The sequence below is a fragment of the Aeromicrobium sp. NPDC092404 genome, assembly GCF_040684095.1.
In the GTDB taxonomy this organism is placed as follows: Bacteria; Actinomycetota; Actinomycetes; order Propionibacteriales; family Nocardioidaceae; genus Aeromicrobium.
This window is the reverse complement of sequence record NZ_JBFBFI010000002.1, coordinates 1-56802: the sequence shown is the minus strand read 5'-3', so window position 1 is coordinate 56802 and position 56802 is coordinate 1. Positions and strand designations below refer to the sequence as shown.

Sequence of the window (56802 nt, the reverse complement as noted above, 5' to 3'; positions counted from 1 at the left end):
ACGCCCACAAGGCCGTCCGCGGCCACGTGAGCTTCGTCGGCGCCGGGCCGGGCGATGCCAGCCTGCTGACGGTACGCGCGGCTGAGCTGCTCGCGCAGGCGGACATCGTCATCACGGAGCTGCCCGAGCACGCGGCCCTCGTCACCAACGGTGCCGAGATCGTCGACGGCGGTGTCGGCGAGGACGGCGAGACGCTGACCCACGCCGCTCGCGCCCGACTCGTCGTCAAGCACGCCAAGACCGGCTCCCACGTCGTACGCCTGATCGCTGGTGACCCGTTCACCTACGCGACGGCGCCTGAGGAGGCCGCAGCGTGCAGCAAGGCCGGCATCGGCTTCGAGATCGTGCCCGGCATCTCGTCGGTCTCGGCCGTTCCCGCGTACGCCGGCGTGCCGCTGACCAACCGCACGCACCGCGAGTACTCGGTCGTGAGCGTCGGTGACGCCACGATCAACTGGGCCGACCACGCCGGCCAGGACACCCTGGTCCTGCTGTCGGCCGTCGCCCGCATCGGCGAGGTCGCCGCCGGCCTGGTCGCCGCCGGTCGCTCCGCCGAGACGCCGGTCGCGATGACCCGGGTCGGCACGACGACCGAGCAGGTGACGATCGTCTCGACGCTCGCCGACATCGCCGCCGAGGCCAAGGCGGCCGGCATGACCGCGCCGGCCATCACGGTCGTCGGCCAGGTCGTCACGATGCGTGAGGCGCTGTCGTGGTTCGAGACCAAGCCGCTCTACGGCTGGCGCGTCCTGGTGCCGCGCACCAAGGAGCAGTCGGCCAGCCTGGCTGCCCGCCTGCGTGGCTTCGGCGCGCTCTCGGAGGAGGTGCCGACCATCTCGGTCGAGCCGCCGCGCAACCCGCAGCAGATGGACAAGGCCGTGCGCGGTCTCGTCGAGGGCCGCTACGAGTGGATCGCATTCACGAGCGTCAACGCCGTCAAGGCCGTGCGCGAGAAGTTCGAGGAGTACGGGCTCGACGCTCGCGCGTTCTCGGGCCTCAAGATCGCCGCGGTCGGCGACAAGACGGCCGAGGCCATCGCGACGTGGGGCATCCGCGCCGATCTCGTCCCCAGCGGTGAGCAGTCGGCCCGCGGACTCCTCGAGGACTGGCCGCCGTACGACGACCTGCTCGACCCCATCAACCGGGTGTTCCTGCCCCGCGCCGACATCGCGACCGAGACCCTCGTGGCCGGACTCGTCGATCTGGGCTGGGAGGTCGACGACGTCACGGCCTACCGCACCGTCCGGGCGGCCCCGCCGCCAGCGCCGACGCGCGAGGCGATCAAGACCGGCAAGTTCGACGCGGTCATGTTCACCTCGTCGTCCACGGTGCGCAACCTCGTGGGCATCGCCGGCAAGCCGCACACGTCGACGATCATCGCGTGCATCGGCCCGGCGACCGCCAAGACCGCCGAGGAGCACGGCCTCCGGGTCGACGTCCTCGCCGAGTCCCCGTCGGTGGAGGTGCTGGCCGACGCGCTCGCCGAGTTCGGCGCGGCTCGTCGCCTCGCCTTCCTCGACGCAGGCGAGCCGGTCACCAAGCCTTCGCAGAAGCGTCCCTCGACGCGTCGCAAGGCCTAGGAGCACCGATGGCATTTCCGTCCGACCGACCTCGTCGCCTGCGCCAGTCGCCGGCGATGAGGCGGCTGGTCGCGGAGACGCACGTCCGGTCGTCGCAGCTGATCCTGCCGATGTTCGTCGCGGAGGGCATCACCGAGCCGCGGCCGATCGCGAGCATGCCGGGCGTCGTCCAGCACACGCGAGACACCGCCCGCAAGGCGTACGCCGAGGCGGCGGCGCTGGGCCTCGGCGGCGTCATGCTGTTCGGCGTGCCCGAGCACAAGGATGCCCAGGGCTCCGGCGCACTCGACCCTGACGGGATCCTCAACGTCGCCCTGGCCGACGCGCGGGCCGAGGTCGGCGACGACCTGCTGGTCATGTCCGACCTGTGCCTCGACGAGTTCACCGATCACGGACACTGCGGCGTGCTCGACGACCAGGGGCGGGTCGACAACGACGCGACGCTCGAGATCTACGCCCAGATGGGGGTCGTGCAGGCTGAGTCCGGCGCCCACGTCGTCGGGCCCAGCGGCATGATGGACGGGCAGGTCGGCGTCGTCCGCGCTGCCCTGGACCAGGCCGGTCACAGCGACACGGTGATCCTGGCCTACGCCGCGAAGTACGCCTCGGCGTTCTACGGTCCCTTCCGCGAGGCCATCGGCTCGTCGCTCCAGGGCGACCGCAAGACGTACCAGCAGGACCCGGCGAACGCTCGCGAAGCGCTGCGCGAGGCGCTGCTCGACGTCGCCGAGGGCGCCGACATCGTGATGGTCAAGCCCGCCCTGGCCTACCTGGACCTCATCCCGCTGATCCGTTCGCACGTCACGGTGCCGGTCGCGGCCTACAGCATCTCGGGCGAGATGGCGATGGTCGAGGCGGCCGCCGCCAACGGCTGGATCGACCGTGAGCGGACGATCGACGAGGTCATCACGTCGATCCGCCGGGCCGGCGCCGACATCGTGCTGACCTACTGGGCCGCCGAGCTCGCCGCTCGCCTCAACCGCTGAGATCCGGTCGACGGCAACACCTGGACATGAAGAAGGGGCCCTCCGCCGGAGGGCCCCTTCTACACGTTCTGCGAGGCGTCAGCTGAGCAGCGAGGTGATGCAGCTCGTGAGCTTGGCGAGGTCGAGCACCGAGATGCCGTCGGCCAGGCACTTGACCTTGGCCTCGGCCCAGGTGAGCGTCGACGAGCCGCCGCCGGTGCTGCCACCCGTGCCGCCCGTGGTGCCGCCGCCACCGGTGAGGTCGTCGACGAGTCCGTCGACCAGCCCGGTCACGCCGCCGGAGGTTCCTCCGCCAGTGCCACCGCCGCCGGTGCCGCCACCCGTACCGCCTCCGCCGGTGCCGCCACCCGTACCGCCTCCGCCGGTGCCGCCACCGGTGCTGCCACCGGTGCCCTTGCCGGGCTTGGGCTTGTTGTTGGCCTTCTCCTCGGCCGCCTTGGCCTTCTCACGCTCGCCGGAGCTCAGCGTCTGGTCGTTGGCTGCCGAGGTGAGGACGGGCGCCGTCGAGTAGCCGTTGGGCGACTGGGTGAAGTCACCCTGTGCGTAGCGGGCCGAGATCGCGAGGACCAGGTCGACGTAGGAGTCGGAGTGGTTGTAGCGCTTGACCGCCGTCGCCGCACCGGACGGGCTCGAGAGGTCGTCGGTGCCGGCGCACAGGTAGATGCCGGCCGACGTCGCCGCGTCGTCGATGTCCTGCGGGTTCTTCTTGCCGTCGTTGTCGGAGTCGACCGCGACGGACTTCCAGGTGCCGGGGATGAACTGCATGGGGCCGACAGCACGGTCGTAGACCGGGTCGTTGTCGAGCGAGCCGGTGTCGGTGTCGGTGATCTTGGCCCGGTTGTCGTTGCCGTCGAGAGCGACGCCGTAGATGCCGGGCTTCGCGACGCCGTCGGCGTCGAGCGCGTTGCCGTTGGTTCGGCCGTGGTTGGACTCGACGCGGCCGATCGCGGCGACGAGGTTCCACGGCAGCTTGCACGACTCGTCGGCCTTGCCCAGGAGGGTCTCGGCGCGGCGGTAGGCGTACAGCGCGGAGGACGGGATGCCGTTGGTCGACAGGGTCGAGACCGTGCCGGTGAGGCCGGCCTTCTCGTCGATGCCGGCGGGTGTGGGCTGCACGCTCGCAGGATCCTGGAACGCCGTCGAGGGCACCGAGGGGATGGCCGAACCGCTGTCGTCGCCGGACGCCGTCGCGAGATCCGCGCGGACCGCTGCACTCCACGCCCCGACCAGCACAGCCATCGGGACCAGAGCGCTGGCCTTCTGCCAACGCGTGAGCTTGCGAGCTCCCATAAGTTCGTGCCCTCCATGCTGTCGCGACAGGTGCGACATAGCGTAAACCGATGTTACTGCCCGGCGCGACGCGCCGCAAAGCAATCAACACCATCTCAACGAGGTCCGCCGCCTGTTGGTTACGGTCCGGCGACTCCGCCGACGTCCGGGAAATCGCATTGAGGACAATGGACGGCGTGACTTCCAACGCCGCCTCACAAGGGCTGTTCGACCGCGCCACGGCCGTCTCGCCCGGAGGCGTCAACTCACCCGTGCGTGCCTTCAGGGCCGTGGGCGGCACACCGATCTTCATGCGGGCCGGCTCCGGGCCGTGGCTGACCGACGCCGACGGCCACCGCTACGTCGACCTCGTCGGCTCGTGGGGACCCATGCTGTTGGGCCATGCCCATCCGGAGGTGCTCGCCGCGGTCTCCGAGGCCGTCGCCCGGGGCACGTCGTTCGGCACGCCCAGCGAGCCCGAGGTCCTGCTCGCCGAGGAGATCGTGGGGCGTACGCCGGTCGACTCGGTGCGGATGGTGTCCTCGGGCACCGAGGCGACGATGTCGGCGATCCGGCTGGCCCGCGGGTTCACCGGGCGCGACAAGATCGTCAAGTTCGCCGGCTGCTACCACGGTCACGTCGACGCGCTGCTGGCCGAGGCCGGCTCCGGCGTCGTGACGCTCGGCCTGCCGGAGACGCCGGGCGTGCCCGCCCACGTCACGGCCGACACGATCGTGGTGCCCTACAACGACCGGGCCGCGGTCGAGGCGGCGTTCGAGACCTACGGCGACCAGATCGCCTGCCTTGTCACCGAGGCGGCTCCGGGCAACATGGGTGTCGTCCCGCCCGAGCCCGGCTTCAACGGCTTCCTCGCCGAGACGTGCCGGCGCCATGGAGCCCTCTTCATCAGCGACGAGGTCATGACCGGCTTCCGGGTCACCCGCTCCGGGCACTGGGGTGTCGACGGCGAGCCGGAGGGGTGGCAGCCCGACCTCCTGACGTTCGGCAAGGTCATGGGCGGCGGCTTCCCGGCAGCGGCCTTCGGCGGCCGTCGCGACGTCATGGAGCAGCTCGCCCCGGTCGGGCCCGTCTACCAGGCCGGGACGCTGTCGGGCAATCCGATCGCGACGACCGCCGGGCTCACGACGCTGCGGCTCGCGGACGCGGATGCGTACGCCCGCCTCGACGACGCGTCGGCCCAGCTGCAGCGGCTCGTGGCCGAGGCCTTGGACGCAACCGGGCTCCCGTACGCCCTGCAGAACGCCGGCAACATGTTCAGCGTCTTCTGGGGCGTCGAGCAGCCGGTGACCGACTTCGCCGGCGCGCAGGCGCAGGAGGCGTGGCGCTACCGGCCGTTCTTCCACGCGATGCTCGACGCCGGGGTCTACCTGCCCCCGAGCGCGTTCGAGTGCTGGTTCGTCTCGGCTGCGCACGACGCGGAGGCACTCTCTAGAATTGCCGAGGCGTTGCCCGCCGCCGCGCGGGCTGCCGCCCAGGCCACCTCCGACAGCTAGGAAGACCGATGTCCGAACGTACGATCGTGCACCTCATGCGGCACGGCGAGGTCGAGAACCCCAACGGCGTCCTCTACGGTCGCCTCCCGGAGTACTTCCTGTCCGACCTCGGGCACCAGATGGCTGCCAAGGTCGCCGACCACCTGTCGAAGAACGAGATCGTGCACATGGTGGCGTCGCCGCTCGAGCGCGCGCAGCAGACCGCCGAGCCGCTGTCGAAGCTGCTCGAGGTGCCGATCACCACCGACGACCGGGTCATCGAGGCGGCCAACCTGTTCGAGGGCAAGACGTTCGGCGTCGGGGACGGCGCGCTGAAGCGTCCGCAGAATTGGTGGATGCTGCGCAACCCGTTCCGTCCGTCGTGGGGCGAGCCCTACAAGGAGATCGCCGCTCGCATGCAGGCCGCGGTGAAGGACGCCCGCGAGGCGGCCCGCGGTCACGAGGCGGTCATCGTGTCGCACCAGCTGCCGGTCTGGATCGCGCGTCGCGCGTACGAGAAGAAGAGCTTCGTCCACGACCCCCGCAAGCGCCAGTGCTCGCTCGCGAGCCTGACCAGCCTGACGTTCGACGGCGACGAGTTCGTCGGCTTCACCTACAGCGAGCCCGCCGGCGACCTCATCCCCGAGGCGCTGCGCAACAAGTTCGCCGGCGGCGCCTAGCGTGCACTCACTGAGCCGTGCCCTCCGCGTCGCGACGGCGGTCGGGGCGCTGGTCCTCGTCACCGCGTGCAGCGGCGGCGGACGAGACCGGACGACCGACGGCTATGTCGGCGCTGACGGCTCGAACGACCTCATCACCCTGGTGCCGGCGGCAGACCGCAAGCCGGCGCCGGAGCTCGAGGGCGAGGGCCTCGACGGCAAGCCGCTGTCGACCGCGGACTTCGCCGGCAAGACGCTCGTGATCAACCTGTGGGGGCCGTGGTGCCCGCCGTGCCGGGCCGAGGCGCCCGCGCTCAAGCAGGTCTCCGAGGAGTACGCCGCCAAGGACGTGCAGTTCATCGGCATGCTCACCCGCACGCCCGACCCGTCGTCGGCGGTCGCGTTCAACCGCAAGCAGGGGATCAGCTATCCGAGCTTCGCCGACGAGGGCGGCAGCCTCGAGCTCGAGTTCGTCGACAGCCTGCCCACGCAGGCGATCCCCACGACGTGGGTCATCGACGCCGAGGGTCGCGTCGCCGCGCGCATCATGGACCCCAAGCTGCGCGCCTCGACGCTGGCCGGTGTGATCGACGACGTGCAGAAGAGCACGTCGTGACCGACTGGTTCCAGGACACGATCTACTCCGGCAACCTCCTCCTGGCGGTCCCGGTCGCGGTCGTCGCCGGGCTCGTCTCGTTCTTCTCCCCGTGCGTCCTGCCGCTGCTGCCGGGCTACCTGTCGTACGTGTCGGGGGTCGCCGCGCAGGACCTCGAGACCGCCCGACGGGGCCGCCTGCTCACCGGTTCCCTCCTGTTCGTCCTCGGCTTCAGCTCGGTGTTCGTCCTCGGTGGCGCCCTGTTCGGCTCTGTCGGGCTGGAGCTGGAGAAGTACCAGCGCGAGCTGTCGATCGTCACCGGGATCCTCGTGATCGGCCTCGGCCTGGTGTTCATCGGGTTCATCCCGTTCCTGCAGCGGGAGACCCGCGTGCACGCCGTGCCCACCGTGGGGCTGGCGATCGCCCCGGTCCTCGGCGTCTTCTTCGGCCTCGGCTGGACGCCTTGCATCGGCCCGACGCTCGCGGCGGTGCTCGGCCTCTCGTTCGCCTCCGACGATGCCTCTGCTGCGCGGGGCGCGTTCCTGGCCCTGACCTACTGCCTGGGCCTCGGCATCCCGTTCGTGCTGGCCGCTTTGGGCTTCGGCAAGTTCATGCGTGCGGTCTCGTGGTTCAAGCGCAACCAGCGACTCGTCTCGATCATCGGGGGCGTGCTGCTGATCGCTGTCGGGGTCATGCTGCTGACGGGCTGGTGGGAGGACCTGGTCGGCGAGATGCAGACCTGGGTCAGCGGATTCGAGGCGCCGGTATGACGTCGAACGCGGTCCCGGCTCTCGGGCGTCGGGAGCTGACCCGGTGGTTCTGGCGGCAGCTGACGTCGATGCGCACGGCGCTGTTCCTGCTGCTGCTGCTCGCGATCGCGGCGGTCCCAGGATCGCTCGTCCCGCAGCGCGGGGTCGACGCGCGGGCTGTCGAGGCGTACTTCCTCGACCACCCCAAGAGTGCTCCCGTCCTCGACAAGCTGGGGTTCTTCAGCGTCTACACGTCGCCGTGGTTCAGCGCGGTCTACCTGTTGCTGATGGTGTCGCTGATCGGTTGCATCGTGCCCCGCTCGTTCGTCTACCTCCGAGCGCTGCGCGCCCGGCCGCCGAAGGCACCACGCAACTTCGCCCGCATGCCGGCCTCGGCGTCGTTCGAGACCTCGGCATCGGTCGACGAGGTCGTCGCGGCCGGGCGCGAGGCGCTGGGCCGGGCCAGGGTCGACGTGGCCGAGCGCGACCAGGACGTTCGTGAGGTCAGCGCCGAGCGGGGCTACCTGCGCGAGGCCGGCAACCTGGTGTTCCACATCAGCGTCGTCGTGGTGCTCGTCGGTGTCGCGGTCGGCACGCTGTTCGGCTATCGCGGCTCCGCGATCGTGACGGAGGGTCAAGGATTCTCCAACTCGCTGACGCAGTACGACGAGTTCGGCTCGGGGTCGCTGTTCCAGGCCGACCAGCTGCCACCGTTCTCGCTCAAGCTCGAGACCTTCACCGCCAAGTTCCAGCCGCTCGGCAGCCAGCAGGCCGGCGCGCCGAGGCTGTTCCGGGCTGAGGGGACCTACACGGCCGAGCCGGGCAGCGACGAGCGTACGTTCGACATCACGGTCAACCACCCCTTGGAGATCGACGGCACCTCGGTGTTCCTCGTCGGCCAGGGCTACGCGCCGGTGCTCAAGGTCACCGACGCCAACGGCGACGTCGTGTTCAACGAGGCCGTGCCGTTCCTGCCGACCGACCCGTCGTACACGTCGAACGGTGTCGTCAAGGTCCCCGATGCCGAGCCCGAGCAGCTCGGCTTCCAAGGGTTCTTCCTGCCGACGGCGGCCAGCGGTGCCGACGGTGCGTCGATCTCGGTCTACCCGGCTGCCGCCAACCCGCTGCTCGGGCTGTTCGTGTGGCACGGCGACCTCGGGCTCGATGACGGGTCGCCGCAGTCGGTCTACATCCTCGACAAGTCGAAGATGAAGCAGTACATGAACGGCGAGAAGGGCTATCGCGTCAGCCTGCAGGAGGGCCAGGCGCAGAAGCTGCCCAACGGGGGCACCATCGAGTTCGTCGACCTCAGGCAGTTCGCCCGGTTCCAGATCAGCTCGTCACCGGGCGTGCAGGTGCCCCTGATCGGCATCGTCGCCGGGTTGTTCGGCCTCGTCATGTCGTTGACGGTCAAGCCCCGCAGGACCTGGATCCGCGCGCGCCGCGAGGGTTCACGTACCGTGGTGGATGTCGCCGTGCTCGACCGCGTACCCCGCGACGACCTGCCGGCCGACCTGGACGCCTTCCTCGAGCGGTTCCGCGAAGCGCTCGGAGAGACTGAGGAGAAAACGACATGACGGCTGCGCAGTACGAGCAGTTCTCCAACTACGCCGTTGCGTCGGCCACCGGCATCCTCGCCCTCGCGTTCGTCGCGTACGTCGCGCAGTGGGGCTTCGCGCGCAAGGTCGCGCCCGAGCGTGAGCTCGTCAGCGCCGGCTCGGGGCAGGACGCTCCCGCGTCGGACGAGGAGACCGCCGCCGAGCGCAGCGACGTCGCCGGCGGCATCGGCTTCTCGCTGACCGCACTCGCCGGTGTCGTGCTGCTGGCCGGCGTGGTCTCTCGCGGGCTGTCCGCGGAGCGCGTGCCGTGGGGCAACATGTACGAGTTCGGGTGCGCCGCCACGTTGATGGCCGTCGCCGCCTACGTCGTGCTGGTCAAGATGTGGGCGATCGACTGGGTGGGCCCCATCATCACGGGGTTCGGAACCGTCGTGCTCGGCCTGTCGGCGCTCGTGTTCGTCCCGCCGGGACCGCTCGTGCCCGCCCTGCACTCGTACTGGCTCGTGATCCATGTGCTCGGGGCCATGATCGCGGGTGCCGCGTTCCTCGTCGGCGCTGCGGCCTCGGTGCTCTACCTCGTCAAGGCGCGAGCCGAGCGCAACACCGCTGAGGACGAGCGGGTCGGCTTCCTGTGGCGCATCCCGTCGTCGGCCAAGATCGACCAGGTGGCCTATCGCGTCCATGCGTTCGCGTTCCCGATCTGGACCTTCGCCGCACTCATCGCCGGCCCGATCTGGGCGCAGTACGCCTGGGGCCGCTACTGGGGCTGGGACCCCAAGGAGGTCTGGGCGTTCATCACCTGGGTCGTCTACGCCGGTTACCTCCATGCACGCGCGACCGCGGGCTGGAAGGGCAAGGCCGCGGCGATCATCGCCCTGATCGGCTTCGCGACCTTCGTCTTCAACTTCGTCGGGATCAACCTCTTCGTCTCTGGCATGCACTCCTACGCCAAGTGAGCACCGGGGCGCAGATCACGGCCTCCGGCCTGGTCATGACGTACGGCGACGTCCGTGCCGTCGACGGGGTCAGCTTCACCGTCGCGCCGGGTGAGTTCTTCGGGCTGCTGGGACCCAACGGCGCCGGCAAGACGACGACGCTCGAGATGGTCGAGGGGCTGCGCAAACCGCGGGCCGGGACCGTGCGGATCGACGAGCACGAGCCCTGGAAGCGGGAGCCGGCCCTGCAGCGACGCATGGGCGTACAGCTCCAGTCGTCGTCGTTCTTCGAGCGGCTGACGGCGCGTGAGCAGCTCGACACCTTCGGCGCCCTCTACGGTGTCGCGGCCGGACGCACCGACGAGATGCTCGAGCAGGTGGGGCTCGTCGACAAGGCCGACAACCGCACGGAGGACCTGTCCGGGGGCCAGAAGCAGCGGCTCTCGATCGCGTGCGCGCTGGTCCACGACCCCGACGTCGTCTTCCTCGACGAGCCGACCGCAGCACTGGACCCGCAGGCCCGGCGCAACCTCTGGGACGTCCTGCGCGACATCAACGACTCGGGCCGCACCGTGATCCTGACGACGCACTACATGGACGAGGCCGAGGCCTTGTGCGACCGGGTCGCGATCATGGATGCCGGCAGGATCCTCGAGCTGGACACGCCGGCGGCACTCGTTCGAGGCCTCGATGCGCCGGTACGGATCACGCTCGCGCCCGGCACGCTCGGGGTCGAGGAGGCACGCGGCATGACGGCTGTCGAGCAGGTCGCCGATGAGGACTCGGGCCTCACGATCACGACGCGCGACCCCGCCCGCGTCCTCACCGAGCTGGCGCACCGTGACGCGCTGGCCGGCCTCAGCGTCAAGGGCGCGTCGCTGGAGGACGTCTTCCTCGAGCTGACCGGGCGGGAGTACCGCGCGTGAGCTCGTCCCGCAGGTCTGCCTTCACAAGCCTCGCCGTCGCGATGCTCAAGGGGTTCTTCCGCGACAAGATGGCGTTCTTCTTCGCCGTGATCTTCCCCTTGATGTTCCTCGCGCTGTTCGGCGGTCTGCTGGGCAGCTCCGGCACGTCCAAGACCGAGATCGAGCAGGTCGGCAAGGTCTCGGTGCTCGACGACGCCCCCAAGGACGTCAGGGAGCGTCTCGAGGAGAGCCTCGAGATCCACCGCACGAGCGACGAGAAGGCGGCGATCCGCAAGGTCCGCAAGGGCGACACCGACGCCATGATCGTGCAGCGCGGCGAGACCCTGGTCGTACGCTTCTCGCAGGCCGACCAGGTCAAGGCCGCGACGGTCCAGGGCACGTTCCAGGCGATCGTGCAGTCGGCCAACATCGCCGCGACGGGTCAGCAGCCGCGGTTCGCCATCGAGACCGACCAGGTCGAGGACGACTCGTTGTCGACGATCCAGTTCTTCACGCCGGGCCTGATGGGGTGGGCGATCGCCTCCGGGGCGACGTTCGGAGCCGCGACCAACCTCGTGGTGTGGCGCAAGAACGGCCTGCTGCGCCGGCTGCGGCTGGCGCCGATCCCGACCTGGGCGGTCGTCCTGGCCCGCATCGCGGTCAGCGTCGCGATCGCCGCGGTCCAGGCGGCGATCTTCATCGGGGTCGGCGTGGTGGCCTTCGGCCTGCAGCTCACCGGGTCGTGGCCGATGATCGTGCCGCTGCTCACCGCGGGGACCTTGTCGTTCATGGCGATCGGGCTGCTCGCGGGTGCGGTGTCCAAGAGCGAGGAGGCGGCCGTCGGGATCGCCAACTTCGTCGTGCTGCCCATGGCGTTCCTGTCCGGGTCGTTCTTCCCCCTCGACGGTGCACCCGGATGGGTTGCGGCAGTCAGCCAGGTCCTGCCCCTCAAGCACCTCAACGAGGGGATGCTCGACACGATGGTGCGCGGCGAGGGACCGGCGTCAGCCCTCGTGCCGATCGTCATCCTCCTCGGCTTCGCCGTCGTCGTCTCCGGGGTGGCCAGCCGAGTCTTCCGCTGGGACGACTAGCGACCCCCCCACGTTTTGAAGGGTTCAGGCCCAGATCGTCGTCGATCTTGGGCCGCAAGGCTTCAAAAGCTGGGGGTGTGGACGGGCGGCTGCGTGCACAGCCCTGCGGGTGCGTCTACTCGCGCGTCTCACGGGGCTCGAGAGTCGTCCCGTGCCTGCTCCGATCGCCATCCCGCTGCCGCTCCTGGCCCGCCCGTTCACGCTCGAGCAGGCAGCGGCCTGCGGCGTCAGCCGAAAGGTCGTCCGTGGGCGGAGGTTCCGTCGGGTCTTCCGCGGGGTGTACGTGTCTGCGGACGTCGACCTCTCCCTCACGACATGGCTGTACGCGGCGTTGTTGGTGCTACCGGGCGACGCAGTCGTCAGTCACCTGACGGCCCTGCGGCTCTGGGGTTTCGACTCGAGACGCTCCGCCGAGTTGGAGTTCTCGACGAACAGCTCGGCCGTGACGGTGATCCCGCGGGTTCGACTGCACCGCCGCCAAGGCCGGCTGACTCCCGAGATGCGCGATGGCATCCCGGTGACCGGGCCCGATCGCACGTTCGTCGACAGCGCGACCCGCTTGTCGATCGTCGAGCTCGTCCAGGCCGCCGAGCACCTCATCCACACGGGAGCCACGAGCTTCGATCGTCTCGTCACCTACTGCCTCGAACGACATCTCCATGGCGTCCGGCGCGCGCGTCGAGCCATGGCTCTCGTGGTGCCGGGTGCCGAGTCGCCGATGGAGACGCTCGTCCGGCTGATGCTGGTGTTCGCCAGGCTGCCCTGTCCCGAGCCGAATGTCTGGATCGTCGACGATGCAGGCAGGCGGGTGGCCCGGGCGGATCTGCTCTTCGCTCGGCAGCAGGTCGTCGTCGAGTACGACGGCTGGCAGCACGAGCGAAGCTCTGCCCAGCGCCAGCGGGACCGGGAGCGACGTGAGGTGCTCGAAGCCCTCGGCTACCGCCTGATCGTCGTGACCGACGCAGACCTGCGGACGCCCCGCTCGATCCCGTGGCGGGTTCATGCGGCGCTCGCCGCCAGGGGCTACGACGGACCCCGGCCGGTGACCAGCGAGGTGTGGCACCGCTGGTTCACCCGCACCTTTTGAAGGGTTCAGGCCCAGATCGGCGCCGATCTTGGACCGCAACGCTTCAAAAGTTGGGGCCTTGGGCCTTCGGGCCTCGGCCCGAGGCCTTACAGGCCTTGGAGGTAGTCGGGGTCGTCGTCGGGGCCCCTGGGGCCGGGACGCGGGGGGCGCGGGGGTTGCCGGCGACCGCCGCCGGGGGCCGAGCGCTCACGCCCGACGAGGAGCCAGAGGATGGGCCCGACGGCCGGGGCGAGGATCACCAGGAACCACAGCGGCTTGGGGATGAACCGCACCCGCGTCGACGGGGTCGCGATGAGGTCGAACAGCGCGTAGACGAACAGGGCGACACCGATGACGATGAGTACGAACTTGCCCATGCAGCAACGGTACCGGGGGCGGTGCAACCGGCTCCCTGATCGAGGCGGCAAGCGATTAGGCTGCGGTCTATGAAGGCTTTCTGGACCTACACGTTCGCCCGCCTCGCCCTGTTCGGGGTGACGTTCGGCGTGGTCTGGCTGGTCGCGTCGATCTGGGTCGAGTGGGGCAATCTCACGTCGCTCCTGATCCTGCTGATCTCCCTCGTGCTCTCCTCGGTGATCTCGATCTTCGCCCTCGCCGGGCTGCGCGAACAGCTCGCGCAGAACGTCCAGGACCGCGCGGCGCGCATGTCGCAACGCATCGAGGAGTCGCGGAATGCCGAAGACATCGACTGACAGCCGCAGCTGGATCGCCGAGGCCATCCGCCGGGTCGACGCGGACGCCAACCGGAGCGCCGACACCCACCTGCACGTGCTGCCGATCCCGGTCCCGGGCATCGACCTGTACCTCAAGGACGAGTCGGTCCACCCGACCGGCAGCCTCAAGCACCGCCTCGCGCGGTCCCTCTTCCTGTACGCCCTGTGCAACGGCTGGCTCGAGCCGGGCACGACCGTCATCGAGGCGTCGAGCGGGTCGACCGCGGTCAGCGAGGCGTACTTCGCCCGGCTCGTCGGTCTGCCGTTCGTCGCGGTCATGCCGGCCACGACCAGCCCCGAGAAGATCGACCTGATCGAGTTCTACGGTGGACGCTGCCACCTCGTCGACGACCCGGGCACGGTCTACGACGTCGCCAGCCGCCTCGCGGCCGAGTGCGGCGGTCACTACATGGACCAGTTCACGTACGCCGAGCGGGCGACGGACTGGCGAGGCAACAACAACATCGCCGAGTCGATCTTCGAGCAGCTGGCCGCCGAGCCGCACCCCTGCCCGAGCCTGATCGTGGTGGGCGCCGGGACGGGTGGCACCTCCGCGACGATCGGTCGATTCGTCCGCTACCGCCGCCACGACACGCGCGTCGTGGTCGCCGACCCGGAGAACTCCGCGTTCTACGGCGGCTGGGAGGCCGACCGGGCAGACGTCACGACCGACCAGCCGTCCCGCATCGAGGGCATCGGCCGCATGCGTGTCGAGAAGTCGTTCGTCGGCGGGGTCATCGACGACATGGTCCGGGTGCCGGATGCCGCGTCGATCGCCGCGATGCGCTGGGTGTCCGCGATCCTGGGGCGACGTGTCGGAGGGTCGACCGGCACCAACGTCTGGGCGTCGTTGCAGCAGATCGGCGAGATGCGCGCGGCCGGAGAGGCCGGCAGCGTCGTGACGCTGCTGTGCGACGGCGGGGAGCGCTACGCCCACACCTACTACGACGATGCGTGGCTGGAGTCCAAGGGACTCGACATCGTGCCGTACGCCGCCGCGCTCGACGAGTTCGACAAGACCGGCGTGCTGCCTGCGGTCGGCTAGGTCACCGGCACGATCTCGGCCGACAGCAGGACGCCGTCGTCGATCACGAGCCGGCCCAGGGTGCCACGGGGCTGGCGGCGCTTGTCGGTCGGTGACCCGGGGTTGAACAGTCGTTGACCGTCGTGCTCGGTGTCCCACGGAATGTGCGAGTGGCCGAACACGACCAGGTCGGCGTCGGGGAACAGGCGACGCATCCGCGCGGTCCGGCCGACCTTGTCGCCGCTGATGTGGATCATGGCGACGCGCAGGCCGTCGAGCTCGAGCTCGAGGGTCTCGGGTGCCCCCCAGGCCGCCACGTCGGGGCCGTCGTTGTTGCCCAGCACGACGTGCACCGGGGCGTACGCGGCGAGCTCGTCGAGCACCCCGGGGGTGCAGACGTCGCCGGCGTGCAGGATCACGTCGACGTCGGCGACCTGCTCGGCGACGGCCTCGGGCAAGGACTTCCAGAACCGGGGTGCGTGGGTGTCGGCGAGGACCGCGACGCGGAGCATCTCAGGCCCCGATGAAGAGCCCGAGGGCGAGTCCGGCGGCATACACGAGCTCGGCGAGGCCGGTGTCGCGAAGGACCGGGATCAGCGCCATGCCTTGGGCGCCCGACGCGACCACCTGGCGCGCGCGGACCGCGAGGGGGATCATCGCGAGACCCAGGAGCGCCCACCACGTGAACACCGACGCCCAGATCAACGAGGCGACCGCGACGAGCAGGAGGAAGGCGTAGAACCGGCGGGTCCAGCGGTCGCCGAGGACGACCGCGAGCGTCTTCTTGCCGGTCACCGAGTCGGTCGGGATGTCCCGCAGGTTGTTGGCGACGAGGATCGCGCAGGCCAGTGCCCCGACGCCGATCGAGCACGCGACCGCGAGCCAGGTCAGCTCCTCGATCTGCACGTATGCCGTGCCGAGCACCGCCACGAGGCCGAAGAACACGAAGACGCTGACCTCGCCGAGCGCCCGATATCCGTACGGTGACGGCCCTCCGGTGTATGTCCAGGCGGCACCGATCGCCGCGACCCCGACGAGCAGGAGCCACCAGCTCGACGTCGCCGCGAGCGCGAAGCCGAGCACGCCGCCGAGGGCGAGGAACAGCAGCGCCGCTCGCTTGACCGAGCGAGCCGGCACCAGGCCGGAACCCACCAGGCGCAGCGGGCCGACCCGGTCGTCGTCGGTGCCCTTGATGCCGTCGGAGTAGTCGTTGGCGTAGTTGACGCCGATCTGCAGGGCGAGCGAGACGCCGAGGGCGAGCAGCGCCTTCCACCAGACGAACGCCTCGGCGAACGCCGCAGCGCCGGTGCCGGCCAGGACCGGGGCGACCGCAGCCGGCAGCGTACGAGGTCGCGCGCCGGCGACCCAGAGCTGGGCGGGGGAAGGCGAAGGGGTGCTCACGACCGACCAGTCTGCCACCAGGCGGTGCGTCAATGTCGAGTTGACGCTACCTGACTGTCAAGCTAGCGTTGACAGCATGACGATCACCGACGCGGAGTTCGCCGACCTGATCGGTCGAGCCATCGCGAGGCTGGACCCGACGATCGAGCGTCGCCTCGAGAGCGAGCCGCAGGCGCACCTGGACCTGGCCGTGCTGACCCACCGGGCGCACGAGGAGAGCGGGCGCCTGCTGCGCTCAGCGGTGACGTCGGCGCGCGCGGCGGGTTGGAGCTGGGAGGCGATCGGCTCGGCACTGGGCATGACGCGGCAGGCGGCCCAGCAACGCTTCGGGCATCGTCCGGTGCCGATCCCCGGCACGGCTGAGCTCCGCCAGCTGGTCGGGCTGACGGCCTTCAACGAGATCGACCGGCTCAACGACTGGGGCCGGCACGGCTGGCACTCCATCAGCTATGGGCCGCTGTTCCACGACGTCGAGAAGTCGCCCGTGCAGTGGGAGCACAAGCGCGCCGTGATCGGCAGCCGCCGGGCCAAGGACCTCGAGGCCAAGGGATGGGAACGGATCGGCACGATGTGGTTCCCCTGGATCTACCTCAAGCGGCCGCTCGACGCGCCGGCGGAGCCGGGTGAACCGGAGTGACGGGTCTTCGTCCCGTCCAAGGAACGCCCCGCGAGGTGTTCGCCCTGGTCGAGACGTGGGTGCGCGACGGCGGCGAGCCGATCGTCGTCCGTACGTCCGGGAGCACCGGCGAGCCCAAGGACGTCGTGCTGTCCCACCGTGCCGTGCTGGCGTCGGCGCGCGCCAGCCTGGCCCGGCTGGATGGTCCCGGGGGCTGGCTGCAGGCGATGCCGGTCACCGGTGTCGGTGGGCTCCAGGTGCTCGTACGCTCAGCGGTCGCCGGCCTCGAGCCGGCCTACGCGGACGAGCACGCGTCGCTCGCCGCCGCGGTCGCCGCAGTGCCGGGGGAGCGGCGCTACGCCTCCCTCGTCCCGACCCAGGCCCATCGCCTCGTCGAGGCCGGTCAGGTCGGCGTCCTCGCAGACCTCGACGCCGTGCTGATCGGCGGAGCCGCCGTGCCCACGGGGCTCCTCGACGCCCTGACCTCGGCCGGCGTGCGGGTCGTGCGGACGTACGGGATGAGCGAGACGTGCGGGGGCTGCGTCTACGACGGCGTGCCGCTCGACGGCGTACGGATGCGCGTCGACGAGGACGGGCAGGTGCACCTCGCCGGCCCGGTGCTGTTCGACGGCTATGCCGACCCAGACGCGACCGCCCGTGTGCTGCGCGACGGCTGGTTCGCCACGGCGGACCTCGGAGAGATCGACCGTGATGGCCGGCTGCGCATCACGGGCCGCAGCGACGACGTCGTGGTGAGCGGCGGCGTCAACGTGCCGCTGCCCGCCGTCACGGCCGCGCTGCGGACGTACGCAGGTGTCCGCGACGCGGTCGCCCTCGGCGTGCCCGATGCCGAGTGGGGCGCGCGGGTCGTGGCCTATCTCGTGCCCGACGACGCCGTGTGCCTCGACGGGCTGCGCCTCGACGAGCTGCGCGACGGCGTCGAGGAGGCCGGGCTGCCCCGGGCCTGGGCGCCGCGGGAGGTCGTCCTGCTCGACACGCTGCCCCTGCTGCCGGGCGGGAAGCTCGACCGTGCGGCCCTGCGCCGCGCCGTGAGGCGCTGACCCGCAGCCGGGTGGCGGTGGGCGAGGCGGCTAGGCCACCGCTCCGGCGATGGCGTCGTCGACCGGAGTGTCCCCGCTGATGAGCTCCCACTGCCGGTTGATCGTGGCCGGCTCGTCGAGCACCGCAGCGATGACCGCCGCGACGTCGGCCCGGGGAACCTGGGCGCGCTCGACGGTCTCGGCTAGCTCGACGTGGCCGGTCGGCTCGTCGTCGGTCAGGCCGCCCGGCCGGATGATGGTCCAGTCGAGGTCGCTCTCGCGCAGCGCGATGTCGGCGTCGCGCTTCGCCTCGACGTACGCCGTCCAGACATCGCCGGCGTCGTCGCCGATCGGCTCGTCGACGCCGATCGCCGAGACCTGCACGAACCGGGTCACCCCGGCCGCTCGTGCGCCCTCGATCGACTTGAGCGAGCCGCCCAGGTCGACGGTCCGCTTGCGCTCGATGTTGCCGTCAGGGCCGCCGCCGGCGGCGAACACCACGGCGTCTGCACCCGCGAACGACCCGGCGAACTCAGCGGCACCGTCCTGCTCGATGTCGAGGATGCCGACCTCGGCGCCCAGTGCCTCGAGCTCGGCCGTGTAGTCGGCATTGCGGACCAGGGCGACCGGCTGGTGCCCAGCGGCGGCGAGCAAGGGGATCAGGAGGCGGGCGATCTTGCCATGGCCCCCGACGATGGCGATTCGAGTCATGAAGCCACCGTACGCACGCGGGGCTAGGGTTCAACTCGTGCAGCTCCGTACGTACGCTATCGCGATGCCCACGCGGTTCCGCGGCATCGACCGGCGCGAGGGGATGCTCGTGGAGGGCGCTGCCGGCTGGGCCGAGTTCAGCCCCTTCCTCGACTACGACGCGCGCGAGAGCGCGCCGTGGCTGGCGGCCGCCCTGGACTCCGCCGAGCGCGAGTGGCCGACGCCCGTGCGCACGCACGTCGCGGTCAACTGCACCGTCCCGGCCGTCACCCCCGAGCGGGCGGCGGCGATCGTGCGCAGCAGCGGGTGCGCGACCGCCAAGGTCAAGGTCGCGGAGAAGGGACAGACCCTCGGCGACGATGTCGAACGGGTCGAGGCGGTCCACGACGCGATCGGTCCTCAAGGCAAGGTGCGCATCGACGCCAACGGCGGCTGGACCGTCGACGAGGCGGTCAGCGCGATCGCCGCCCTCGACCTCGCAGCCCACGGCCTGGAGTACGTCGAGCAGCCCTGCGCGTCGGTCGAGGACCTCGCCACCGTACGCCGCAAGGTCGACGTCCCCGTCGCCGCCGACGAGTCGATCCGCAGGGCGGACGACCCCTTCCGCGTCGCCCGCCTCGAGGCCGCCGACATCGCGGTGCTCAAGGTCGCGCCGCTCGGCGGGGTGCACGCATGCCTGCGGATCGCCGAGCAGATCGGTCTCCCGGTCGTGGTCTCCAGTGCGGTCGAGACATCGATCGGGCTCGCCGCCGGGCTGGCTCTCGCAGGTGCGCTGCCCGACCTGCCGTACGCCTGCGGCCTCGCCACCACGTCACTCCTGGCCGGCGATGTCGTCGCCGATCCGCTGAGGCCCGTCGACGGGCTGCTGCCGGTCGGCCGGCAGGCCCTGGATCCCACGGCGTACGGCGCGGTCGCCGCCGACGGCGAGACCGACGCCCGCTGGCAGGCGCGGCTGTCGGCCGTACGGGCGGTGCTCGCATGACCGACGATCAGCAGCACGCCGTCGGCGTCGCCCGCCGGCTGGTCAGCGCACTCCTGGGGTGGAAGGTCACCGACGCGGTGCTCTCGCCGGGGTCGCGGTCCGGGCCCTTGGCGCTCGCGTTCGCCGCGGCCGACGAGCAGGGCCTGATCCGGCTGCACGTCCGCGTCGACGAGCGCGAGGCCGGTTTCCTCGCCCTTGGCCTGGCCAAGGCCTCCCGTCGCCTGGTGCCGGTCGTCACGACCTCCGGCACGGCCGTCGCCAACCTGCACCCGGCGATGCTCGAGGCGAGGCACGCCGACGTGCCGGTGCTGGCGATCACGGCCGACCGGCCGGCCCGGCTGCGGGGGACCGGGGCCAACCAGACGACCGATCAGCGCGAGATCTTCCCCGGCATCCCGTTCGTCGAAAGGGTCAAGCAGATCGCCGGAGGGCCGGCGCACCTCAACCTCGAGCTCGACGAACCGCTGGTCGAGCCGATCGAGTGGGACTTCCACCCCGCGTTCGGCGTGGGTCTCGGCAGTGACATATCAGCCCCTCTCGTCCTCCAGCCCGGGCCCCGCACCGTCGTGGTCGCCGGCGACGACGCCGCGCAACCGGCCCGCATGACAGCTCTCGTGGGCAACTGGCCGCTGCTGGCCGAGCCGAGCTCGGGCTCCCGCAACGGTGACGAGGCGCTGGTTGCCTACCGGATGCTGCTGTCCCACTCCCACCTCGCCGAGCACGTCGAGCGGGTCGTGAGCTTCGGCCACGCCACGCTCTCGCGCCCGGTGACCCAGCTGTTGGCCCGCACCGATCTCGAGATCGTCCACGTCGGCACGCAGAAGACCTTCCCCGTGCCGGCCGGACCGAACGTCACCTTCGCGGACGAGGTCCAGGTCGCCGAGGCAAGCCCGCGAGCCTGGCTCGACGAGTGGCTGGCCGCCGATGCCGCCGCCACGGCGGCGATCGACGCCGAGCTCGACGGCTCGACCCCGTTCGACGTGGCTCGCGCGATCAACGCCGCCGTCCCGCCCGGCGGCCTGCTGTTCATCGGCTCGTCCAACCCGATCCGCGACCTCGACCTGGTGGCCCGCCCCTATCGCGTCGGCGAGCGCAGGCTCGTGATCGCCAACCGTGGCCTGGCCGGCATCGACGGCGTGCTGTCGAGCGCGATCGGCGCCGCCCTGGCGCGTACGTCGAGCCGCTCGATCGCCTACGTCGGCGACCTCACGTTCCTGCACGGCAGCAACGGACTGTTGATCGGTCCGGCCGAGCCCCGGCCCGACCTCACGATCGTCGTGGCCAACGACGACGGCGGCAGCATCTTCTCGACCCTGGAGCAGGGGGCGCCGGAGTATGCCGCGACGTTCGAGCGGGTCTACGCCACGCCGACCGGTGCCGACATCTCCGCGCTCTGTCTCGCGTACGGCGTGCCCCACCGGAGGGTCGAGCCCGCCGACCTCGCGGCCGCGCTGGAGGAGGACGTCGCCGGGATCCGGGTCCTGGAGGTGCCGGTCGACCGGACCGGCCGCCGTGATCTCACCGTGCGCATCGGCACCGCCGTCGAGGCCGCTCTCCGACCGTGACAGTGGTTGTGTCATTGACATACCCGCAGTAGGTTGTGTGGACCGTCACAGCCGCTGGAAAGGGAGTCATGGGCGACGACAGCTTCGACTACATCGTCATCGGATCGGGCAGCGCTGGAGGCGTCGTCGCGGCGCGCCTGAGCGAGGACCCGTCCGTGTCGGTCCTCCTGCTGGAGGCCGGCCCGGCTGACGACGACGACATGATCCACCTGCCGGCCGGCTTCTCCGCCCTGTTCAAGACCAAGTGGGACTGGGGCTACAAGACGACGCCGCAGAAGCAGCTCGGCGGCCGCCGGGCCGACTGGCCGCGCATGAAGGCGCTCGGTGGCTGCTCGTCGATGAACGCCATGATCTACATCCGTGCCAACCGCGCGGACTACGACGAGTGGCGCGACGCCTACGGCGCGACGGGCTGGGGCTACGACGACGTGCTGCCCTACTTCAAGAAGTCCGAGGGCAACACCCGGCTCAGCGACGAGTTCCACGGCACCGACGGTCCGCTGCACGTCGAGGACCGTCGCTACACCCACGAGCTCAGCCACGCCTTCGTCGAGTCGGCGGTGTCAGCGGGCTTCAAGCGCAACGACGACTTCAACGGGGCCGAGCAGGAGGGCGCCGGGCTCTACCAGGTGACCTGCAAGAAGGGTCGCCGCTGGTCGGTCGCCGACGCCTACATCCACCCGGCGAGCAAGCGACCCAACCTCACGGTGCGGACCGAGGCGTTCGTCGCCCGCATCGAGCTCGAGGGCACCCGGGCGACCGGCGTGACCTACCGCCACGGCGGGATGACCCGCACTGCCAGGGCCAAGGCAGAGATCGTGCTGTCGGCCGGAGCGATCGCCAGTCCGCAGATGCTGATGCTGTCCGGAATCGGCCCGGGAGCGCACCTGCGCGAGCACGGCATCGACGTACGCGTCGACCTCCCGGGAGTGGGCCAGAACCTGCAGGACCACCCCATCTCCGGTGCGCTGTTCTACACCAAGGACACCACCGACCTGGCCGAGTTCCTGACCCTGCCCAACGTGCTCAAGGCACAGAAGGCCGGACGGGGGCCCCTGAGCTCCAACGTCGCCGAGGCCGGTGGCTTCTTCAAGTCGCGTGACGACCTCACCGCGCCCGACATGCAGTTCCACATGCTGCCGGCCGGGTTCTACGACAACGGCCTCCACGAGCCCGTACGTCGAGGGATGACCGTGGCGTCGACGCTCGTACGGGTCGAGAGCAAGGGCCACATCAAGCTGCGCTCCGCCGATCCGACCTGGCACCCGGAGATCGAGCCGGGCTACTACGACGACGGTGCCGACCTCGACGCGATGATCGCCGGCTACCACCGGCTCTTCGAGGTCGTGACCCAAGGGCCGCTCGCCCGCCACATCGCCGAGCCGTGGGAGCCGGCGACGCTCACCCCGACGACCGACGACATCCTCGGCACGATCAGCCGGCTCGGCCAGACCGTCTACCACCCGGTCGCCACCTGCGCGATGGGCACGATCGAGGGCAGCGTCGTCGATCCCGAGCTCAAGGTCCACGGCGTCGAGGGCCTGCGCGTCGCCGACGCCTCCGTCATGCCTCGTGTGCCACGGGGCAACACCAACGCACCCGCCATCATGGTCGGCGAGAAGGCTGCCGACCTCATCAAGGAGTCACGATGACCGCAACGCTCGAGCCCACCGTCGAGACCGGCACGACGCCGACCTTCGAGTCGCTCAACCCCGCCAACGGCGACGTCGTCGGCGTCCACCCGATCCACGGCAAGGCCGAGGTCGATGCCGCGGTCGCGCGGGCCCGTGAGGCCGCGCAGTGGTGGTCCGGGCTGAGCTTCGACGAGCGCGGCGACTACCTGCTGACCTGGCGCAGCGTCATCACCCGCCGGATCGCCCAGCTCGCCGAGCTCTCGCACCGCGAGACCGGCAAGCCGCACGGCGACGCCCAGCTCGAGATCATCCTCGCGATCGACCACGTCGCGTGGGCCGCCAAGCACGCCAAGAAGGTCCTGGGTCCGCAGAAGGTCTCGCCCGGCCTGCTGATGGCCAACCAGGCCGCCTCGGTCGAGTACCACCCGCTCGGCGTCGTCGGCGTCATCGGACCGTGGAACTACCCGGTCTTCACGCCCGTGGGCTCCATCGCGTACGCCCTCGCTGCTGGCAACCCCGTCGTCTTCAAGCCCAGCGAGTACACGCCGGGGGTCGGCCAGTGGCTCGCCGACACGTTCACCGAGGTCGTCCACGGGCGCCCGGTCCTGCAGGTCGTCACGGGCTACGGCGAGACCGGCGCGGCGCTCTGCACGGCCGACGTCGACAAGCTCGCGTTCACCGGGTCGGGCCCCACGGGCAAGAAGGTCATGGCCGCCTGCGCGGAGAACCTCACCCCGGTGATCATCGAGGCCGGCGGCAAGGACTCGATGATCGTCGACGAGGACGCCGACCTCGCCAAGGCCGCCGAGGCGACCCTGTGGGGTGGCATGTCCAACGCCGGGCAGACCTGCACGGGCATCGAGCGCGTCTACGTCCACGACAAGGTCTTCGACTCGTTCGTCAAGGAGATCACCGAGCAGGCCAAGAACCTGCGCGCCGGTGACGATGCCGGTGCCCAGCTCGGCCCCATCACGATGCCCTCGCAGATCGACATCATCAAGAGGCACATCGACGACGCCATCGCCAAGGGCGCCACGGTCGTCATGGGTGGCTCCGACGCCGTCGGCGAGCGATTCGTGCAGCCGACGATCCTGACCCACGTGCCCGAGGACTCGACCGAGATCACCGAGGAGACCTTCGGGCCCACGCTCGCGATCAACCCGGTCGCCAGCATGGACGAGGCGATCGAACGGACCAACGCCACGTCGTACGGCCTGGCCGGTGCCGTGTTCGCCAAGAAGAACGGGGTGGACATCGCCCGGCGCGTTCGCTCGGGCATGACGTCCGTCAACTCGGTCATCTCCTTCGCGGCCGTCCCGGGCCTGCCGTTCGGTGGCGTCGGGCAGTCCGGCTTCGGCCGCATCCACGGGCCCGACGGTCTCAAGGAGTTCACGTACGCCAAGGCCATCACGCGTCAGCGCATGAAGCCGCTGATGATGCTGACGTCCTTCGCCCGCGACGCCAAGACCGACAACAACGTCCTCAAGCTCATCACCGTGATGCACGGCGGCAAGAAGACCCTGAAGTAGGGCGCGCGGCACACGGATCTGAGGTACCTGGCTGTTCAGATCTAGGTAACTCGCCCGATGTGGCGGGCTACCTCAGGCGACGACTCTGGATTCATGATCCTGAGCCCTGAGCAGTTCCTGTCCCTCGAGATGAACCGTCATGCCGCGGTGGCGGAGGCCCTGTCGGAGATCTCGCGCCACGAGCGGGACACGACGGGCTTCGCCCCTCGCCGCTCTCCCCGGCGCCGCCGCGGCGTCGTGGTGCGGCTCGCAAGCGTGGCCGTGGGGCGGACGGCACACGTGTGACGGTCGTCCCCTTGTCGGCCGGGTCCGACATGATGGACGACATGGCCAACGACCGTACGCCCGCGACGCCCCTCGTCGGACGTGTCCGCGAGCTCGAGCAGCTGCTCGACGCCGCGGGGGGTGACCAACCCCGCAGCCCGCGAGGTCGTCCTCATCGGCGGCGACGCCGGCATCGGCAAGACCCGCCTGCTCCGCGAGCTCGGGGCCCGCGCGCGTGCCGCCGGCCACCGGGTGCTGGCCGGGCACTGTCTCGACCTCGGCGACAGCGCGCCGCCCTACCAGCCGTTCTCCGAGGCGTTCGCCTCCCTCGGCGACCACGAGCGTGACGAGCTGGCGGCCCGGTTCCCCGCCCTGGGCCCGCTCCTGCCCTGGCCCTCCCCGGCACCGGGCGACGGCGTCGAGCGCTCCGAGCTGTTCGCGTCGGTCGTCGCCGGGCTCGACTCCCTCGCGACCGACCAGCCCCTCCTCCTGGTGATCGAGGACGCCCATTGGGCTGACGCCTCGACCCGCCACCTCATCCGCTTCGTCCTGTCGCACGGGTTCCACGGCCCCGTGCACGTGGTCGTCAGCTATCGCGCCGACGACCTGCACCGGCGCCACCCCCTGCGACAGGCCCTGTCGGAGTGGGTGCGCCTGCCGGGTGTCCGTCGCATCGAGCTCGAGCCCCTCGCCGACGCCGACGTCGTCGACTTGATCCACGCGCACGGCGCGGACGCCCTGGGGATCGAGAGCCTGCAGGCGGTCGTGCGCCGCGCGGCCGGCAACGCGTTCTTCGCCGAGGAGCTGCTCGACGCCGGGCTCGCCGACGTCGACGGCGCGCTGCCCGAGACCCTCGCCGACCTGTTGCTGATGCGCCTCGAACGGCTCGACGACAACGCCCGCAAGCTCGTCCGCGCCGCTGCCTGCTCCGACGCCCGGCACGACTACTCCGTGCTGACGCGCGTCGTCGGACTGCCCGAGGACGAGCTCGACGAGGCGCTGCGCTCGGCGATCGACCACAAGGTCCTGACCCGCACGGGCGACGACTCCTACTGGTTCCGGCACGCCCTGCTGGCCGAGGCGGTGCGCGACGACCTGCTGCCCGGCGAGCGGCGGCGCATCCACGCGGCCTATCTGGAGGCACTCACCGATCGTCGGGGGCCGGCCGCGGAGATCGCGCTGCACGCCCTTGGCGCCGGCGAGCGCGAGACCGCCTTCCTCGCCCATGTCAGGGCGGCCGAGGACGCCCAACGGCTGTCGGGCCACGACGAGGCGGCGCAGCACTACGAGCAGGCGTTGACGTTGATCGAGTCCGCGCCACCCGACACCGACCTGGTCGATCTCGTGATCCGCGCCTCCGCAGCGCTCGTCACGTCGGGCCGGCTGCTGCGCGCCGTCGAGCTGCTGCGCGACACCATCGTGCAGCTCCCCGCGAACGCGGCGCCCGAGGTGCGCGGCCGGCTGCTCGTCGAGATCGGCAACACCTGCTACTACGCCAACCTCGACCAGGAGTCCGAGGAGGCGAGCTCCGAGGCGGCGCGCATCGTGCCGGACGAGCCGACCCTCCTGCGCGCCGAGATCGCGGCGCTCTGTGCGCGCGTGTGGTCCAACCGCGGTCGCTACGACGGTGCCGTCGAGTGGGGAGAGCGGGCGCTCGCCATCGCCGAGCAGATCGGGGCCGGCGACGTCATCGCCGACGCCAAGGCCACGCTCACCCGGGTCATGGTGCGCATGGGCAACGACCCCGAGAAGGCCAAGCAGGGATTCGTCGAGCTCGTCGAGGTGTCTCGCGCCGACGGGCACATCCTGGGTGAGCTCCGCGGACTCCACCAGCTGGCGTTCCTGCACTTCAACGAGGGTGACCTCGACGCGGCCGAGCAGACCTTCCGTCAGGAGATGCAGCGCGCCGAGCAGACCGGCTGGACCTGGGGGCCGTACGGCTTCGACGGCCGGTTCTACGCCGCGTTGGTCTGCTACATGCGCGGCCGATGGGACGAGGTGCTCGAGCTGCGCGATGTCGGGGCCGACGCGCCGGCGATCCCCGACGCCTCCCTCGAGTCGATCGCCCTGCTCGTCGCGGCCGGACGGGGCGAGGTCGACCACATCGAGCGCACCCTGTCGATCCGGTCGCTGTGGCGGCACGAGGTCGCGGCGTCGATCCACTCCAGCTCCGCGCTGATCGATCTGCACGGCGCCGCGGGCGACATCGGCGCGGCTCGGCGCGTGCTCGACGACCTCGTCGAGCTGCAGACCCGGGCGTGGGACGATCCCGAGTTCCCGGCGCTGCTGCGGCTCCACGCGCTCTTGATCGGCCAGTACTCCGCCGCCGTGCCCACCCTCAGCCGGGACGAGCAGGCCCCGCTGCTCCAGCACGCGGCCGAGATGGTGGAGACCGCTGACCGGGTGGCCGGCACCATCGTCCCGCTGGGCCCCGAGGGCGTCGCATGGCAGATCCGGGTCCACGCCGAGCACGCCCGACTGCGCTGGCTGTCTGGTGTCGATGCTCCCGAGCTCGCCGATCTCACCGAGGGGTGGCGGCGGGCGTACGACGCCTTCGTCGGCATGGACGATCCCTACGAGGTCGCACGGTCGGCGAGCCGTCTGGCAGCGGTGCTGCTGGCAGCCGGTGACGAGACCGAGGGCAAGGAGCTCCTGCGTGCGGCGCGCACCACGGCCGAGCGGCTCGGCGCCCGGCCCCTGCTGGCCGAGATCGACGGACTCATGCGCCGCCCGGCGAGGTCCGACGTCGAGCTGACCCCGCGCGAGCGCGAAGTCCTCGAGCAGGTCAGCGCGGGTCGCAGCAACGGGGAGATCGCGGCACGGCTGTTCATCAGCACCAAGACCGTGTCGGTCCACGTCTCCAACATCCTGGCCAAGCTCGGCGCCTCCGGCCGCACCGAGGCGGCGGCGATCGCGCGCCGGCGCGGACTCCTCGACGACTGAGGCCAGAGCCACTCGCTAGCCTGACGCCGTGCCATTTCATCGCTACGTCGCGCTCGGCGACTCGTTCACCGAAGGTGTCGGCGACCACGACGCCGCCCTTCCCAACGGCGTACGGGGCTGGGCCGACCGGGTGGCCGAGGTGCTCGCGGGCGACGACTTCACCTATGCCAACCTCGCCATCCGCGGCCGCCAGCTGCTGCCGATCCTGGCCGAGCAGATCGACCCGGCACTCGCGATGCAGCCTGACCTCGTCAGCATCTACGCCGGCGCCAACGACGTCCTGCGCCCGCGGATCGACATCGATCGCCTCGTGGCGGCGTACGACCAGGCCCTGGCTCGGGTCGTGGCAGCCGGCGCCCACGTGCTGATGTTCACGGCGTACGACCCGGGCGGCTCGCCGGTGTTCGGCGCGCTGCGAGGGCGCTTCGCGATCTACAACGAGCTCGTGCGCGAGGTCGCCGAGCGGCACGGTGCGACGCTCGTGGACTTCTGGCGGCTGCGTGACTACCGCGACGACCGGCTGTGGGACGTCGACCGGATGCACATGTCGAGCCTCGGCCACCAACGCATGGCGATCGCGGTGCTCGACGCGCTCGGTGTCGAGCACGAGCTGGCGATGCCGGAGCTGCCGCCGGCGTCGACGCTGTCGGCGCGCGAACGACGCACCGCCAACGTCGAGTGGGCCAAGGCCCACGCCGCGCCGTGGGTCAAGCGCCGCCTCACCGGGGTCTCGTCCGGCGACACCCTCAGCCCACGCTGGCCCACCCTCGCCCCCGTCGAGCGGTGACCCACGGCCCACCGCTCGACGGATGACACCGGGTCAGGCGGTACGGCGCAGGGCCATCAGCTGGACGGTCGCGAACGCCGCGACGATCGCGGCCTGCAGGATCGTCCAGACCTCGCCGGTCGTCGTCAGGTCGAACCAGCCCAGGCTGACCACGGCGACCGAGCCGACGGCCCAGGCGATGTTGACCTCGGCCGCGAACGTCGCCCATCCCCGCGGGATAGGGCGGCGTGTGCCGGTGGCCGCCAGGATGACGGTGCTCACGGCCAGGAACGCGCCGATCGCCAGGAAGTGGGTCGACGACGGGCCGAGCAGCGAGTCGAGGACCGCGGCACCGGCGAGGTAAGCGAGCGCGTTGGCGCCGGTGACGGCGGCGTCGAGCAGGAGCGCGGTCTTGAGGGTGACCGGGCCCGTGGTGGCAGTGACAGGGGCAGTTGTCGAGTTCATGTCGCCGAGTCTGGGCGGCGGAGGTAGTCGCCGCAATGACCTCCGAGGTCATGGTCCTGCACGCCCGGATCGGTCAAAGTGGACGGCATGACGACCACCGCCACGTCCTCGCCGGTCGGCGCCCTGCTGCGTGACTGGCGCCGGCGACGCCACCTCAGCCAGCTGGACCTGTCGATCGAGGCCGGGATCTCCTCGCGCCACCTGAGCTTCGTCGAGACCGGGCGGTCGCGTCCCAGCCGGACCATGGTGCTGCAGCTCGCGGCGACGCTCGACGTGCCGAAGCGGGAGCAGAACCAGCTGTTGGTCGCCGCCGGCTTCGCTCCGGCGTTCCCGGAGCGGACGCTCGACGACCCTGACCTCGCGGCGATCCGCGCCGGGCTCGACCGGGTCCTCACGGCGTATGAGCCCTTCCCGTGCCTGGTCGTCGACCGCGGCTGGAACATGGTGATGGCCAATGCCGGGGTCGCGCCGATCCTCGACGGCATCGCGCCGCACCTGCTGGACTCGCCCAACGCGCTGCGCATCAGCCTGCATCCGGACGGACTGGCGCCTCGCATCGTCAACCTCGCCGAGTGGCGGTTCCACGTCCTCGGTCGGCTCGCCCGCGAGGCTGCGGTGAGCGGCTCCGAGACGCTTCGCACCCTGCACGAGGAGCTGGTCGACTATCCTGGCGGGCTGCAGCCGGGCATCGACGACGGCGGCGTGGCCGTCCCGATGGTGCTCGACGCGCCGGCCGGACCCCTGTCGTTCATCAGCACCGTGACGACCTTCGGCACGGCGCTCGACCTGACCGCCGCCGAGCTCAGCATCGAGGCCTTCCTCCCGGCCGACGACGCGACCGCGCGGGCGCTGCAGTCCTAGTCGCGCGGGGTCAGTGCGTCACGAACCGGGATGAGCTTGGCGTTGGACTCGGCCAGCTCGTCGGCCGGCACCGAGTCGGCGACGATGCCGCAGCCGGCGAACAGGCGGACGACGGACCCGTCGCCCTCGATCTGTGCCGACCGCAGCCCGATGCCCCACTCGCCGTCACCCGACGCGCCGATCCAGCCCACGGGCCCCGCGTAGCGGCCGCGGTCCAACAGCTCGATCTCGGCGATCAGGCGTACGGCCTCGGACGTCGGGGTGCCGCCCACCGCCGCCGACGGGTGCAGCGACGCGGCCAGGCTGAGGGCGCTGGCCTCGTCGCGGATGACGCCCGTGACGTCGGTCGCGAGGTGCATGACGTTGGGCAGGTGCAGCACGAACGGCGTCTCCGGCACGTTCATGCTCGTGCAGTGCGGGGCCAGCGCGTCGGCGACGGACCGGACGGCGTACTCGTGCTCCTCGAGGTCCTTGCTGGACCGGGCCAGCGAGCCGGCGAGTGCCAGGTCGTGGGCATCGTCGCCCGTACGCCTGATGGTGCCCGCGAGCACGCGTGAGGTGACGAGCCCGCGCTCGAGCCGGACCAGCATCTCCGGCGTCGAGCCGAAGAACCCGTCGACGTGGAACGTCCAGCAACTGGGGTAGTCGGCCGCGAGCCGGGCCAACGGAGCACGGACGTCGAGGGGCTCGGTGAGCGTCGCGACCAGGTCGCGCGCCAGGACCACCTTGTCGAGCCCGCCCTGCTCGATCCTGCGCACGGCCTCGGCGACGAGACCCTGCCACGTCACGCTGTCGACCGGACCGTCGGCGAACGTCGTGCCGACGGGATCGGCCGGCGTCGAGGGGGTGAGGTCGGGTGCCGCGCTGATGCCGAGACCGACCACGGTGATCCAGGCGACCCCGTCGCGGCGGCCGACGACGACCTCGGGGACGACGAGCGTGCTGCCCTCGGCGGCGTCGGTGAACGCGAAGGAGCCGAACGCCACGAGGCCCGAGCCCGGCAGGTCGACGTCGTCGCGGACGACCGCGCGCGACGAGAGCTCGCTCCACCAGTCCGAGGCCTCCGCGAACCGGTCGGGACCGGCGGTCCGGAACTCTGCGGCACGTCCCCACCCCACGAGTCCGTCGCCGCCGTGCACCCACGCGAGGGCGTCGGTCGGCGGGATGAGCGCAAGCAGGTCGCCGGGGTCGTCGACCGGCGCCGACCGGACCAGAAGCGGCCCCGCGGCGGCATCCACGGCAGGGTTGCTCACAGTCATTCAGCCTACCCGTGGCAGGGTGGAGAGGTGAGCAGAGCCGGTCTGGACAAGGAACCCCACGACGTCGCGAGGATGTTCGACGGGGTTGCCGAGAAGTACGACCTGACCAACGACGTGCTGTCCCTGGGGCAGGACCGGCGCTGGCGCAAGCGCGTCGTGGAGCTCGTCGAGCCGCAGCCCGGCGAGACGATCCTCGACCTCGCGGCGGGCACCGGCACGTCCAGCCAACCGTTTGCCGATGCGGGGGCCACGGTCGTCCCGTGCGACTTCTCGATCGGCATGCTCGAGGTCGGCAAGCGCGAGCGACCCGCCCTGCCCTTCACGGCCGGCGACGGAACGTTGCTGCCGTTCGGCGACGAGACGTTCGACGCCGTCACGATCTCGTTCGGGCTGCGCAACATCGTCGACCCGATCGCTGGCCTTCGCGAGCTCCTGCGGGTGACCAAGCCCGGGGGGCGCATCGTCGTCTGCGAGTTCAGCACGCCGACGTGGGGACCGTTCGACGCGGTCTACAGCAACTACCTCATGCGCGCGCTGCCCTCGATCGCCCGCAAGGTCTCGTCCAACCCCGAGTCGTACGTCTACCTCGCCGAGTCGATCCGGGAGTGGCCGGACCAGAAGGGCCTCGCGATGCGGATGGTCGAGGCGGGCTGGGGCCGGGTCGAGTGGCACAACCTCTCGGGCGGGATCGTCGCGCTGCACCACTCGTTCCGTCCCTAGGAGGCCAGGCGAGCGGGCGCCTTGAATGCCTTGACGGCTCCGGCGACGACGCGGCCCTCGACCGCGTCCCAGAAGCAGTCGGCCCGGGTCCATCCCCGGCGGCTCACCGACGCGACCCAGCCTGTGTGCGGCGAGTTCGGGTGCGGACGGGTCGGGCTCCCTGCCTCGGATCCGGGCAGCAGGGCCGCGAGGCGGCTGCTGGCTCGGGGACCCACCTGCTCCGCGACGTCGGCGATCAACGCCTGCTCGAGCGCCAAGAGCTCGGCCAGCTCGTGGTCCAGGGCCGCCGAGACGAGCGACCACGGCAGCCGGATCGACCGCGACGCGCCGTACAGCCGGCGCTTCGCCTGTGCGATGGATCGTTCGAGCCGGCGGGCTTGGCGGACGTACGCCCGGATTCGCAGCCGGCTGTCGGGCAGCGTCCGGCGAGCGGTCGGCAGGACCGTGGTGCAGATCGCCGAGACGTGCCGGCAGGCATGGATCATGAAGGCGTCGGTCTTGAGAGTGACGAGATAGGTGGGCTCGTGCTGCTCGACCGCACGGCGGACATCTGCGAGCTGCTCGTCCAGCGCCCGGTGCGTGCCGTTGACTGCCATGAAGAGTGGGTCTCGCATGTCGCGCACCTCGTCCTGTGAATGGATCGCTTGTCAGGAGTTCGTCGCGCCGACTTCTCGGGATGGGTCGCCCCTGTGACCCACGTCTCAACAGGCCCTCTCGAGCGTCGGAGTCGGAGGTTAGTGTGACCTCAGTTACAAGCGCCGCCTGACGGGCGTAGGGTGAGACCGTGATCACGTTGTGAAGCAATTCACAAGCGCACGAACACACACAGCTCTTGCTCTGTCGGTTGAAGCCTGGGAGGTGCCGTGACGGCTTACACGCCGATCATCGTGCTGGGTGCCATTGCGGCCGCATTCGCCATCGGCAGCGTCGCGATCGCGCCGCTCACGGGCCCGAAGCGCTACAACCGCGCCAAGCTCGACCGCTACGAGTCGGGCATCGAGCCGAGCCCGCTGCCCGAAGGCGGCGGCAAGGTCTCGATCCGCTACTTCATCATCGCGATGCTGTTCATCGTGTTCGACATCGAGATCATCTTCCTGTTCCCGTTCGCCGTCGCGTTCGACGCGCTCGGCTGGTTCGGGCTGATCGAGATGTTCATCTTCATGCTGACCGTGTTCATCGCCTATGCGTACGTCTGGCGCCGTGGAGGCCTCGAATGGGACTAGAAGAAAAACTGCCTAGTGGCGTGCTGCTCTCGACCGTCGAGGGCCTCGCGGGCTACATGCGCAAGGCGTCGTTCTGGCCCGCAACGTTCGGGCTCGCGTGCTGTGCGATCGAGATGATGACGTTCGGCGCCCCGCGATTCGACTCCTCACGTTTCGGCATGGAGGTCTTCCGCCCCTCGCCGCGCCAGGCCGACCTGATGATCGTGGCCGGCCGGGTCAGCAACAAGATGGCACCGGTGCTGCGCCAGATCTACGACCAGATGGCCGGTCCCAAGTACGTCCTCGCGATGGGCGTCTGCGCCAGCTCGGGCGGCATGTTCAACAACTACGCCATCGTGCAGGGCGTCGACCACGTCGTCCCGGTCGACATGTACCTCCCGGGCTGCCCGCCTCGCCCCGAGATGCTGATCGACGCGATCCTCAAGCTGCACGACCAGATCCAGCACGAGAAGCTCGGTGTCAACCGCCTCAACGAGATCAAGGCCGACGAGAAGGTCGCCCTCCTCGCCACGCCGACCTCGGCCATGAAGGGGCTCATGCGATGAGCGAGTGCCAGCGAGCGATCGATCGGGCACTCAGCGCGGCGCCGTCGTACCGTTTCTGTTCCTCGACGGCGGGGACGTGCTGATGGTCGACGCGAAGGGCAACAAGGACGCCCGCGACAAGGGCACCGAGACCCAGGACGGGTCGCACGAGACCCAGGCCGAGCTCGTCAAGAGCGACGCCGTCGAGCTCGAGATCGTCGAGGTCCGCGAAGGATCCTTCGGCATCCACGGCACGGGTGACACGACGGGCTTCGGCGGCCTGACCCGCCCGGTCGTCATGCCGGGCGCGAGCCAGCGTCCCTTCGGCGGCTGGTACGACGAGGTCGCCGACCAGCTCGCAACCATCACCGAGCTGGACGAGGCGATCGAGAAGGTCGTCGTCGATCGTGGCGAGATCACGTTCTTCATCCGCCGGCACAAGCTGGTCGAGACGGTGACCCACCTGCGCAACGACCCGGTCCTGCGGTTCGAGTTCTGCTCGAGCGTCAGCGGCGTGCACTTCCCGCACGAGGCCGGCCGCGAGCTGCACGTCGTCTACCACCTGCTCTCGATGACCCACAACCGCCGCATCCGCCTCGAGGTCGTGACGCCCGAGAACGATCCGCACGTGCCGAGCGTGGTCAGCATCTACCCGACAGCGGACTGGCAGGAGCGGGAGACCTGGGACATGTTCGGCATCATCTTCGACGGCCACCCCGCCCTCACCCGCATCCTGATGCCGGACGACTGGCCCGGCCATCCCCAGCGCAAGGACTATCCGTTGGGCGGCATCCCGGTCGAGTACAAGGGCGGCACGATTGCACCGCCGGACCAGCGGAGGAGCTACTCATGACGGACACCGTGAGCGATCCGTACGCCAGCACGACCGACACCGCAGAAGGCCCGGTCTTCACCGTCACCGGTCAGGACTGGGACACGATCGACGCCTCCGCGGTCGAGGGCGACCACCTCGTCATCAACATGGGCCCGCAGCACCCGTCGACGCACGGCGTGCTGCGCCTCGTGCTGGAGATCGACGGCGAGACCGTCCGCGACGCACGGGCCGGCATCGGCTACCTGCACACCGGCATAGAGAAGAACATGGAGTACCGCACCTGGACGCAGGGCGTCACGTTCTGCACCCGGATGGACTACGTCGCCCCGTTCTCCAACGAGGCTGCGTACGTCATGGCGGTCGAGCGGCTGCTGGGCGTCGAGGCGCCGGAGAAGGCGCAGGCCATCCGGGTCCTGATGCTCGAGCTCAACCGGATCTCGTCACACCTGGTGTGCCTCGCCACCGGCGGCATGGAGATCGGCGCGCTTACGGTCATGACGTGCGGTTTCCGAGACCGGGAGCTGATCCTCGACCTGTTCGAGATGATCACCGGTCTGCGCATGAACCACGCCTACTTCCGTCCCGGTGGCGTCGCCCAGGACCTGCCGGCCGGTGCGATCGAGAAGCTCCGCTCGACGGTCCGCCTGCTCAAGAAGCGGCTCCCCGAGTACGCCGCGCTGTGCAACGCCAACCCGATCTTCAAGGGCCGGCTCAAGGGTGTGGGCCACCTCGACCTCGCCGGCTGCCTCGCCCTCGGCCTGACCGGTCCGGTGCTGCGCTCGACCGGCTACGACTGGGACCTGCGCAAGAAGCAGCCCTACTGGGGCTACGACACGTACGACTTCGACGTCGTCACTCGCGACGAGCCCGACGCGTACGGCCGGTTCCGGGTGCGCCTCGACGAGATGTGGGAGTCCATCAAGATCGTCGAGCAGGCCACCGAGCGGCTCGCCGGCATGGAGGGCCAGCCCGTCATGGTCGCCGACAAGAAGATCGCCTGGCCGTCGCAGCTGAGCGTCGGCGCCGACGGGCAGGGCAACTCGGCCGAGCACATCAAGCACATCATGGGCGAGTCGATGGAAGCGCTGATCCACCACTTCAAGATCGTCACCGAGGGTTTCCGGGTGCCGGCCGGCCAGGCGTACGCGAGCGTGGAGGCGCCCCGCGGCGAGATCGGCTGCCACGTGGTCTCCGACGGTGGCACCAGGCCCTATCGTGCGCACTTCCGTGACCCATCGTTCGTCAACCTCCAGGGCACCTCGGTCATGAGCGAGGGCGGCATGCTGTCCGACGTCATCGTGGCGATCGCCAGCATCGATCCCGTCATGGGTGGGGTGGATCGCTGATGACTCTCACGGACACCACGCTGGGTGAGCTGCGCGAGCTCGCCGGCCGCTACCCGCAGTCGCGCAGCGCGCTCCTGCCGATGCTGCACCTCATCCAGTCGGCCGAGGGCAACGTCACCAACGAGGGCATCGAGGTGTGCGCCGAGATCCTGGGCATCAGCGCCGCCGAGGTCTCGGGCGTCGCGACGTTCTACACGATGTACAAGCGTCGGCCCATGGGCGAGCACCACGTCGGCGTCTGCACCAACACGCTGTGTGCCGTCATGGGCGGCGACCTGATCTTCGAGCGGCTCAAGGGCCACCTCGACGTCGGCAACGACGAGACCACCGAGGACGGCAAGGTCACGCTCGAGCACATCGAGTGCAACGCGGCGTGCGACTTCGCGCCGGTCATGATGGTCAACTGGGAGTTCTTCGACAACCAGACCCCCGAGTCCGCCGTCGAGCTCGTCGACAAGCTGCGGGCCGGCGAGACGGTCCAGGCGACCCGTGGAGCCACCATCACCTCGTGGCGCGAGGCCGAGCGCGTGCTGGCCGGCTTCGAGGACGGCCTCGTCGACGAGGGACCAGCCGCTGCCGGCCCCTCGCTCGCGGGGCTCGAGATCGCCGCCGATCGCGGCTGGAAGGCCCCGACGGTCGACGAGGCGCACGACAAGCAGTCCAGCTCGGGCGACGACGCCACCGCCGACACCAAGGCCGGCGCCGCCGAGCAGGCCGACACCTCACGGGCCGAGTCCGAGACCACGATCGAGGAGTCACCGGCCGACACCGCCAAGGAGGGCGACGATGACTGACACCCTCACCCCGGTGCTGAGCGCCGACTGGGGCACGGATCGCGCATGGACCCTCGAGGCGTACCGGCAGGCCGGCGGATACGGCGCCCTCGAGACCGCGCTCAAGATGGCGCCGGACGACCTCATCGGCCTGGTCAAGGACTCCGGCCTGCGGGGCCGTGGTGGTGCAGGATTCCCGACCGGCATGAAGTGGAGCTTCATCCCGCAGGACAACCCGAAGCCCAAGTACCTCGTGGTCAACGCCGACGAGTCCGAGCCGGGGACCTGCAAGGACATCCCGCTCATGATGGCGACACCGCACACCCTCATCGAGGGCGTCATCATCGCGGCCCACGCCATCCGCGCCAAGACCGCGTTCATCTACGTCCGCGGTGAGGTGCTGCATGTCGTGCGCCGACTGCGCGCCGCCGCCCGCGAGGCCAAGGAGGCCGGATACCTCGGCACCGACATCCTCGGCTCGGGCGTCGACGTCGAGCTGATCATCCACGCCGGTGCCGGTGCCTACATCTGCGGCGAGGAGACCGCGCTCCTCGACTCGCTCGAGGGCCGCCGCGGCCAGCCCCGTCTGCGTCCGCCGTTCCCCGCCGTTGAGGGTCTCTACGCGTCGCCGACCGTCGTCAACAACGTCGAGTCGATCGCCTCCGTGCCCTCGATCGTCAAGAACGGCGTCGACTGGTTCGGCTCGATGGGCACCGAGAAGTCCAAGGGCTACACCCTCTACTCGCTCTCGGGCCACGTCGCCCGACCCGGTCAGTACGAAGCACCGCTCGGCATCACCCTGCGCGAGCTGCTCGAGCTCGGTGGCGGCATGCGCCCCGGCAGCGAGCTGAAGTTCTGGACGCCGGGCGGCTCGTCGACCCCGATCCTCACGGCGGAGCACCTCGACATTCCCCTGGACTACGAAGGCGTCGGCGCGGCCGGCTCGATGCTCGGCACCAAGGCGCTCCAGGTCTTCGACCAGACGACCTCGGTCGTGCGTTGCGTGCTCCGGTGGACCGAGTTCTACAAGCACGAGTCCTGTGGCAAGTGCACGCCGTGCCGCGAGGGCACCTGGTGGCTGGTCCAGACCCTGCAGCGCCTCGACGAGGGGCAGGGCAAGGACGGCGACATCGAGCTGCTGCTCGACCTGTGCGAGAACATCCTCGGCCGGTCGTTCTGCGCGCTCGGCGACGGTGCCACCAGCCCCATCACCTCGGCGATCCAGTACTTCCGCGACGAGTTCGAGTCCGGGCTGCACACGCCGTCGCGCGAGCTCTTCCCGCCGGCGGCATCCACCCTCTTCCCGCAGGAGGTGACGGCGTCATGACCGAGCGCCAGCGAGAGACCAACAAGCCTGTCATGCCGACGCCTTCGTATCTTTGCTTCTCCACGGAGGTGACGGCATGACGATCGAGGCCACCCCCGACACCCAGGCACCCGTCGAGCTCGTCACGCTGACGATCGACGACGTCGAGGTCAGCGTCCCCAAGGGCACGCTGGTGATCCGTGCCGCCGAGCTCATCGGCACCGAGATCCCGCGCTTCTGCGACCACCCGCTGCTCGACCCGGTCGGCGCCTGCCGCCAGTGCCTCGTCGAGATCACGGACGCCGGCAACGGCCGCGGGTTCCCCAAGCCGCAGGCATCCTGCACCATCGAGGTCGCGGCCGGCATGGTCGTCAAGACCCAGGTCACCTCGCCGGTCGCCGAGAAGGCGCAGCGGGGCACCATGGAGTTCCTGCTGATCAACCACCCCCTCGACTGTCCCGTGTGCGACAAGGGCGGCGAGTGCCCGCTGCAGAACCAGGCCATGTCGCACGGCCAGGGCGAGACCCGCTTCACCGAGGTCAAGCGGACGTTCCCCAAGCCGGTCAAGGTCTCCGAGCAGGTGCTGCTCGACCGTGAGCGCTGCGTCCTGTGCGCCCGCTGCACGCGGTTCTCCGAGCAGATCGCCGGCGACCCGTTCATCGCCCTCGTCGAGCGCGGCGCGCAGCAGCAGGTCGGCATCTACGAGGAGGAGCCGTTCAGCTCCTACTTCTCGGGCAACACGATCCAGATCTGCCCCGTCGGCGCGCTGACCAGCGCGGACTATCGCTTCCGAGCCCGTCCGTTCGACCTGGTCTCGACCCCGTCGATCGCCGAGCACGACGCGAGTGGTTCCGCGATCCGCGTCGACCACCGTCGCGGCCGGGTCATGCGCCGCCTCGCGGGGGACGACCCCGAGGTCAACGAGGAGTGGATCACCGACAAGGACCGCTTCGCGTTCACCTACGCCACGGTGGGTGACCGCATCACGACGCCGCTCGTCCGCAACCCCGACAACAACCAGCTCGAGCCCGCGTCGTGGCCGGCCGCGCTGGCGGCGGCCGCCCAGGGGCTCGCCGCAGCCGAGGGCAAGGTGGGCGTGCTGCCCGGCGGACGCCTGACGACCGAGGACGCCTTCGCCTACAGCAAGTTCGCGCGCACGGTCCTGCGTACCAACGACATCGACTTCCGGGCGCGCGCCCACTCCGAGGAAGAAGCACAGTTCCTCGCCTCCCGGGTCGTGACGACCTCGCTCGACGTCACGTTCGCCGACCTCGAGAAGGCCTCCACCGTCGTCCTCGTGGGCTTCGAGCCCGAGGACGAGAACGGCAGCATCTTCCTGCGGCTCCGCAAGGCCTCGAGAGCCGGTCTCAAGGTCGTCGCCGTCGCCAGCCACGCGACCCGTGGCCTGCGCAAGATGTCCGGCGAGCTCGTCCAGACCGTCCCCGGTCACGAGCCGGCTGCCATCGCCGCGCTCCAGCTCGACCAGGACGCGATCCTGCTCGTCGGCGAGCGCCTGGCGGCCGTACCCGGTGGCTTCAGTGCTGTCGTGGCCGCCGCCGACCGGGCCGGTGCGCGCATCGCCTGGGTGCCGCGACGTGCCGGCGAGCGCGGCGCGGCCGAGACCGGCTGCCTGCCCGACCTGCTCCCGGGCGGCCGACCGCTCGACGACGTCGAGGCCCGAACGGACCTCGCCGCCGCGTGGGGCATCCGCACGGTCCCAGCTCGCCGAGGCCGCAACACGACCGAGATCTTCGAGGACACCCGGCTGGGTACGGTCCACGCGCTGCTGGTCGGCGGCGTCGAGATCAACGACCTGCCCGATCCCGCCGGAGCCCGCAAGGCGCTCGCCAAGGCCGACTTCATCGTCAGCCTCGAGGTCCGCGAGAGCGAGGTCACGGCCGTCGCCGACGTCGTCCTCCCGGTCGCCCCGGCCGTCGAGAAGCCCGGCAGCTTCGTCAACTGGGAAGGCCGCGTCCGTACGTTCGACGCCGTCCTGCACGAGCCGAACTCGCTGACCGACATCCGGATCCTGGCCGGCCTGGCCGAGGAGATGGGCCAGTCGCTCGGCTTCCGCACGGTCGCCCAGGCCCGCGCCGCCATGCAGGAGCTGGGGCCGTGGGACGGCGCTCGTGTCGCGGCGCCGACCGTTCAGCCGACCGGCGAGCAAGCACGCTCCCGGACCGTCGTGCTGGACACCTGGCGACTCATGATCGACGACGGCCGTGGCCAGGACGGTCAGCTCGAGCTCAAGGCGACAGCCCGACCGGCCGTGCTGCGGGCCAGCGCGGCGACGCTCAAGGCGTTCGACGTCGATCCCGGTGGCATGGCCACGCTGTCGACCGAGACGGGCAGCGTCAGCTTCCCGACCGAGGTCGCCGAGCTGCCCGACGGTGTCGTCTGGGCCCCGGCCAACTCCGGCGCGAGCCTGCGATCGGTCCTCGGTGCCGGCTATGCCGACCACGTGACGCTGAGCGGAGGTGCCTCATGAGCGATCTCTTCGGCAACGAGCCGTTCTGGGTGATCCTGCTCAAGTCGGTGCTGATCTTCGTGGTGCTGGTCGTCTACACCTTGTTCAACATCTGGTTCGAGCGCCGGGTCGTGGCCAAGATGCAGCACCGCATCGGCCCCAACGTGCACGGCCCGTTCGGCCTCCTGCAGAGCCTCGCCGACGGCGTGAAGCTCGCGCTCAAGGAGGACATCGTCGTCAAGGCGGCCGACAAGGTCGTCTACATCCTGGCGCCGATCCTCGCGACGATCCCGGCGTTCCTGGCGTGGGCGGTCATCCCGTTCGGCCCCGAGGTGACGATCCCGTTCACCGACCAGAAGACGATCCTGCAGCTCACCGACCTGCCGGTCGCGGTGCTCTACATCCTCGCGGTGACCTCGATCGGCATCTACGGCATCGTGCTGGCCGGCTGGGCCTCCGGCTCGATCTACGCCCTCCTGGGCGGCCTCCGCTCGAGCGCGCAGATGATCTCGTACGAGGTCGCGATGGGCCTGTCGTTCGTCTCGGTGTTCATGTACGCCGGCTCGATGTCGACGTCGGAGATCGTCTCCGCGCAGACCGACATGTGGTACTTCGTGCCGCTGTTCCCCTCGTTCGTCATCTACGTCATCGCGATGATCGGCGAGACCAACCGGGCACCGTTCGACCTCCCCGAGGCCGAGGGCGAGCTCGTCGGCGGCTTCCACACCGAGTACTCCTCGCTCAAGTTCGCGCTGTTCTTCCTCGCCGAGTACGTCAACATGGTGACGGTGTCAGCCCTCGCGACGACGCTGTTCCTCGGCGGTTGGCGCGCCCCGTTCGGCCTCTCGCAGATCAACGACGGCATGCTCAACACCGGTTACTGGCCGCTGCTGTGGTTCTTCGGCAAGACGCTGGGCTTCATCTTCCTGTTCGTCTGGCTCCGCGGCACCCTGCCCCGCATGCGCTACGACCAGTTCATGACGTTCGGGTGGAAGATCCTCATCCCGGTCTCGCTGGCCTGGATCGTCGCGGTCGCCTTCATCCGCAAGCTCAAGAGCGAGGACATGCTCAACCAGGACACGCTGATCTGGGTCGCCGTCGCCGCTGGGGTGCTCGTGGTCCTGACCTTCTTGATCCCGGAGAAGAAAGAGCCGGAGCCGGAGTCCGACGACGCCGAGTTCGACGCCTTCGCCGGCGGCTACCCCGTCCCGCCCATCACCGAGCCGCCCACCAGGAGTGCCCGATGAGTGAGCGCCAGCGAGCGAATCATGAGGCAGGGATCAAGTCATTGCCTCGACACCGTGCTCTTCCATTCGAGGTGATGACATGAGCAACCCGATCAAGGAAACGCTCTGGGACCCGATCGCCGGGTTCGGCGTGACGTTCCGGACGATGTTCCGCAAGACCGTCACCGAGCAGTACCCGTTCGAGAAGGTGCCGACGGCGCCGCGGTTCCACGGGCGCCACCAGCTCAACCGCTGGCCCGACGGGCTCGAGAAGTGCATCGGCTGTGAGCTGTGCGCGTGGGCCTGCCCGGCCGACGCGATCTACGTCGAGGGCGCCTCCAACACCGAGGGCGACCGGCACAGCCCGGGCGAGCGCTACGGCCGCGTCTACCAGATCAACTACCTGCGCTGCATCCTGTGCGGGCTGTGCATCGAGGCGTGCCCAACCCGTGCGCTGACGATGACCAACGAGTACGAGCTGGCCGACAACAACCGTGCGGACCTCATCTACGAGAAGAGCGACCTGCTCGCGCCCCTGCTGCCGGGCATGGTCGAGCCGCCGCACGAGATGCTCATCAGCGACGACCACCAGGACTACTACCGCGGCAAGTCGCTGCCGATCTTCCCCGTGGACCCGGCCGACGAGGCGGCTCCGGCACCCACCGAGGGCGCCGGCGACGACTCGGCCAGCGGAGGCACCGCATGACCGCCTTCTGGTTGCTCGCGCCGATCATGGTGGTCGCGGCGCTGGGCCTCGTCTTCGCCCGCAAGGCGGTTCACGCCGCGCTCTGCCTCGCCGTCGTGATGATCAGCCTCGCGGTGCTCTACGCCGTGCAGGGCGCGCCATTCCTGTTCGCCGTGCAGATCATCGTCTACACCGGCGCCATCATGATGCTGTTCCTGTTCGTCCTGATGCTCGTCGGCGTCGACTCCTCCGACGCGCTCAAGGAGACCATCGCCGGCCAGCGCCTCGCGGCCACGGTCATCGGCCTGCTCTTCGGCGTCACGGTCGTGCTGGCCGTCGGCCAGACCGTGTCCGGCGCCGTGGTCGGCCTCAAGGCGGCCAACGGCAACGGCAACCCGTACGGGCTGAGTGAGCTGCTGTTCGGCAAGTACGTCCTGGCGTTCGAGTTCACCAGCGCCCTGCTCATCACGGCGGCGCTGGGCGCCATGGTGCTCGCGCACAAGGAGCGGCTCACACCGCGGCACTCGCAGGCCGACATCGCCGCCCGCCGCATGCGCGAGTACGCTGAGTCGGGCCGTCACCCCGGTCCGCAGGCGACGCCGGGTGTCTTCGCCCGGCACAACGCGGTCGACACCCCGGCGCTGCTGCCCGACGGCACGCCCCTCGAGAGCTCGATCTCGTCGAGCCTCGTGGCCCGTGGTCAGGTCCGCGACGGCTTCGACGACGACATCGACAAGGTCGTCGAGCAGCTCGGCGACGAGCAGCCGGCCGATGAGTCGTTCGGGGGCGAGAAGTGAACGAGTACATCACCCTCTCGCTGATCCTGTTCACGATCGGCGCCGTCGGCGTCCTGGTCCGCCGCAACGCGATCGTCGTCTTCATGTGCATCGAGCTCATGCTCAACGCGACCAACCTCGCGTTCGTCAGCTTCTCGCGGCAGCACGGCAACCTCGACGGGCAGGTGGCGGCGTTCTTCGTCATGGTCGTCGCGGCCGCCGAGGTCGTCGTCGGGCTGTCGATCATCGTGTCCATCTATCGCACGCGTCGTTCGGCCTCGGTCGACGAGGCGAGCCTCCTGAAGTCGTAAGGGGACCACGATGTTTGATCTCCAATGGCTGCTGATCGCCATTCCGCTGGCCAGCGGCCTGGGTCTTCTGGTGTGGGGCAAGGAGGGTGACCGCTACGGCCACCTGATCGGGACCGCCGCCTCGGCCCTGTCGTTCGCCTTCGGCCTCGTGCTGTTCGTGGCGCTGCTGGGCAAGGACGCCGAGCACCGCTCCCAGTCGACCGAGCTGTTCACCTGGATCGACGCCGGCTCGTTCCACGTCGACGCCGGCTTCACGTTCGACCAGCTGTCGGGCCTGTTCGTCCTGCTCATCACGGGCGTCGGCACGCTGATCCACGTGTACTCGATCGGCTACATGGCACACGACGAGCGGCGCCGCCGATTCTTCGCGTTCCTCAACATCTTCGTCGCCGCGATGCTGACGCTGGTCCTCGCCTCGGACTACCTCGTGCTGTTCCTCGGCTGGGAGGGCGTCGGCCTGGCGTCGTACCTGCTGATCGGGTTCTGGCAGCACAAGCCGTCCGCCGCCGCAGCGGCCAAGAAGGCCTTCGTGGTCAATCGCGTCGGTGACCTCGGCATGGCGCTCGGCATCATGCTGATGTTCGCCGAGTTCGGCACGTCGTCGATCGATGCGGTCAACGGCGCGATCACCAGCGCCTCCGGCTCGGTCGCCACGGCGCTCGGCCTCCTCCTGCTGCTGGGCGCGTGTGGCAAGTCCGCACAGGTGCCACTGCAGAGCTGGCTGCTGGACGCCATGGAGGGCCCGACCCCGGTCTCGGCCCTGATCCACGCCGCCACCATGGTCACCGCAGGCGTCTACCTCGTCGTGCGCTCCAACGGCATCTTCGACGCGTCCGAGGCCGCCCGGACCGCCGTCATCGTCGTCGGGCTCGTGACGCTCCTCGCCGGTGCCTGGATCGGTTGCGCCAAGGACGACATCAAGAAGGCGCTCGCCGGCTCGACCATGAGCCAGATCGGCTACATGATGCTCGCCGCCGGCCTCGGCCCCGCGGGCTACGCGTTCGCGATCTTCCACCTCATCACGCACGGCTTCTTCAAGGCCAACATGTTCCTCGGCGCGGGCTCGGTCATGCACGGCATGAACGACGACGTCGAGATGCGTCACTACGGTGGCCTGCGGACGTTCATGCCGATCACGTTCGCGACGTTCGGGCTGGGCTACCTCGCGATCATCGGCGTACCGCCGTTCGCCGGCTTCTGGTCCAAGGACAAGATCATCGAGACCGCGTTCGGCGAGAACTTCTGGGTCGGCATGGGTGCCCTGCTGGGTGCCGGCGTCACGGCGTTCTACATGACCCGCCTGATGATCATGACGTTCCTGTCCGAGAAGCGCTGGCGCGAGGACGTCCACCCGCACGAGTCGCCCCGCGTGATGACCTGGCCGCTGATCGCGCTTGCCGCGCTGTCCGCCGTCGGCGGGATCCTGCTGCTCGGCGACTGGATCAGCGAGTGGCTCGAGCCGGTCACGGGCCACGCCGAGCACCACGAGCTCGCGGTGCCGGCGATCGTCCTGACGCTCATCATCACGGCCGTCGTGGCCGTCGGCGTCGCAGCAGCGGTGTTCTTCTACAACCGCGAGCCGATCGCCGCCGAGAGCCCCGCCGACAGCTCCGTGTCGTTCTTCACCCGGGCCGGTCGTCACGAGCTCTATGGCAACGAGCTCAACGACGCCGTCGTGGTGCGGCCGACCCGCCACCTCACCCGGTTCCTGGTGTGGTTCGACGGCAAGGGGGTCGACGGCTTCGTGACCGGCGTCGCCGATCGGCTCGGCGACACCTCACAGTTCCTGCGCAAGCCGCAAACCGGCTACGTCCGTTCGTACGCACTCACGATGTTCGGCGGCGTTGCCGTCCTCGTCCTTGCCCTCCTGGCGGTGACCCTCGCATGATCCTCTCGATCCTCGCCGCGACTCCGATCGCGGGAGCGGTGCTCCTCGCCCTGCTGCCGCGTGAGTCCGCACCGCACCACCGGGCCAAGTACGTCGCGCTCGGCATCTCGCTCATCACGCTGGTCCTGTCGCTCGTCGTCATGGCCAGGTTCGACCAGGACGCCGGCGGCTACCAGCTGACCGAGGAGCACGAGTGGATCGAGGTCTTCGGGGCCCACTACTCGCTCGGCGTCAACGGCATCGGCATCACGCTGATCCTGCTGACCACGATCCTCACGCCCATCGTGATCCTCGCCGCGTTCGGCGACCGGCTGCCCGACCCGAAGAGCACGAATGCGTGCTTCGCGTGGATGCTCGCGGTCGAGGGCCTGGCGATCGGCGCGTTCGCCGCCACTGACGCATTCCTCTTCTACGTCCTGTTCGAGGCGACGCTGATCCCGCTCTACTTCCTGATCGGCTCGTTCGGCGGGCCCAACCGGTCGTACGCCGCGGTCAAGTTCTTGATCTACAACCTCGTCGGCGGCCTGCTGATGCTGGCCTCGATCGTCGGCCTGTACGTCATTAGTGCGCGCCAGGGCGATGCGTCGTTCCTGCTCAGCGACCTGCAGGACGTCGACTTCGGCACCAACACCGAGCGGCTGCTGTTCCTCGGCTTCATGGCGGCGTTCGCGATCAAGGCGCCGCTGTGGCCGCTGCACACGTGGCTGCCCGACGCCGCGGGCCAGGCGACACCGGGCACGTCGGTGCTGATGGTCAGCGTGGTCGACAAGATCGGCACGTTCGGCATGGTCACCTGGTGCCTCCAGCTGTTCCCCGAAGCCGCTGACTGGGCGAGCCCCGTGATCATCGTGCTGGCCGTCGTCAGCATCCTCTACGGCGCGCTGCTCGCGATCGGCCAGGACGACATCCGCAGGCTCATCGCGTTCACGTCGGTGTCGCACTTCGGGTTCATCATCCTCGGCATCTTCGCGTTCACGACGACGTCGCTGGCCGGCTCGACGCTCTACATGTTCAACCACGGCCTCTCGACCGCCGCGTTGTTCCTGGTGACCGGCATGATGATCGCGCGCCGCGGATCGGCACGCATCTCCGACTTCGGCGGCGTCCAGAAGGTCGCGCCGATCATGTCCGGCGTGCTGCTGGTCGCGGGTCTGTCCAGTCTGTCCCTGCCGGGACTCGCGCCGTTCATCTCGGAGTTCCTGGTGCTGGCCGGCACGTTCACCCGGTCGATCCCGGCCGCGGCGTTCGCGACCCTGGGCATCGTCCTGGCCGCGCTCTACATCCTGATCATGTACCAACGCGTCATGACCGGGCCGCTCAAGCCCGGCAACGAGGGCGTCACCGACCTCGACCACCGCGAGATGGCTTCGCTGACGCCGGCGATCATCCTGATCGTCGGGCTCGGCTTCTTCCCGCAGCCGATGCTCAACGTCATCAACCCGGCGATCGACGCGGTGATCAGCCAGGTCGGGCAGGGCGACCCCGCCCCGAAGACGCCCGTCCAGATCGATGACTCACCTGCGCAGGAAGGAGGCCACGAATGATCAGCACCCTCGCCTCCGCGACCGACCTGCCCGACATCTCCGCGCCGGAGATCGAGTACGCCCTGCTGGCGCCGCTGTTCATCATCGCCGGTGCCGCCGTGCTCGGCGTCGTCGTCGAGGCCTTCTGGCCCCGGTCGAGCCGCTTCGCGGTCCAGGCCGCCATCGCGGTCCTCGGCATCGTGGCGGCGCTCGCCGACACGGTCTGGGTGTTCCAGGACCTCGATGTCGTCGACTCGTCCCGCCTCGCGCGCGGCACGGTCGCCGCAGAGGGCGCCCTCGCGATCGACGGTCCCGGCGTCTTCGCCTGGGGCATCCTGCTGGTCTTCGCCCTCCTGAGCATGCTGCTGTTCGCCGAGCGCCGGCTCGAGGGCGGGCTCAGCGGCTTCACCGGCCGGGCCGCCGACGCGCCGGGCTCCGCCGCCGAGGCCGAGGCGATCAAGCAACGCGTCGAGCACACCGAGGTCTTCCCGCTCGCCCTGTTCTCCCTCGCGGGCATGATGCTGTTCGCGACGTCGAACGACCTGCTGACGATGTTCGTGGCCCTCGAGGTGCTGAGCCTCCCGCTCTACCTGCTCTGCGGGCTCGCCCGCCGGCGCCGGCTCATGAGCCAGGAAGCCGCCCTGAAGTACTTCCTCCTCGGCGCGTTCTCGTCGGTGTTCTTCCTCTACGGCATCGCGCTGACATACGGCTACGCCGGCAGCTTCCAGCTGTCCGACATCGACGTCGCGATCAGCAACCGCACGGGCGGTGAGAACATGCTGCTCGCGGCCACCGCCCTGATGGCCGTCGGCCTGCTGTTCAAGATCGGTGCCGTGCCGTTCCACACCTGGACCCCCGACGTCTACCAGGGCGCCCCGACTCCGGTCACCGCGTTCATGGCGGCGGGCACCAAGGCCGCCGCGTTCCTGGCCCTGCTGCGGGTGTTCTTCGTGGCGTTCGGCGGCTCGTCGTGGGACTGGCGACCCATCATCGTCGGCGTCGCGATCATCACGATGTTCCTCGGCGCCGTCGTGTCGATCTCCCAGACCGACGTCAAGCGGATGCTGGCCTACTCGTCGATCGCCCACGCCGGCTTCCTGCTGGTCGGTTTCGTCGGCGCCTACGTCGGCGGCGGCGACTCCAGCCGGATCACCTCGACCTCGAGCATCCTGTTCTACCTGACGGTCTACGGGGTCTCCTCGATCGGTGCGTTCGCGGTCGTGACCCTCGTGCGGGACTCCGGTGGCGAGACGACCCACCTGTCGAAGTGGGCCGGGCTCGGCAAGACCTCACCGGTCCTCGCCGGCTCGTTCGCCCTGTTCATGCTGTCGTTCGCCGGCATCCCGCTGACCGGCGGCTTCATCGGCAAGTGGACGGTCTTCAGCGCGGCGTGGTCCGGCGGCTACTGGTGGCTCGTCGTGATCGGCGTGCTGGTGAGCGCCCTGGCGGCGTACTTCTACGTCCGGGTCATCGTGCTGATGTTCTTCACCGACCCCGTGGGTGAAGGTCCGACCGTCGCAGCGCCGAGCTTCCTGACCACCATCGTGCTCGCCGTGGCTGTCATCGCCACGGTGGGACTCGGTATCATTCCGGGACCGGTGCTCGATCTCGCGCAGCATGCGGGCGCCTTCGTGCGCTGACCCGTTCCCCAAGGAGTTTGGCGTGTCCCGTCTGGGTGTCTCGTTCACCGACCCGGCCCTGGAAGCGCGTGTCCTGGCGGGGGTCGAGCAGGTCGAGGAACAGCTCGCTGCCGCGGTCAACAGCCCTGAGCTGTTCGTGGCCGAGGCGGCCGCTCACCTGCTGAATGCCGGCGGCAAGCGGTTCCGGCCGCTGCTGGTCATGCTCAGCGCCGAGTTCGGCGAGTCGGCCAACCCCGACGTCGTACGCTCGGCGGTCGTCGTCGAGCTCACGCACCTCGCGACGCTCTATCACGACGACGTCATGGACGAGGCCGACAAGCGACGGGGTGCTCCGAGCGCCAATGCCCGGTGGGACAACTCGGTCGCGATCCTCGTCGGCGACTACCTCTTCGCCCAGGCGTCCGACCTGGTCTCCGACCTCGGGCCGGAGTCGGTGCGGATCCAGGCGCGGACGTTCTCCCGCCTGGTGCAGGGTCAGATCCGCGAGACGCTCGGCCCGGCCGAGGGCGACGACGCACTCGCGCATTACCTGTCCGTGGTCGCGGACAAGACCGGTTCGCTGATCGCCACCGCAGCACTGTTCGGAGCCAAGATGGCCGGGGCCTCGGAGGACGTGCAGCAGACGCTCAGGGAGTTCGGGGAGCGCATCGGCGCGGCCTTCCAGCTCAGCGACGACGTCATCGACATCGCCAGCGAGACCGGCGACTCGGGCAAGACCCCCGGCACCGACCTCCGCGAGGGCGTGCCGACGCTGCCGACGCTGATCGCCCTGCGCTCGACCGACGCAGGAAGTGAGCGCCTGCGCTCGCTGCTCGCCAAGCCGCTGACCGACGATGACGAGCTCGACGAGGCGATCCGCCTCCTGCGGGCGCACCCGGCCATGACCGAGGCTCGCTCGTACGTCCAGGCCGAGGCCGACGCCGCGAACGCCCTGCTGGCCAAGCTGCCTGACGTGCCGGCGCGCCAGGCCCTCCAGGCGCTCTGCGACACCGTCGCCACCCGACTGGGCTAGGCGGGATCGGAGCTCGCCCGGGTCGTGCTGGCCGAGGCACTCCTGCTCCACAACTTGGCCGAGGGGTCCGTCGCCACCCGATCGAGCTAGATCTCCCGATTCGGCCACGCTGCGGCGTCCGGATGCCTAGACTCCCGGCAAGAGTCCTCGTCGACGTATGGGAGTGCGTGAGGGCTGAGGGAGCAGTTCACGGCCGACCGGTGCATGCCGTCGTCCGGGGACAGAGGGAGTGCAGATGCCACGTCGCGCCGTCACACGCATGAGTGCCGCAGTGGTGCTCGTCCTGTCCGCCTGTGTGGCCATCGCCGCACCCGCCGTGGCCGAACCGCCCTCCGCTGCGACGTTGGCGGGTGCGCTCGACGCACCCGCCGGCGTCGTGGTCGGTACCGACTCGTCCGACCCGACCTCGTACGCGGTGGCTGATCGCCAGTTCAACGACTTCCCGGCCAAGGCGGACGACTACGTCGTGCTGTCGACCGGACGCGCAGCCGACGTCTTCTCGCCGACGGTGCCCGACGACCAGCCGAGCACCGATCTCGGGTCGGCCGGGCCGGACACCAGCAAGCTCACGCTGACGGTCCCGGCCCAGGAGACGGCCCAGTGCCTGCTGCTCGACTTCGCCATGGGCACCGAGGAGCGTGTGCACACGTACGTCGAGACGGCGCCGAGCGACCGGCTCTCGGTGACGCGCGAGGGCGACTCCACCGAGCGCGCGATGAACGCGGGTGGTGCGTACTTCACGCAGGCCGACATGAACCGGACCAAGGTGCCGGCGCCGTCCGCATACGAGGTCAATGCGGTGAAGTACTGGCACCAGCCGGGTGAGGAGTCCGATCCCGCGCACGGCACGGTCGACGAGCCCCGGCTTCCCGACATCAGCGCGATCGACAACTTCGCGACGCGGGACACCGCCGAGGTGCCGATCCCGGCAGGCAGCCAGAGCCATGTCGTCAACGTCTCGATCCAGGACCGGCACAACGGCCTGCTCGACTCCGTCGCGCTGATCGACAACGTCCGGCTGAAGCCGTCGTGCTCGTTCGCCGCCGAGGGCATGAGCCCCTCGACGGGCGTCTCGGCCGTCAGGGCGGTCATCGTGGGCCACCGCGGCGTGGGCAACGTGCTGACGCTCGACCCGGTCCGCGCCACGACTGCCGTGGAGAAGTACGACAACCGCACCCGCGACACGGACGTGGACGGCAACGGCTGGTTCCCGGGCGACGTCGAGCTGCGCTTCCGCTGGTACCGCGGCGACGGCGGCACGACCGGCTGCTACTCGACCGTCATGACCAACTGGGTCGCGATCCCGGACGCGGACCGGCAGTCGTACGTGCCGACCAACCTCGACAAGAGCAAGTGCCTCATGGCGCTGGTCACCGGCATGAAGGACGGCTTCCGCCGCGAGACGTTCCCCAACACGGGCTCGACCGACTGGTGGCACGTGACGCTCCCGATCCAGGACGGCACGTTCGACGGCCAGAAGCCGACGATCGCCTGCGACATCCCGCCGGTCGTCGGGGCCGAGCTGTCGGCCAGCGTCGTCGACTTCGTCCCGCGCCCCGACTCGTACGCCTACCAGTGGTACGCCGACAACGTGGCGATCTCGGGGCAGACCGGCACCCGGATCGTCCTGTCGTCGGCCGAGGCGGGCAAGTCGATCACGGTGAAGGTCACGGCCCAGCGCAGTGGGTTCAACAACCGGTCCGAGACCAGCCTGCCCTGCGGTCCGGTCGGCCTCATGGAGATGACGACCACGACGGCGCCGGTCATCACGGGCACGCCGGAGTACGGGCAGTCGCTCGCCGTCGACACCGGGCTGTGGGAGCCGACTCCGTCCAGCTTCAGCTACCAGTGGCGGCTCGACGACCTGCCCATCACGACCGCGACCCGCTCGACGTACACCCTGAAGGCGAGCGACGTCGGTCATCAGCTCACGGTGGCGGTCACCGGCGCCAAGACCGGGTTCGTCCCCACGACGCGGGTGAGCGAGCCCGTCGGCGTCGACGTCGGCACGATGCCCGGCGGCACGCCGGTGGTCACCGGGACCCCGACGGTCGGCCACCAGCTGACTGGCTCGATCGACGAGTGGCTGCCGACCGGGACGACGTTCACCTACACCTGGCTCGCCGGCGACACGGTGCTCAAGACCGGAACCAGCAAGACCCTCTTGATCCCCGGCATCGCCGCGGGCCGGCCGATCACGCTCCTCGTCACCGGCACCCGGCTGGGCTACGAGACGACCGAGCGCAACAGCGCGCCCACCGCTGTCGTGGCCAAGGGCACGCTCGTGACGACGGCGCCGCGCATCAGCGGAACGGTCAAGGTGGGCCGGATCCTGTCCGCCCGGGTGTCGGGCTGGGCTCCCTACGGCGTGAAGTACTCCTATCGCTGGAGGATCAACGGCGCCCCCGTCAGGTACGCCACCCGGTCGACGTGGCGGATCCCCAGGTCGGCCAAGGGCAAGCGCATCACCGTGACGGTGACGGGGACGTTGACCGGCTACACCTCGGTGGCTCGCACCAGCGCGCGGACCGTGCGCGTCGCAGGCTAGATGCAGACCGGCTCGGGCCGGATGCCGCGGCGCCGGCGGCTGTTCATGGCGTCGGCGGTGAAGATCACCAGGGCGAGCCAGACGAGGACGAACCCGACCCACCGCTCGGTGGTCATCTCCTCGTCGAAGATCGTGAGCCCGGTGATGAACTGGATGATCGGGCCGAGGTACTGCAGGATGCCGATCGTCGTCAGGGTCAGTCGGGTGGCGGCGGCGCCGAACAGCAGCAGGGGGATCGCGGTCACGACCCCCGTGCCGATCAGCAGCGCGGCGTTGAGCGGGCCGTCGTGCCCGAAGGTCAGGTCGCCACGCACCTGCAGCGCGACCAGGAAGGCGACGGCGACGGGAAACAGGATCGCGGTCTCCATGCCGAGGCCCTCGAACGCACCGAGGTTGGCCTTCTTCTTGAGGAAGCCGTACGCCGCGAAGGAGAACGCGACGAGCAGCGCGATCCAGGGCAGTCGGCCGTAGCCGATCGACAGCACGACGACGGCCACGATGCCGATGGCGACCGCCGCCCACTGCGCCACCCGCAGGGTCTCCTTGAGCACGAAGACGCCGAGCAGCACCGTGACGAGCGGGTTGATGAAGTAGCCGAGCGAGGTCTCGACGACGTGCCCGTTGGTGACGCCGTAGATGAACCCGCCCCAGTTGAGCGCGATCGTGATGGACGCGAAGGTCAGGATCACCATGAGCCGGCGGTCACGGGCGATCGCGATGAACGTCGACCACTTGCCCATGAGGGTGATCGACACCAGCACGAAGACCATGGACCAGACGAACCGGTGCGCCAGGACCTCGAGCGAGCTCGCCGGGTCGAGCAGCGGCCAGTAGAGGGGGAAGAAACCCCAGCAGAGGTAGGCCGCGACCCCGAGGCCCACGCCGCTCTTGGAGTCGTTCACGAGACGAGAGTACGCCCGCACGGGCCAGGGGCGGCCGCCGAGCGCGCGGCCGTCCCGAAGTTGGCCGGATGTGGTGGAAGGATGACCGGTCGCCGTCGTCCGCTGTGATCGGCTAGCGTCGACGCATGGTCGCCGCTGCGCGCTTCGAGACGTACGGCTCGTCGCACCTGACCGTGCTCGTGATCTTCGCGGTGGGTGTCGTCGTGGCGGTGCTGGCCGGTCGCCGCCTGCGGGAGAGCCCGGCCGAGCAACCGGTCCGGCGTACGTTCGCCGTCGCGATCATCGCGATCGCCATGCCGCTGCAGCTCCTGCAGTTCACGCCGGGGGAGTGGAACCTGCAGACGTCGCTGCCGTTCCAGCTGTGCGACTTCGGCTGGGTGTTCGCGGTCCATGCCCTCTGGACCCGCAACCGGCTCAGCGCCACGATCACCTACCTCTGGGGCATCACGCTGACGACGCAGGGCATCTTCACGCCGGACCTCGCCTCGGACTTCCCCGAGGCACGGTTCCTGATGTTCTGGGGGATGCACCTGCTCATCGTGTGGGCGTCGTTCCTGCTGGTCCCCGGACTCCGGATCCTGCCGACCTGGCACACCTACCGCCAGACGATCGCCGTCACGCTCGCCTGGGCCGTCAGCGCGTACGTCTTCAACGTCATCGCCGGCACCAACTACGGCTACCTCAACCGGCTGCCCAAGAACGCGTCGCTGCTGGACTACCTCGGGCCGTGGCCGCTGTTCGTCGTGCTCGAGATCGCGATCGTCGCCGTCGTCTGGGCTCTGCTGACCTGGCCCTGGGTTCGTTCCGTCGACCGTCCGGATGTGGTCGACCAGCGCACGAGCCGCTAGGCGTTCCGCCGAAATACCCTCGGGCGAGCGTGCGCGGTGGCATCATTCCCGTGGACGCAAGGGGGATGCCATGGTCGGCGACGACACCGCAGCAGCAGATCAGCCAGAAGGGACCGCGCAAGCGGATGGTCGCGCCGGTTCGACGGACCTGATGACCGCGCTCGACGTCACGCCGCCCTCGCTGGTACGAGCCATGACGACAGGTGCGCTGGCATACGTCATCGCTTGGGCGACAGCGTTCGCCGGCACCTTCTTGAGCATCATCGGCCTGAGCCTCGATGAGGACGTCTCGTGGTGGTGGCTGCTCACCGGGCCGGGGCAGCTCGTCGCCATGGCGTTCCGCAGCCCCGCTGTGGGTTCATTCGACTCCGGCGACCCCGACTTCGCGATCAGCGGGGAGTACTCCGTCACCGCGATCCCGATGACGGTCCTGGCACTTGCCGTGTGGGCGATCGTCGTGCTGTCCCGGCGCGCAGAGCGACGTGAGTCGGCGCGTTCCGTGAAGGGGATGGTCAGCCTCGCCGTGACCTCGGCGGTGACCTTCATCGTCATCGCGTTCGTCCTGGCACTCGTGCTCGCCCCAGAGCTGGAGGAGGAGACGGCCTACCGCGCGAGCCAGTTCCAGCTGGTCCTGTTCGGGTTGCCCGTCCTGGCTGTCGCCGCACTCGTCGGGCGGCGCCCACTGCCGCAGTGGAGTGCCTTCCGATCAATCCCGTTCGCGGCGCTGGACGCCGGCCGCGCAGTCCTGGCCCACTTCGTCGTGTTCACCGCCCTCGCGATTCCGGCGGCGGCGATCTACGTCGCGGTCGAGGGTGATCCCGAGGCGATCCTCGTGATGCCCGTGGCGCTGCTCGACGTCGCGGTGTACGCCCTCACGCTCGGTCACCTGGGTGCCCTGTCGACCGGTGGTTTCGGCTTCGCGTTCGGGCAGAGCACGGCGGAGTCAGACTCGCTGTGGCTGTTCGGTGACGACGCCCCGAAGATCTTCCTGCTCCTGATCGTCTTCGCCGCACTCGCCACGCTCGCAGCGGCGGTGACCCTGCGGCTACGCAACGGCAGCGCGGCGCGGCCGGCGAGTCATTGGGTGTGGACCCCGCTCGTCTTCGGCATCGCCGGAGGACTCCTGACGTTCCTGTCGACGATCTCGTTCGGCGTGGGCGGCGGTGGCGGGTTCGGCGGCTCGGCGTCGTTCGGTCCAGCCTCCTGGTTCCTCCTGGTCCTCGCGGCATGGGGCGCGCTGGCCGAAGTGGTCTCGCGTACGTTCGCGGGTGCGTTGGTGGGCCTCGTCCCTGCCGCTTGGCAGCAACGGCTCGCGGGGCAACGGCCCGAGGCTGTGCCGGCGGCTGCCACGACGGCGGGTGCGGACGTCGCCCACGCGGCACCGAGCCAGACTCCGACGAGCCTCGACCCCCGCTCCAAGAAGATCTTGATCGGCATCGGCGCGCTGGTCGTCGTCGGGGTCGTGGCCGCCATCGGCGTCTCGATCGCCAACTCGATGTTCTACGGCCCGGAGAAACAGGCCGAGGCCTACTTCGACGCGCTAGGCTCGGGCGACGCCGGCAAGGCCCTCGACCTCGTGCGACTCGACTACTCGTCCGAGGAGCGGGCGCTGTTGACCGAGGACGTGCTGGAGGCCGGCGACACCACGATCAGCGACGTGTCGTTCGGCGATGTCGAGACCAGCGGCGACGTGGCATCGGTCAAGGCGAGGTACACGATCGACGGTGCTGATCAGACCCAGGAGCTGATGCTCGAGAAGACCGGTTCTCGGTTCGGCGTGTTCGACACGTGGAAGATCGTCGACCCGGGTCTTGGCACGATCTATGTCTCCGCTCCGGGCGCATCGTCGCTGGAGGTCAACGGCGCATCGATCGACGTCGAGGGTCTCGACGACGGGGCGACCTTGCCTGCCTTCCCCGGGAAGTACGAGATCGCTCCGGGCACTGACTCGTCACTGGTGACGTACGGCTCCGAGTCCGTCACGATCGGCACGGACGAGGAGAGCCTCGACTTCGAGGCCGAGCCCACGGATGCGCTGGTCGACGAGGTGGCCAAGCAGGCCAATGCGTTCCTCGACGCCTGCATCCAGCGCAACGAGGCCGAGCCTGACGGCTGCCCCAACCAGACCTACTGGTCGGACCTCGAGGACGTCTCGTGGAAGCTGACGAGCCCGCCCACGTACGCGGTCGAGTCGGACTACGACGGGGGTTGGAACTTCTCCACCAGCATCCCCGGCAAGGCGATGGTGTCGGCGACGGAGCCCGGACTCTTCGACGGCGACGCCGACTCGAAGTACACCGACGAGGTCCAGATCGACCTCTCGGGCACGGTCACCATCTCCGGCGACACGGCGACGGTGAAGGTCGACGACTCGTACTTCTGATCCGTTCCGTTCAGGGTCGCCAGCGGTGATTCCTTCGCCAGGTGTCGGATCCGGGCGCGCGGTACTCGGGGTGGCCGTCGTCGGGTGACATCCGGATGATCCACCCGGCGTCGTGGACCGTGCGGTGGTGGAACGGACAGAGCAGGACCCCGTCGTCGAGCCTGGTGGTGCCGCCGTGGGCCCAGGGTGTCCGCCAGTGGTGGGCTTCGGTCCATTCGGGTGGTCGGTCGCAGCCGGGGAAGGTGCACCCGCCGTCACGGTTCTCCAACCCTTGACGTTGGGTCTTGGTGAAGACCCGTTGCTCGTGCCCGTGGTCCAGGGGAAGGGACTTCCCACCGAAGACTTGGGGGATGATCCCGAGCCGACACGCGAGCTGGCGGGTCTGTCCGGCTGAGATGCGGGTGCCGGTGGACAAGGTGGCGGGCTTGATGCCGCGGGTGAGGGTGTCGTGGTCGAGCCGGACGATGAGGGTCGCGCCAAGGCCACCCTTGCCGGGCAGGGTGTCGGCGGGCAGGTGGCCGGCGAGCTCGGCCAATCCCATGCCGGCGCGGTGGCGGTGGTCCAGGTCGCGGTCGTAGTAGGACTCAGCGGCTGGGGTGTGGTCGTGCAGGTGGTCGCGGCGTGGTGCGCTGATCGCCTCGATCGCGGAGCGGAGCATGTCGGCCTGCGCGTCAGGGATGACGAACCCGCCACGGTGGGTGCCGTCACGGTTGTCGACCATCCAGAACTCCGCCCGCCGCCACGCAGCCTTCTCCTGACGCTCCAGAGACTGGTTCTCGATCTGGTCGACGTCGGGTGCTGGTTTGAACTGGTCGGTGACCCGCCGCGACCGGTTGCGCAGGTCCTTCAGGGTGTATCGGCCGGCGTCGCCGATCAACGTGTCCTCACAGGCCTGCTTCTGCTCCGGGGTGGTGTCACCCGGCAGGTCGGAGATCGCCGAGGCGATGATCGACGCCTGGGCCGGCCCGATCTGTCCGCGGGCCAGGGCCTCGCTGGTGGCCGGTGCGCGGTCGAGCTCCTTGGCCTGGTTGACCAGGCTGTCGGCTGCTCGGCGGTCGCCACCGAACGAGCCGGCCAGCATCGCCCCGGTCGACGACGCACCCGACGCCTTGGCCAGCCCGGTCTCGTCCAGTGCCCGGGTCACGGCCATCAGCTGGGCCTTGACCCTGGCCTCGACCCGCATCA

Annotated in this window: 52 protein-coding genes (1 of these 52 only partly in view); 42 read left to right on the top strand and 10 right to left on the bottom strand. The window is 69.9% G+C overall.

Annotation, left to right across the window (positions count from 1 at the left end; genetic code table 11):
- Positions 1–1580 carry the 3' portion of a uroporphyrinogen-III synthase gene (locus AB0N22_RS10655; protein WP_364642722.1) on the top strand. It extends 31 nt beyond the left edge of the window, so only the last 1580 of its 1611 coding nucleotides appear in the window; its start codon lies beyond the left edge, outside the window; its stop codon occupies positions 1578–1580.
- An 8-nt stretch (positions 1581–1588) separates the two neighbouring features.
- Positions 1589–2566, top strand: coding sequence for a porphobilinogen synthase (gene hemB / locus AB0N22_RS10650; RefSeq protein ID WP_364639454.1), 978 nt, complete (start codon positions 1589–1591; stop codon positions 2564–2566).
- Positions 2567–2644: 78 nt separating this feature from the next.
- On the opposite strand, the gene AB0N22_RS10645 is transcribed toward hemB, so the two are convergent.
- Positions 2645–3856, bottom strand: coding sequence for a lytic transglycosylase domain-containing protein (locus AB0N22_RS10645; RefSeq protein WP_364639451.1), 1212 nt, complete (start codon positions 3854–3856; stop codon positions 2645–2647).
- Positions 3857–4032: 176 nt separating this feature from the next.
- On the opposite strand from AB0N22_RS10645, the gene hemL reads away from it, so the two are divergent.
- The 9 genes from hemL (at position 4033) to AB0N22_RS10600 (ending at position 12908) form a co-directional block, all read left to right on the top strand.
- Entirely contained in the window at positions 4033–5349 is a 1317-nt protein-coding gene (gene hemL / locus AB0N22_RS10640) for a glutamate-1-semialdehyde 2,1-aminomutase (protein ID WP_364639448.1), read from the top strand.
- A gap of 8 nt (positions 5350–5357) precedes the next feature.
- Positions 5358–6008: a histidine phosphatase family protein gene (locus tag AB0N22_RS10635; protein ID WP_364639445.1), complete on the top strand. Its 651-nt coding sequence runs from the start codon at positions 5358–5360 to the stop codon at positions 6006–6008.
- A gap of 1 nt (position 6009) precedes the next feature.
- Complete coding sequence (locus AB0N22_RS10630; protein WP_364639442.1) at positions 6010–6603, top strand: TlpA disulfide reductase family protein; 594 nt, start codon at positions 6010–6012, stop codon at positions 6601–6603.
- Positions 6600–7352, top strand: coding sequence for a cytochrome c biogenesis protein CcdA (locus tag AB0N22_RS10625; protein ID WP_364639439.1), 753 nt, complete (start codon positions 6600–6602; stop codon positions 7350–7352). Before AB0N22_RS10630 ends, AB0N22_RS10625 begins: the two co-directional genes overlap by 4 nt.
- Positions 7349–8908: a cytochrome c biogenesis protein ResB gene (locus AB0N22_RS10620; RefSeq protein ID WP_364639436.1), complete on the top strand. Its 1560-nt coding sequence runs from the start codon at positions 7349–7351 to the stop codon at positions 8906–8908. Before AB0N22_RS10625 ends, AB0N22_RS10620 begins: the two co-directional genes overlap by 4 nt.
- A complete protein-coding gene (gene ccsB / locus AB0N22_RS10615; RefSeq protein ID WP_364639433.1) occupies positions 8905–9846 on the top strand; it encodes a c-type cytochrome biogenesis protein CcsB in 942 nt (313 codons plus the stop codon). The genes AB0N22_RS10620 and ccsB overlap by 4 nt, the downstream gene beginning before the upstream one ends.
- Positions 9843–10751, top strand: coding sequence for an ABC transporter ATP-binding protein (locus tag AB0N22_RS10610; RefSeq protein ID WP_364639430.1), 909 nt, complete (start codon positions 9843–9845; stop codon positions 10749–10751). Before ccsB ends, AB0N22_RS10610 begins: the two co-directional genes overlap by 4 nt.
- Positions 10748–11821: an ABC transporter permease gene (locus tag AB0N22_RS10605; protein ID WP_364639427.1), complete on the top strand. Its 1074-nt coding sequence runs from the start codon at positions 10748–10750 to the stop codon at positions 11819–11821. The genes AB0N22_RS10610 and AB0N22_RS10605 overlap by 4 nt, the downstream gene beginning before the upstream one ends.
- Positions 11822–11972: 151 nt before the next feature.
- Positions 11973–12908 (top strand): DUF559 domain-containing protein, encoded by a 936-nt coding sequence (locus AB0N22_RS10600; RefSeq protein WP_364639424.1) that lies wholly within the window; start codon positions 11973–11975, stop codon positions 12906–12908.
- Positions 12909–12994: 86 nt separating this feature from the next.
- Here AB0N22_RS10600 and AB0N22_RS10595 read toward each other — a convergent pair whose 3' ends face one another.
- A complete protein-coding gene (locus AB0N22_RS10595) occupies positions 12995–13264 on the bottom strand; it encodes a PLDc N-terminal domain-containing protein (RefSeq protein WP_364639421.1) in 270 nt (89 codons plus the stop codon).
- 69 nt (positions 13265–13333) lie between these two features.
- On the opposite strand from AB0N22_RS10595, the gene AB0N22_RS10590 reads away from it, so the two are divergent.
- Positions 13334–13600, top strand: a complete 267-nt coding sequence (locus tag AB0N22_RS10590) for a DUF4229 domain-containing protein (protein ID WP_364639418.1) — start codon at positions 13334–13336, stop codon at positions 13598–13600.
- Complete coding sequence (locus AB0N22_RS10585; protein WP_364639416.1) at positions 13581–14666, top strand: PLP-dependent cysteine synthase family protein; 1086 nt, start codon at positions 13581–13583, stop codon at positions 14664–14666. Before AB0N22_RS10590 ends, AB0N22_RS10585 begins: the two co-directional genes overlap by 20 nt.
- Here the strand turns inward: AB0N22_RS10585 and AB0N22_RS10580 are convergent.
- Positions 14663–15157, bottom strand: coding sequence for a metallophosphoesterase family protein (locus tag AB0N22_RS10580; RefSeq protein WP_364639413.1), 495 nt, complete (start codon positions 15155–15157; stop codon positions 14663–14665). The genes AB0N22_RS10585 and AB0N22_RS10580 overlap by 4 nt on opposite strands.
- A 1-nt stretch (position 15158) precedes the next feature.
- Positions 15159–16046 carry a 1,4-dihydroxy-2-naphthoate polyprenyltransferase gene (locus AB0N22_RS10575; RefSeq protein ID WP_364639410.1) on the bottom strand — a complete coding sequence of 296 codons (888 nt, stop codon included), beginning with the start codon at positions 16044–16046 and terminating at the stop codon, positions 15159–15161.
- 76 nt (positions 16047–16122) lie between these two features.
- On the opposite strand from AB0N22_RS10575, the gene AB0N22_RS10570 reads away from it, so the two are divergent.
- Positions 16123–16683, top strand: coding sequence for a hypothetical protein (locus tag AB0N22_RS10570; RefSeq protein WP_364639407.1), 561 nt, complete (start codon positions 16123–16125; stop codon positions 16681–16683).
- Between the two features lie 35 nt (positions 16684–16718).
- Positions 16719–17723: an AMP-binding protein gene (locus tag AB0N22_RS10565; RefSeq protein ID WP_364639404.1), complete on the top strand. Its 1005-nt coding sequence runs from the start codon at positions 16719–16721 to the stop codon at positions 17721–17723.
- Positions 17724–17753: 30 nt separating this feature from the next.
- On the opposite strand, the gene AB0N22_RS10560 is transcribed toward AB0N22_RS10565, so the two are convergent.
- Positions 17754–18413, bottom strand: coding sequence for an SDR family oxidoreductase (locus AB0N22_RS10560; RefSeq protein ID WP_364639402.1), 660 nt, complete (start codon positions 18411–18413; stop codon positions 17754–17756).
- On the opposite strand from AB0N22_RS10560, the gene AB0N22_RS10555 reads away from it, so the two are divergent.
- From AB0N22_RS10555 to AB0N22_RS10525, 7 genes are all read left to right on the top strand, one after another.
- Positions 18412–19395 carry an o-succinylbenzoate synthase gene (locus AB0N22_RS10555; RefSeq protein WP_364639399.1) on the top strand — a complete coding sequence of 328 codons (984 nt, stop codon included), beginning with the start codon at positions 18412–18414 and terminating at the stop codon, positions 19393–19395. The genes AB0N22_RS10560 and AB0N22_RS10555 overlap by 2 nt on opposite strands.
- The gene (locus AB0N22_RS10550) at positions 19392–20960 is read left to right on the top strand and encodes a thiamine pyrophosphate-binding protein (RefSeq protein WP_364639397.1); all 1569 of its coding nucleotides are present in this window, start codon (positions 19392–19394) and stop codon (positions 20958–20960) included. Before AB0N22_RS10555 ends, AB0N22_RS10550 begins: the two co-directional genes overlap by 4 nt.
- 68 nt (positions 20961–21028) lie before the next feature.
- Positions 21029–22612, top strand: a complete 1584-nt coding sequence (locus AB0N22_RS10545; protein WP_364639394.1) for a GMC family oxidoreductase N-terminal domain-containing protein — start codon at positions 21029–21031, stop codon at positions 22610–22612.
- Positions 22609–24123, top strand: a complete 1515-nt coding sequence (locus AB0N22_RS10540; protein WP_364639391.1) for an aldehyde dehydrogenase family protein — start codon at positions 22609–22611, stop codon at positions 24121–24123. Before AB0N22_RS10545 ends, AB0N22_RS10540 begins: the two co-directional genes overlap by 4 nt.
- A gap of 93 nt (positions 24124–24216) precedes the next feature.
- Entirely contained in the window at positions 24217–24408 is a 192-nt protein-coding gene (locus tag AB0N22_RS10535; protein WP_364639388.1) for a hypothetical protein, read from the top strand.
- Between the two features lie 120 nt (positions 24409–24528).
- Positions 24529–27330, top strand: coding sequence for an AAA family ATPase (locus AB0N22_RS10530; RefSeq protein ID WP_364639386.1), 2802 nt, complete (start codon positions 24529–24531; stop codon positions 27328–27330).
- A gap of 28 nt (positions 27331–27358) precedes the next feature.
- Positions 27359–28117, top strand: coding sequence for an SGNH/GDSL hydrolase family protein (locus AB0N22_RS10525; protein ID WP_364639383.1), 759 nt, complete (start codon positions 27359–27361; stop codon positions 28115–28117).
- Positions 28118–28150: 33 nt separating this feature from the next.
- On the opposite strand, the gene AB0N22_RS10520 is transcribed toward AB0N22_RS10525, so the two are convergent.
- A complete protein-coding gene (locus AB0N22_RS10520; protein ID WP_364639380.1) occupies positions 28151–28561 on the bottom strand; it encodes a hypothetical protein in 411 nt (136 codons plus the stop codon).
- Between the two features lie 87 nt (positions 28562–28648).
- Here AB0N22_RS10520 and AB0N22_RS10515 point away from each other — a divergent pair, with 87 nt between their 5' ends.
- Positions 28649–29422 (top strand): helix-turn-helix transcriptional regulator, encoded by a 774-nt coding sequence (locus AB0N22_RS10515; RefSeq protein WP_364639377.1) that lies wholly within the window; start codon positions 28649–28651, stop codon positions 29420–29422.
- On the opposite strand, the gene AB0N22_RS10510 is transcribed toward AB0N22_RS10515, so the two are convergent.
- Positions 29419–30681, bottom strand: coding sequence for an isochorismate synthase (locus AB0N22_RS10510; RefSeq protein ID WP_364639375.1), 1263 nt, complete (start codon positions 30679–30681; stop codon positions 29419–29421). The genes AB0N22_RS10515 and AB0N22_RS10510 overlap by 4 nt on opposite strands.
- 27 nt (positions 30682–30708) lie before the next feature.
- On the opposite strand from AB0N22_RS10510, the gene AB0N22_RS10505 reads away from it, so the two are divergent.
- Positions 30709–31401 carry a demethylmenaquinone methyltransferase gene (locus tag AB0N22_RS10505; RefSeq protein ID WP_364639372.1) on the top strand — a complete coding sequence of 231 codons (693 nt, stop codon included), beginning with the start codon at positions 30709–30711 and terminating at the stop codon, positions 31399–31401.
- Here AB0N22_RS10505 and AB0N22_RS10500 read toward each other — a convergent pair.
- On the bottom strand, positions 31398–32015 hold the full coding sequence (locus AB0N22_RS10500; protein WP_364639369.1) for a hypothetical protein: 618 nt from the start codon (positions 32013–32015) through the stop codon (positions 31398–31400). The two genes, AB0N22_RS10505 and AB0N22_RS10500, sit on opposite strands and share 4 nt — an antisense overlap.
- A gap of 249 nt (positions 32016–32264) precedes the next feature.
- Here AB0N22_RS10500 and AB0N22_RS10495 point away from each other — a divergent pair, with 249 nt between their 5' ends.
- The 16 genes from AB0N22_RS10495 to AB0N22_RS10420 all read left to right on the top strand — a co-directional run bounded on the left by AB0N22_RS10495 (position 32265) and on the right by AB0N22_RS10420 (position 51484).
- Positions 32265–32624: an NADH-quinone oxidoreductase subunit A gene (locus AB0N22_RS10495; RefSeq protein WP_364639366.1), complete on the top strand. Its 360-nt coding sequence runs from the start codon at positions 32265–32267 to the stop codon at positions 32622–32624.
- Positions 32615–33169: an NADH-quinone oxidoreductase subunit B family protein gene (locus tag AB0N22_RS10490; RefSeq protein WP_364639363.1), complete on the top strand. Its 555-nt coding sequence runs from the start codon at positions 32615–32617 to the stop codon at positions 33167–33169. Before AB0N22_RS10495 ends, AB0N22_RS10490 begins: the two co-directional genes overlap by 10 nt.
- Positions 33170–33251: 82 nt before the next feature.
- Complete coding sequence (locus AB0N22_RS10485) at positions 33252–34001, top strand: NADH-quinone oxidoreductase subunit C (protein WP_364639360.1); 750 nt, start codon at positions 33252–33254, stop codon at positions 33999–34001.
- Positions 33998–35329, top strand: coding sequence for an NADH-quinone oxidoreductase subunit D (locus AB0N22_RS10480; protein WP_364639357.1), 1332 nt, complete (start codon positions 33998–34000; stop codon positions 35327–35329). Before AB0N22_RS10485 ends, AB0N22_RS10480 begins: the two co-directional genes overlap by 4 nt.
- On the top strand, positions 35329–36123 hold the full coding sequence (gene nuoE, locus AB0N22_RS10475) for an NADH-quinone oxidoreductase subunit NuoE (RefSeq protein WP_364639355.1): 795 nt from the start codon (positions 35329–35331) through the stop codon (positions 36121–36123). Before AB0N22_RS10480 ends, nuoE begins: the two co-directional genes overlap by 1 nt.
- Entirely contained in the window at positions 36116–37429 is a 1314-nt protein-coding gene (nuoF, locus tag AB0N22_RS10470; RefSeq protein ID WP_364639352.1) for an NADH-quinone oxidoreductase subunit NuoF, read from the top strand. The genes nuoE and nuoF overlap by 8 nt, the downstream gene beginning before the upstream one ends.
- A gap of 76 nt (positions 37430–37505) precedes the next feature.
- Positions 37506–39896, top strand: coding sequence for an NADH-quinone oxidoreductase subunit G (locus tag AB0N22_RS10465; RefSeq protein WP_364639349.1), 2391 nt, complete (start codon positions 37506–37508; stop codon positions 39894–39896).
- Entirely contained in the window at positions 39893–41122 is a 1230-nt protein-coding gene (nuoH, locus tag AB0N22_RS10460) for an NADH-quinone oxidoreductase subunit NuoH (RefSeq protein ID WP_364639345.1), read from the top strand. The genes AB0N22_RS10465 and nuoH overlap by 4 nt, the downstream gene beginning before the upstream one ends.
- A gap of 79 nt (positions 41123–41201) precedes the next feature.
- Positions 41202–41807: an NADH-quinone oxidoreductase subunit NuoI gene (gene nuoI, locus AB0N22_RS10455; protein ID WP_364639342.1), complete on the top strand. Its 606-nt coding sequence runs from the start codon at positions 41202–41204 to the stop codon at positions 41805–41807.
- Complete coding sequence (locus AB0N22_RS10450; RefSeq protein ID WP_364639339.1) at positions 41804–42583, top strand: NADH-quinone oxidoreductase subunit J; 780 nt, start codon at positions 41804–41806, stop codon at positions 42581–42583. Before nuoI ends, AB0N22_RS10450 begins: the two co-directional genes overlap by 4 nt.
- Positions 42580–42873 (top strand): NADH-quinone oxidoreductase subunit NuoK, encoded by a 294-nt coding sequence (gene nuoK / locus AB0N22_RS10445; RefSeq protein ID WP_364639336.1) that lies wholly within the window; start codon positions 42580–42582, stop codon positions 42871–42873. The genes AB0N22_RS10450 and nuoK overlap by 4 nt, the downstream gene beginning before the upstream one ends.
- Before the next feature lie 10 nt (positions 42874–42883).
- Positions 42884–44761 (top strand): NADH-quinone oxidoreductase subunit L, encoded by a 1878-nt coding sequence (gene nuoL, locus AB0N22_RS10440; protein ID WP_364639333.1) that lies wholly within the window; start codon positions 42884–42886, stop codon positions 44759–44761.
- Entirely contained in the window at positions 44758–46305 is a 1548-nt protein-coding gene (locus AB0N22_RS10435; protein ID WP_364639330.1) for an NADH-quinone oxidoreductase subunit M, read from the top strand. The genes nuoL and AB0N22_RS10435 overlap by 4 nt, the downstream gene beginning before the upstream one ends.
- Positions 46302–47924, top strand: a complete 1623-nt coding sequence (gene nuoN / locus AB0N22_RS10430) for an NADH-quinone oxidoreductase subunit NuoN (protein ID WP_364639327.1) — start codon at positions 46302–46304, stop codon at positions 47922–47924. Before AB0N22_RS10435 ends, nuoN begins: the two co-directional genes overlap by 4 nt.
- 22 nt (positions 47925–47946) lie before the next feature.
- Entirely contained in the window at positions 47947–48936 is a 990-nt protein-coding gene (locus tag AB0N22_RS10425) for a polyprenyl synthetase family protein (RefSeq protein ID WP_364639325.1), read from the top strand.
- 235 nt (positions 48937–49171) lie between these two features.
- On the top strand, positions 49172–51484 hold the full coding sequence (locus AB0N22_RS10420) for a hypothetical protein (protein WP_364639322.1): 2313 nt from the start codon (positions 49172–49174) through the stop codon (positions 51482–51484).
- Here AB0N22_RS10420 and rarD read toward each other — a convergent pair.
- On the bottom strand, positions 51481–52386 hold the full coding sequence (gene rarD / locus AB0N22_RS10415; RefSeq protein WP_364639319.1) for an EamA family transporter RarD: 906 nt from the start codon (positions 52384–52386) through the stop codon (positions 51481–51483). The two genes, AB0N22_RS10420 and rarD, sit on opposite strands and share 4 nt — an antisense overlap.
- A 125-nt stretch (positions 52387–52511) precedes the next feature.
- On the opposite strand from rarD, the gene AB0N22_RS10410 reads away from it, so the two are divergent.
- Positions 52512–53234, top strand: coding sequence for a TIGR02206 family membrane protein (locus AB0N22_RS10410; RefSeq protein ID WP_364639316.1), 723 nt, complete (start codon positions 52512–52514; stop codon positions 53232–53234).
- A gap of 151 nt (positions 53235–53385) precedes the next feature.
- Positions 53386–55617, top strand: a complete 2232-nt coding sequence (locus AB0N22_RS10405) for a hypothetical protein (RefSeq protein WP_364639313.1) — start codon at positions 53386–53388, stop codon at positions 55615–55617.
- A 10-nt stretch (positions 55618–55627) separates the two neighbouring features.
- On the opposite strand, the gene AB0N22_RS10400 is transcribed toward AB0N22_RS10405, so the two are convergent.
- Positions 55628–56802: HNH endonuclease signature motif containing protein (locus tag AB0N22_RS10400; protein WP_364639310.1), on the bottom strand; the 1175-nt coding region annotated here is incomplete at its 5' end.

Coding starts and splice junctions, on each gene's coding strand:
- hemB (WP_364639454.1), top strand. CDS start 1,589: ATGGCATTTCCGTCCGACCGACCTCGTCGCCTGCGCCAGTCGCCGGCG.
- AB0N22_RS10645 (WP_364639451.1), bottom strand. CDS start 3,856: ATGGGAGCTCGCAAGCTCACGCGTTGGCAGAAGGCCAGCGCTCTGGTC.
- AB0N22_RS10635 (WP_364639445.1), top strand. CDS start 5,358: ATGTCCGAACGTACGATCGTGCACCTCATGCGGCACGGCGAGGTCGAG.
- AB0N22_RS10620 (WP_364639436.1), top strand. CDS start 7,349: ATGACGTCGAACGCGGTCCCGGCTCTCGGGCGTCGGGAGCTGACCCGG.
- ccsB (WP_364639433.1), top strand. CDS start 8,905: ATGACGGCTGCGCAGTACGAGCAGTTCTCCAACTACGCCGTTGCGTCG.
- AB0N22_RS10595 (WP_364639421.1), bottom strand. CDS start 13,264: ATGGGCAAGTTCGTACTCATCGTCATCGGTGTCGCCCTGTTCGTCTAC.
- AB0N22_RS10590 (WP_364639418.1), top strand. CDS start 13,334: ATGAAGGCTTTCTGGACCTACACGTTCGCCCGCCTCGCCCTGTTCGGG.
- AB0N22_RS10585 (WP_364639416.1), top strand. CDS start 13,581: ATGCCGAAGACATCGACTGACAGCCGCAGCTGGATCGCCGAGGCCATC.
- AB0N22_RS10580 (WP_364639413.1), bottom strand. CDS start 15,157: ATGCTCCGCGTCGCGGTCCTCGCCGACACCCACGCACCCCGGTTCTGG.
- AB0N22_RS10570 (WP_364639407.1), top strand. CDS start 16,123: ATGACGATCACCGACGCGGAGTTCGCCGACCTGATCGGTCGAGCCATC.
- AB0N22_RS10555 (WP_364639399.1), top strand. CDS start 18,412: ATGAAGCCACCGTACGCACGCGGGGCTAGGGTTCAACTCGTGCAGCTC.
- AB0N22_RS10560 (WP_364639402.1), bottom strand. CDS start 18,413: ATGACTCGAATCGCCATCGTCGGGGGCCATGGCAAGATCGCCCGCCTC.
- AB0N22_RS10550 (WP_364639397.1), top strand. CDS start 19,392: ATGACCGACGATCAGCAGCACGCCGTCGGCGTCGCCCGCCGGCTGGTC.
- AB0N22_RS10545 (WP_364639394.1), top strand. CDS start 21,029: ATGGGCGACGACAGCTTCGACTACATCGTCATCGGATCGGGCAGCGCT.
- AB0N22_RS10540 (WP_364639391.1), top strand. CDS start 22,609: ATGACCGCAACGCTCGAGCCCACCGTCGAGACCGGCACGACGCCGACC.
- AB0N22_RS10535 (WP_364639388.1), top strand. CDS start 24,217: ATGATCCTGAGCCCTGAGCAGTTCCTGTCCCTCGAGATGAACCGTCAT.
- AB0N22_RS10520 (WP_364639380.1), bottom strand. CDS start 28,561: ATGAACTCGACAACTGCCCCTGTCACTGCCACCACGGGCCCGGTCACC.
- AB0N22_RS10515 (WP_364639377.1), top strand. CDS start 28,649: ATGACGACCACCGCCACGTCCTCGCCGGTCGGCGCCCTGCTGCGTGAC.
- AB0N22_RS10510 (WP_364639375.1), bottom strand. CDS start 30,681: ATGACTGTGAGCAACCCTGCCGTGGATGCCGCCGCGGGGCCGCTTCTG.
- AB0N22_RS10500 (WP_364639369.1), bottom strand. CDS start 32,015: ATGCGAGACCCACTCTTCATGGCAGTCAACGGCACGCACCGGGCGCTG.
- AB0N22_RS10490 (WP_364639363.1), top strand. CDS start 32,615: ATGGGACTAGAAGAAAAACTGCCTAGTGGCGTGCTGCTCTCGACCGTC.
- AB0N22_RS10485 (WP_364639360.1), top strand. CDS start 33,252: ATGGTCGACGCGAAGGGCAACAAGGACGCCCGCGACAAGGGCACCGAG.
- AB0N22_RS10480 (WP_364639357.1), top strand. CDS start 33,998: ATGACGGACACCGTGAGCGATCCGTACGCCAGCACGACCGACACCGCA.
- nuoE (WP_364639355.1), top strand. CDS start 35,329: ATGACTCTCACGGACACCACGCTGGGTGAGCTGCGCGAGCTCGCCGGC.
- nuoF (WP_364639352.1), top strand. CDS start 36,116: ATGACTGACACCCTCACCCCGGTGCTGAGCGCCGACTGGGGCACGGAT.
- AB0N22_RS10465 (WP_364639349.1), top strand. CDS start 37,506: ATGACGATCGAGGCCACCCCCGACACCCAGGCACCCGTCGAGCTCGTC.
- nuoH (WP_364639345.1), top strand. CDS start 39,893: ATGAGCGATCTCTTCGGCAACGAGCCGTTCTGGGTGATCCTGCTCAAG.
- nuoI (WP_364639342.1), top strand. CDS start 41,202: ATGAGCAACCCGATCAAGGAAACGCTCTGGGACCCGATCGCCGGGTTC.
- AB0N22_RS10450 (WP_364639339.1), top strand. CDS start 41,804: ATGACCGCCTTCTGGTTGCTCGCGCCGATCATGGTGGTCGCGGCGCTG.
- nuoL (WP_364639333.1), top strand. CDS start 42,884: ATGTTTGATCTCCAATGGCTGCTGATCGCCATTCCGCTGGCCAGCGGC.
- AB0N22_RS10435 (WP_364639330.1), top strand. CDS start 44,758: ATGATCCTCTCGATCCTCGCCGCGACTCCGATCGCGGGAGCGGTGCTC.
- nuoN (WP_364639327.1), top strand. CDS start 46,302: ATGATCAGCACCCTCGCCTCCGCGACCGACCTGCCCGACATCTCCGCG.
- AB0N22_RS10420 (WP_364639322.1), top strand. CDS start 49,172: ATGCCACGTCGCGCCGTCACACGCATGAGTGCCGCAGTGGTGCTCGTC.
- AB0N22_RS10410 (WP_364639316.1), top strand. CDS start 52,512: ATGGTCGCCGCTGCGCGCTTCGAGACGTACGGCTCGTCGCACCTGACC.
- AB0N22_RS10405 (WP_364639313.1), top strand. CDS start 53,386: ATGACCGCGCTCGACGTCACGCCGCCCTCGCTGGTACGAGCCATGACG.